This window comes from Comamonas trifloxystrobinivorans (assembly GCF_043359985.1).
Classification (GTDB): domain Bacteria; phylum Pseudomonadota; class Gammaproteobacteria; order Burkholderiales; family Burkholderiaceae_C; genus Comamonas; species Comamonas trifloxystrobinivorans.
Genome location: NZ_JBHZGV010000010.1, coordinates 1 through 52,506, shown reverse-complemented (window position 1 = coordinate 52,506; position 52,506 = coordinate 1). Strand labels below are relative to the sequence as shown.

General features: G+C 57.1%; 69 protein-coding genes and 2 tRNA genes (1 of these 71 only partly in view). 21 read left to right on the top strand and 50 right to left on the bottom strand.

Going from position 1 to position 52,506, the window contains the following annotated elements:
* The 5 genes from ACFIQF_RS13380 to glnH form a co-directional block, all read right to left on the bottom strand.
* Nucleotides 1-448, bottom strand: the 5' end (the start) of a protein-coding gene (locus ACFIQF_RS13380) for a MurR/RpiR family transcriptional regulator (protein ID WP_393943530.1). Its footprint begins 455 nt before the window's first position; only the first 448 of its 903 coding nucleotides appear in the window; its start codon is at nt 446-448; its stop codon lies off the left edge, out of view.
* 14 nt (nt 449-462) lie between these two features.
* Nucleotides 463-1,500 (bottom strand): C45 family autoproteolytic acyltransferase/hydrolase, encoded by a 1,038-nt coding sequence (locus tag ACFIQF_RS13375; protein ID WP_393943528.1) that lies wholly within the window; start codon nt 1,498-1,500, stop codon nt 463-465.
* A gap of 8 nt (nt 1,501-1,508) precedes the next feature.
* Nucleotides 1,509-2,237 carry a glutamine ABC transporter ATP-binding protein GlnQ gene (glnQ, locus tag ACFIQF_RS13370; RefSeq protein WP_393943526.1) on the bottom strand — a complete coding sequence of 243 codons (729 nt, stop codon included), beginning with the start codon at nt 2,235-2,237 and terminating at the stop codon, nt 1,509-1,511.
* Nucleotides 2,234-2,890, bottom strand: coding sequence for a glutamine ABC transporter permease GlnP (glnP, locus tag ACFIQF_RS13365; RefSeq protein ID WP_393943524.1), 657 nt, complete (start codon nt 2,888-2,890; stop codon nt 2,234-2,236). Before glnP ends, glnQ begins: the two co-directional genes overlap by 4 nt.
* Before the next feature lie 231 nt (nt 2,891-3,121).
* A complete protein-coding gene (gene glnH / locus ACFIQF_RS13360) occupies nt 3,122-3,868 on the bottom strand; it encodes a glutamine ABC transporter substrate-binding protein GlnH (RefSeq protein WP_393943522.1) in 747 nt (248 codons plus the stop codon).
* A 449-nt stretch (nt 3,869-4,317) separates the two neighbouring features.
* On the opposite strand from glnH, the gene ACFIQF_RS13355 reads away from it, so the two are divergent.
* The 5 genes from ACFIQF_RS13355 to galU all read left to right on the top strand — a co-directional run bounded on the left by ACFIQF_RS13355 (nt 4,318) and on the right by galU (nt 10,346).
* On the top strand, nt 4,318-4,881 hold the full coding sequence (locus ACFIQF_RS13355; RefSeq protein WP_393943520.1) for a cytochrome b: 564 nt from the start codon (nt 4,318-4,320) through the stop codon (nt 4,879-4,881).
* Between the two features lie 52 nt (nt 4,882-4,933).
* Nucleotides 4,934-5,506, top strand: a complete 573-nt coding sequence (locus ACFIQF_RS13350) for a YceI family protein (RefSeq protein ID WP_393943518.1) — start codon at nt 4,934-4,936, stop codon at nt 5,504-5,506.
* A gap of 89 nt (nt 5,507-5,595) precedes the next feature.
* Nucleotides 5,596-6,171: a YceI family protein gene (locus tag ACFIQF_RS13345; protein WP_393943517.1), complete on the top strand. Its 576-nt coding sequence runs from the start codon at nt 5,596-5,598 to the stop codon at nt 6,169-6,171.
* Between the two features lie 239 nt (nt 6,172-6,410).
* Nucleotides 6,411-9,335 (top strand): valine--tRNA ligase, encoded by a 2,925-nt coding sequence (locus tag ACFIQF_RS13340; RefSeq protein WP_393943515.1) that lies wholly within the window; start codon nt 6,411-6,413, stop codon nt 9,333-9,335.
* A 123-nt stretch (nt 9,336-9,458) separates the two neighbouring features.
* Complete coding sequence (gene galU / locus ACFIQF_RS13335) at nt 9,459-10,346, top strand: UTP--glucose-1-phosphate uridylyltransferase GalU (RefSeq protein WP_393943513.1); 888 nt, start codon at nt 9,459-9,461, stop codon at nt 10,344-10,346.
* Nucleotides 10,347-10,451: 105 nt separating this feature from the next.
* Here the strand turns inward: galU and ACFIQF_RS13330 are convergent, their stop codons facing one another.
* The 3 genes from ACFIQF_RS13330 to cysM form a co-directional block, all read right to left on the bottom strand.
* Entirely contained in the window at nt 10,452-10,679 is a 228-nt protein-coding gene (locus ACFIQF_RS13330) for a sulfurtransferase TusA family protein (protein WP_393943830.1), read from the bottom strand.
* 78 nt (nt 10,680-10,757) lie between these two features.
* Nucleotides 10,758-11,381, bottom strand: coding sequence for an NUDIX domain-containing protein (locus ACFIQF_RS13325; RefSeq protein WP_393943512.1), 624 nt, complete (start codon nt 11,379-11,381; stop codon nt 10,758-10,760).
* Nucleotides 11,382-11,436: 55 nt separating this feature from the next.
* Complete coding sequence (cysM, locus tag ACFIQF_RS13320) at nt 11,437-12,348, bottom strand: cysteine synthase CysM (RefSeq protein WP_393943510.1); 912 nt, start codon at nt 12,346-12,348, stop codon at nt 11,437-11,439.
* Between the two features lie 35 nt (nt 12,349-12,383).
* Between cysM and ACFIQF_RS13315 the strand changes: the two genes are divergently transcribed.
* Nucleotides 12,384-12,468, top strand: a tRNA-Leu gene (locus ACFIQF_RS13315).
* Nucleotides 12,469-12,703: 235 nt separating this feature from the next.
* On the opposite strand, the gene ACFIQF_RS13310 is transcribed toward ACFIQF_RS13315, so the two are convergent.
* Nucleotides 12,704-13,012, bottom strand: a complete 309-nt coding sequence (locus ACFIQF_RS13310) for a hypothetical protein (RefSeq protein ID WP_393943509.1) — start codon at nt 13,010-13,012, stop codon at nt 12,704-12,706.
* Between the two features lie 355 nt (nt 13,013-13,367).
* Here ACFIQF_RS13310 and ACFIQF_RS13305 point away from each other — a divergent pair, with 355 nt between their 5' ends.
* From ACFIQF_RS13305 to ACFIQF_RS13295, 3 genes are all read left to right on the top strand, one after another.
* Nucleotides 13,368-13,673: a hypothetical protein gene (locus tag ACFIQF_RS13305; protein ID WP_393943508.1), complete on the top strand. Its 306-nt coding sequence runs from the start codon at nt 13,368-13,370 to the stop codon at nt 13,671-13,673.
* Nucleotides 13,674-13,777: 104 nt separating this feature from the next.
* The gene (locus tag ACFIQF_RS13300; RefSeq protein ID WP_393943506.1) at nt 13,778-14,209 is read left to right on the top strand and encodes a hypothetical protein; all 432 of its coding nucleotides are present in this window, start codon (nt 13,778-13,780) and stop codon (nt 14,207-14,209) included.
* Nucleotides 14,209-14,385, top strand: a complete 177-nt coding sequence (locus ACFIQF_RS13295; RefSeq protein ID WP_393943505.1) for a helix-turn-helix domain-containing protein — start codon at nt 14,209-14,211, stop codon at nt 14,383-14,385. The genes ACFIQF_RS13300 and ACFIQF_RS13295 overlap by 1 nt, the downstream gene beginning before the upstream one ends.
* Here the strand turns inward: ACFIQF_RS13295 and ACFIQF_RS13290 are convergent.
* The 25 genes from ACFIQF_RS13290 to ACFIQF_RS13175 form a co-directional block, all read right to left on the bottom strand.
* Nucleotides 14,382-14,897, bottom strand: coding sequence for a hypothetical protein (locus ACFIQF_RS13290; protein ID WP_393943503.1), 516 nt, complete (start codon nt 14,895-14,897; stop codon nt 14,382-14,384). The two genes, ACFIQF_RS13295 and ACFIQF_RS13290, sit on opposite strands and share 4 nt — an antisense overlap.
* Nucleotides 14,894-15,361 (bottom strand): lysozyme, encoded by a 468-nt coding sequence (locus tag ACFIQF_RS13285; RefSeq protein ID WP_393943502.1) that lies wholly within the window; start codon nt 15,359-15,361, stop codon nt 14,894-14,896. Before ACFIQF_RS13285 ends, ACFIQF_RS13290 begins: the two co-directional genes overlap by 4 nt.
* Nucleotides 15,351-15,602: a hypothetical protein gene (locus ACFIQF_RS13280; RefSeq protein WP_393943500.1), complete on the bottom strand. Its 252-nt coding sequence runs from the start codon at nt 15,600-15,602 to the stop codon at nt 15,351-15,353. Before ACFIQF_RS13280 ends, ACFIQF_RS13285 begins: the two co-directional genes overlap by 11 nt.
* 30 nt (nt 15,603-15,632) lie before the next feature.
* Nucleotides 15,633-16,340 carry a hypothetical protein gene (locus ACFIQF_RS13275; protein ID WP_393943498.1) on the bottom strand — a complete coding sequence of 236 codons (708 nt, stop codon included), beginning with the start codon at nt 16,338-16,340 and terminating at the stop codon, nt 15,633-15,635.
* Nucleotides 16,341-16,342: 2 nt separating this feature from the next.
* The gene (locus ACFIQF_RS13270) at nt 16,343-16,891 is read right to left on the bottom strand and encodes a hypothetical protein (protein WP_393943496.1); all 549 of its coding nucleotides are present in this window, start codon (nt 16,889-16,891) and stop codon (nt 16,343-16,345) included.
* A gap of 10 nt (nt 16,892-16,901) precedes the next feature.
* A complete protein-coding gene (locus ACFIQF_RS24645) occupies nt 16,902-17,579 on the bottom strand; it encodes a glycine-rich domain-containing protein (RefSeq protein ID WP_489672290.1) in 678 nt (225 codons plus the stop codon).
* Nucleotides 17,576-18,253: a hypothetical protein gene (locus tag ACFIQF_RS13265; protein ID WP_393943494.1), complete on the bottom strand. Its 678-nt coding sequence runs from the start codon at nt 18,251-18,253 to the stop codon at nt 17,576-17,578. Before ACFIQF_RS13265 ends, ACFIQF_RS24645 begins: the two co-directional genes overlap by 4 nt.
* Nucleotides 18,234-19,187, bottom strand: coding sequence for a hypothetical protein (locus tag ACFIQF_RS13260; protein WP_393943492.1), 954 nt, complete (start codon nt 19,185-19,187; stop codon nt 18,234-18,236). The genes ACFIQF_RS13265 and ACFIQF_RS13260 overlap by 20 nt, the downstream gene beginning before the upstream one ends.
* Nucleotides 19,188-19,201: 14 nt before the next feature.
* The gene (locus tag ACFIQF_RS13255; RefSeq protein WP_393943491.1) at nt 19,202-25,120 is read right to left on the bottom strand and encodes a transglycosylase SLT domain-containing protein; all 5,919 of its coding nucleotides are present in this window, start codon (nt 25,118-25,120) and stop codon (nt 19,202-19,204) included.
* Nucleotides 25,121-25,189: 69 nt separating this feature from the next.
* Complete coding sequence (locus ACFIQF_RS13250) at nt 25,190-25,702, bottom strand: BRO family protein (protein WP_393943489.1); 513 nt, start codon at nt 25,700-25,702, stop codon at nt 25,190-25,192.
* Between the two features lie 33 nt (nt 25,703-25,735).
* Nucleotides 25,736-26,152, bottom strand: a complete 417-nt coding sequence (locus tag ACFIQF_RS13245; RefSeq protein WP_393943487.1) for a DUF1799 domain-containing protein — start codon at nt 26,150-26,152, stop codon at nt 25,736-25,738.
* Entirely contained in the window at nt 26,080-26,493 is a 414-nt protein-coding gene (locus ACFIQF_RS13240) for a phage tail assembly chaperone (protein WP_393943485.1), read from the bottom strand. The genes ACFIQF_RS13245 and ACFIQF_RS13240 overlap by 73 nt, the downstream gene beginning before the upstream one ends.
* A 146-nt stretch (nt 26,494-26,639) precedes the next feature.
* Nucleotides 26,640-27,287 carry a phage tail tube protein gene (locus tag ACFIQF_RS13235; protein ID WP_393943483.1) on the bottom strand — a complete coding sequence of 216 codons (648 nt, stop codon included), beginning with the start codon at nt 27,285-27,287 and terminating at the stop codon, nt 26,640-26,642.
* A gap of 117 nt (nt 27,288-27,404) precedes the next feature.
* Nucleotides 27,405-27,806, bottom strand: a complete 402-nt coding sequence (locus ACFIQF_RS13230; protein WP_393943482.1) for a phage tail terminator-like protein — start codon at nt 27,804-27,806, stop codon at nt 27,405-27,407.
* Entirely contained in the window at nt 27,803-28,360 is a 558-nt protein-coding gene (locus ACFIQF_RS13225) for a hypothetical protein (RefSeq protein WP_393943480.1), read from the bottom strand. The genes ACFIQF_RS13230 and ACFIQF_RS13225 overlap by 4 nt, the downstream gene beginning before the upstream one ends.
* Nucleotides 28,357-28,719, bottom strand: coding sequence for a hypothetical protein (locus tag ACFIQF_RS13220; protein ID WP_393943478.1), 363 nt, complete (start codon nt 28,717-28,719; stop codon nt 28,357-28,359). Before ACFIQF_RS13220 ends, ACFIQF_RS13225 begins: the two co-directional genes overlap by 4 nt.
* On the bottom strand, nt 28,716-29,090 hold the full coding sequence (locus ACFIQF_RS13215; protein WP_393943476.1) for a ParB N-terminal domain-containing protein: 375 nt from the start codon (nt 29,088-29,090) through the stop codon (nt 28,716-28,718). The genes ACFIQF_RS13220 and ACFIQF_RS13215 overlap by 4 nt, the downstream gene beginning before the upstream one ends.
* Complete coding sequence (locus ACFIQF_RS13210; protein WP_393943474.1) at nt 29,090-29,503, bottom strand: DnaT-like ssDNA-binding protein; 414 nt, start codon at nt 29,501-29,503, stop codon at nt 29,090-29,092. The genes ACFIQF_RS13215 and ACFIQF_RS13210 overlap by 1 nt, the downstream gene beginning before the upstream one ends.
* Nucleotides 29,504-29,506: 3 nt before the next feature.
* Nucleotides 29,507-29,797, bottom strand: a complete 291-nt coding sequence (locus ACFIQF_RS13205; protein WP_393943473.1) for a hypothetical protein — start codon at nt 29,795-29,797, stop codon at nt 29,507-29,509.
* Between the two features lie 37 nt (nt 29,798-29,834).
* Entirely contained in the window at nt 29,835-30,803 is a 969-nt protein-coding gene (locus ACFIQF_RS13200; protein WP_393943471.1) for a major capsid protein, read from the bottom strand.
* 21 nt (nt 30,804-30,824) lie between these two features.
* Nucleotides 30,825-31,565 carry a hypothetical protein gene (locus ACFIQF_RS13195; protein WP_393943469.1) on the bottom strand — a complete coding sequence of 247 codons (741 nt, stop codon included), beginning with the start codon at nt 31,563-31,565 and terminating at the stop codon, nt 30,825-30,827.
* Nucleotides 31,566-32,041: 476 nt separating this feature from the next.
* Nucleotides 32,042-33,151 (bottom strand): minor capsid protein, encoded by a 1,110-nt coding sequence (locus ACFIQF_RS13190; RefSeq protein ID WP_393943467.1) that lies wholly within the window; start codon nt 33,149-33,151, stop codon nt 32,042-32,044.
* The gene (locus ACFIQF_RS13185) at nt 33,135-34,478 is read right to left on the bottom strand and encodes a DUF4055 domain-containing protein (RefSeq protein WP_393943465.1); all 1,344 of its coding nucleotides are present in this window, start codon (nt 34,476-34,478) and stop codon (nt 33,135-33,137) included. Before ACFIQF_RS13185 ends, ACFIQF_RS13190 begins: the two co-directional genes overlap by 17 nt.
* A gap of 7 nt (nt 34,479-34,485) precedes the next feature.
* Nucleotides 34,486-35,799: a phage terminase large subunit family protein gene (locus ACFIQF_RS13180; protein WP_393943463.1), complete on the bottom strand. Its 1,314-nt coding sequence runs from the start codon at nt 35,797-35,799 to the stop codon at nt 34,486-34,488.
* A complete protein-coding gene (locus tag ACFIQF_RS13175; RefSeq protein WP_393943461.1) occupies nt 35,768-36,307 on the bottom strand; it encodes an HGGxSTG domain-containing protein in 540 nt (179 codons plus the stop codon). Before ACFIQF_RS13175 ends, ACFIQF_RS13180 begins: the two co-directional genes overlap by 32 nt.
* A gap of 481 nt (nt 36,308-36,788) precedes the next feature.
* On the opposite strand from ACFIQF_RS13175, the gene ACFIQF_RS13170 reads away from it, so the two are divergent.
* Entirely contained in the window at nt 36,789-37,106 is a 318-nt protein-coding gene (locus tag ACFIQF_RS13170; RefSeq protein ID WP_393943459.1) for a hypothetical protein, read from the top strand.
* A gap of 162 nt (nt 37,107-37,268) precedes the next feature.
* Here ACFIQF_RS13170 and ACFIQF_RS13165 read toward each other — a convergent pair whose 3' ends face one another.
* The 15 genes from ACFIQF_RS13165 to ACFIQF_RS13095 all read right to left on the bottom strand — a co-directional run bounded on the left by ACFIQF_RS13165 (nt 37,269) and on the right by ACFIQF_RS13095 (nt 45,515).
* Nucleotides 37,269-37,460 (bottom strand): hypothetical protein, encoded by a 192-nt coding sequence (locus ACFIQF_RS13165; RefSeq protein WP_393943457.1) that lies wholly within the window; start codon nt 37,458-37,460, stop codon nt 37,269-37,271.
* Nucleotides 37,457-37,723: a hypothetical protein gene (locus ACFIQF_RS13160; RefSeq protein WP_393943455.1), complete on the bottom strand. Its 267-nt coding sequence runs from the start codon at nt 37,721-37,723 to the stop codon at nt 37,457-37,459. The genes ACFIQF_RS13165 and ACFIQF_RS13160 overlap by 4 nt, the downstream gene beginning before the upstream one ends.
* A gap of 45 nt (nt 37,724-37,768) precedes the next feature.
* Nucleotides 37,769-37,859: transfer RNA gene (locus tag ACFIQF_RS13155), tRNA-Ser, on the bottom strand.
* A 131-nt stretch (nt 37,860-37,990) separates the two neighbouring features.
* A complete protein-coding gene (locus ACFIQF_RS13150; protein WP_393943454.1) occupies nt 37,991-38,341 on the bottom strand; it encodes a hypothetical protein in 351 nt (116 codons plus the stop codon).
* A gap of 507 nt (nt 38,342-38,848) precedes the next feature.
* The gene (locus ACFIQF_RS13145; protein WP_393943453.1) at nt 38,849-39,364 is read right to left on the bottom strand and encodes a hypothetical protein; all 516 of its coding nucleotides are present in this window, start codon (nt 39,362-39,364) and stop codon (nt 38,849-38,851) included.
* On the bottom strand, nt 39,361-39,942 hold the full coding sequence (locus ACFIQF_RS13140; RefSeq protein ID WP_393943451.1) for a recombination protein NinG: 582 nt from the start codon (nt 39,940-39,942) through the stop codon (nt 39,361-39,363). Before ACFIQF_RS13140 ends, ACFIQF_RS13145 begins: the two co-directional genes overlap by 4 nt.
* The gene (locus tag ACFIQF_RS13135) at nt 39,939-40,349 is read right to left on the bottom strand and encodes a recombination protein NinB (protein WP_393943449.1); all 411 of its coding nucleotides are present in this window, start codon (nt 40,347-40,349) and stop codon (nt 39,939-39,941) included. Before ACFIQF_RS13135 ends, ACFIQF_RS13140 begins: the two co-directional genes overlap by 4 nt.
* A 181-nt stretch (nt 40,350-40,530) precedes the next feature.
* Nucleotides 40,531-40,800, bottom strand: coding sequence for a DUF3310 domain-containing protein (locus ACFIQF_RS13130; protein ID WP_393943447.1), 270 nt, complete (start codon nt 40,798-40,800; stop codon nt 40,531-40,533).
* Nucleotides 40,801-41,038: 238 nt separating this feature from the next.
* Nucleotides 41,039-41,233: a hypothetical protein gene (locus ACFIQF_RS13125; RefSeq protein ID WP_393943445.1), complete on the bottom strand. Its 195-nt coding sequence runs from the start codon at nt 41,231-41,233 to the stop codon at nt 41,039-41,041.
* Nucleotides 41,234-41,476: 243 nt separating this feature from the next.
* On the bottom strand, nt 41,477-42,256 hold the full coding sequence (locus ACFIQF_RS13120; protein WP_393943444.1) for a primase/helicase family protein: 780 nt from the start codon (nt 42,254-42,256) through the stop codon (nt 41,477-41,479).
* A 53-nt stretch (nt 42,257-42,309) separates the two neighbouring features.
* Nucleotides 42,310-43,803, bottom strand: a complete 1,494-nt coding sequence (locus ACFIQF_RS13115; RefSeq protein WP_393943442.1) for a DEAD/DEAH box helicase — start codon at nt 43,801-43,803, stop codon at nt 42,310-42,312.
* Nucleotides 43,804-43,805: 2 nt separating this feature from the next.
* Entirely contained in the window at nt 43,806-44,657 is an 852-nt protein-coding gene (locus ACFIQF_RS13110) for a hypothetical protein (RefSeq protein ID WP_393943440.1), read from the bottom strand.
* Nucleotides 44,658-44,698: 41 nt separating this feature from the next.
* Nucleotides 44,699-44,833, bottom strand: a complete 135-nt coding sequence (locus ACFIQF_RS13105) for a hypothetical protein (protein WP_393943438.1) — start codon at nt 44,831-44,833, stop codon at nt 44,699-44,701.
* A gap of 201 nt (nt 44,834-45,034) precedes the next feature.
* Nucleotides 45,035-45,235 (bottom strand): hypothetical protein, encoded by a 201-nt coding sequence (locus ACFIQF_RS13100; protein ID WP_393943437.1) that lies wholly within the window; start codon nt 45,233-45,235, stop codon nt 45,035-45,037.
* Nucleotides 45,236-45,281: 46 nt separating this feature from the next.
* Nucleotides 45,282-45,515 carry a hypothetical protein gene (locus tag ACFIQF_RS13095; RefSeq protein ID WP_393943436.1) on the bottom strand — a complete coding sequence of 78 codons (234 nt, stop codon included), beginning with the start codon at nt 45,513-45,515 and terminating at the stop codon, nt 45,282-45,284.
* Between the two features lie 106 nt (nt 45,516-45,621).
* Here ACFIQF_RS13095 and ACFIQF_RS13090 point away from each other — a divergent pair, with 106 nt between their 5' ends.
* From ACFIQF_RS13090 to ACFIQF_RS13050, 9 genes are all read left to right on the top strand, one after another.
* On the top strand, nt 45,622-45,831 hold the full coding sequence (locus ACFIQF_RS13090) for a hypothetical protein (RefSeq protein ID WP_393943434.1): 210 nt from the start codon (nt 45,622-45,624) through the stop codon (nt 45,829-45,831).
* A gap of 306 nt (nt 45,832-46,137) precedes the next feature.
* Nucleotides 46,138-46,362 carry a hypothetical protein gene (locus ACFIQF_RS13085; RefSeq protein WP_393943433.1) on the top strand — a complete coding sequence of 75 codons (225 nt, stop codon included), beginning with the start codon at nt 46,138-46,140 and terminating at the stop codon, nt 46,360-46,362.
* A 183-nt stretch (nt 46,363-46,545) separates the two neighbouring features.
* Nucleotides 46,546-46,791 (top strand): hypothetical protein, encoded by a 246-nt coding sequence (locus ACFIQF_RS13080; RefSeq protein WP_393943432.1) that lies wholly within the window; start codon nt 46,546-46,548, stop codon nt 46,789-46,791.
* A gap of 65 nt (nt 46,792-46,856) precedes the next feature.
* The gene (locus ACFIQF_RS13075) at nt 46,857-47,132 is read left to right on the top strand and encodes a hypothetical protein (RefSeq protein ID WP_393943431.1); all 276 of its coding nucleotides are present in this window, start codon (nt 46,857-46,859) and stop codon (nt 47,130-47,132) included.
* A gap of 44 nt (nt 47,133-47,176) precedes the next feature.
* On the top strand, nt 47,177-47,854 hold the full coding sequence (locus ACFIQF_RS13070) for a S24 family peptidase (protein ID WP_393943428.1): 678 nt from the start codon (nt 47,177-47,179) through the stop codon (nt 47,852-47,854).
* Nucleotides 47,855-47,865: 11 nt separating this feature from the next.
* Nucleotides 47,866-48,171 (top strand): YqaE/Pmp3 family membrane protein, encoded by a 306-nt coding sequence (locus ACFIQF_RS13065; protein ID WP_393943426.1) that lies wholly within the window; start codon nt 47,866-47,868, stop codon nt 48,169-48,171.
* 11 nt (nt 48,172-48,182) lie between these two features.
* On the top strand, nt 48,183-48,515 hold the full coding sequence (locus tag ACFIQF_RS13060; protein WP_393943424.1) for a hypothetical protein: 333 nt from the start codon (nt 48,183-48,185) through the stop codon (nt 48,513-48,515).
* 121 nt (nt 48,516-48,636) lie between these two features.
* Nucleotides 48,637-49,035: a type II toxin-antitoxin system PemK/MazF family toxin gene (locus ACFIQF_RS13055; RefSeq protein ID WP_393943422.1), complete on the top strand. Its 399-nt coding sequence runs from the start codon at nt 48,637-48,639 to the stop codon at nt 49,033-49,035.
* 479 nt (nt 49,036-49,514) lie between these two features.
* Nucleotides 49,515-50,093 carry a hypothetical protein gene (locus ACFIQF_RS13050; protein ID WP_393943420.1) on the top strand — a complete coding sequence of 193 codons (579 nt, stop codon included), beginning with the start codon at nt 49,515-49,517 and terminating at the stop codon, nt 50,091-50,093.
* A 773-nt stretch (nt 50,094-50,866) separates the two neighbouring features.
* Here ACFIQF_RS13050 and ACFIQF_RS13045 read toward each other — a convergent pair.
* A complete protein-coding gene (locus tag ACFIQF_RS13045) occupies nt 50,867-51,148 on the bottom strand; it encodes a hypothetical protein (protein ID WP_393943418.1) in 282 nt (93 codons plus the stop codon).
* A gap of 561 nt (nt 51,149-51,709) precedes the next feature.
* Between ACFIQF_RS13045 and ACFIQF_RS13040 the strand changes: the two genes are divergently transcribed.
* Nucleotides 51,710-51,970: an Arc family DNA-binding protein gene (locus ACFIQF_RS13040; RefSeq protein WP_393943417.1), complete on the top strand. Its 261-nt coding sequence runs from the start codon at nt 51,710-51,712 to the stop codon at nt 51,968-51,970.
* 72 nt (nt 51,971-52,042) lie between these two features.
* A partial coding sequence (locus ACFIQF_RS13035; RefSeq protein WP_431193942.1) for a DUF7666 domain-containing protein occupies nt 52,043-52,506 on the top strand: 464 nt, incomplete at its 3' end.

The following is a 52,506-nucleotide window of genomic DNA, read 5'->3' as shown; positions in this document are numbered from 1 at the left end:
CTTGTGCCAAGCACTCGGCCACGGCTTGCAGTTGCGCTTCGCTCACCATGGCAGGCACCGCCTGGATATTGTGCAATGCGTGCTGCACCAGCGGGGCCAACACACCTGGCTTGCCCTCAGAAGGCTGCTGGCTCTGCAAAGCCTGGCTGGTTTGTTGCGCGTAAAAGTGCGGGTTGCCGGGCATGAAATGCGGCCTGAACACATGCTGCAATTCGGCAAAGCCGCCGTAACCCAGGCGCACAGCCAAGCGCGTCCAGGTGGAAGCGCTGACGCCATAGCGCTCGGCTGCCTCCGTAATACTGAGCAATGCAAAATCGTCCGGTCGCTCCACTACCTGTGCCAGCGCCAGCATGGCTTTGCGCCCCAGTTGCACGGCGCCTTCGCCTTGCGCCACGGCGGCCACCAGTTGCTGCAAATCCTGCAGATTGGCGGGTGGCTCTTTATGCATGACAGCAGCCACCTTTACGCCAAAGTCGCGTTGACGAAGTGCATCAGCGGCTGGCGGTCCATACCGGAGAGCACGGTCCAGTGGATCGCATCCTTGCCCACTTGCATGTCGGCCGTGGCCATGGTGTTTTCGTCGTCGCTGTCGTCCGCAGCCAAGCGCAATATCGGGAATACTGCGTTGTGCTGGTCTGACAGAATAGCCAGCGCTGCCGCCTGCTCGCCGGCCTGGGCGGCAGCAGCCAACAGGGCTTCACCGCGCTCTTGCCGAAAGCCTGAGGAGTTGGTGACGACCTGCGGATGGTTGCGCATGGCCGGGTGCACCAAGTGGTTGGCGTGCACGGCTGGCTTGCTCACTTCGACCACCAACACCCGGTGCGTGGTGAACTCGATGCTGGTGAGGCTGGGCCGGCCCGCTTGCGCCACCGAGAAATGGAAGCCCCCAGCACGCGGCGAATCCTGCAACAGATTTTTGACGGCCAGTGCGCTTTCCAGATTGAGCGCAGCGCGCCCCAACACCATGCGCGGCACGCCCGCAGCCACCAAGCGCGTACGCACGTTATTGACGGTGATACCCAAGCCGCGAGCATTGACCGCAAAAGTGTGGCCCGGAATCGAGCCTGGGTAGGCAAACGACACCAGCTCGCACTGGCCGCGCACACTGGCTTTCACGATAGCGCAATGGCCTTGGAAGAACGGCAAGCCGTCCTCGTTGTGCGCCAACTGCGCGGCTTGTTCAGCGTCGCCTGGCAAGAGCACGGTGGTGCAACCATCGGGCGCCATGGCCCACAAGTCGCCCCGGCAATTCCACAAAAACACCTCGTCCAGTGGCAGCTCCAGGCCGGCTGCCAAACCCTCGATCTCGCTCCAGATGGCGGGAAAGCGCTCTTGCGTGAGCTGCTGCATGGCAGCCACGGCCGCGCTGCCGCGCCAGGCCATCACACTGGCCCAGGCGCTGCTAGGCAAAAGCAGCGTGTGCACGGCATCTTTGCCAAACCGGCCCAGGGCCAGACCCAGCTCGTAGGGCGAGCCTTCCACTTGCAAATACTTCAACATAAGCCTGTTTATTCCACGTGCTGCAAAAAGTCGCGCAGGCGCGGGTTGCTGGGATTGTCGATCATCTCGGCGGGCTTGCCGTCGACCGAGATATGGCCGTGCTCCATAAAGATGAGGCGCGTACCCACCTTGCGGGCAAACGCAATTTCGTGCGTCACCACAATCATGGTCATGCCGCTTTCGGCCAGGTTCTGCATTACCTTGAGCACCTCTTGGCGCAGCTCCGGGTCGAGCGCCGAGGTAGGCTCGTCAAACAGCATCAGCTTGGGCTTGATGGCCAGCGCCCGCGCAATCGCCACACGCTGCTGCTGGCCACCCGAGAGCTCCGACGGGTAATGCCCTTTGCGCTCGGCCAGGCCCACTTTGGCCAGCAATTGCTCAGCCTCTTGCATGGCCTGCGCCTTGCTGGCGCCGCGCACCTGGCGCGGGCCAAAGGCCACGTTCTCTTGTGCGGTAAGCTGCGGAAACAGGTTGAACTGCTGGAACACCATGCCCGCTTCGCGCCGGATCTCGCGCACCATGCGCTCGCCGCCTTTGACGCTGAGCCCGTCCACCAGCAGATCGCCGCCGTCGATTTTCTCCAGCGCATTGATGCAGCGCAGCAGGGTCGATTTGCCCGAACCCGAAGGCCCGATCAGCACCACCACCTCGCCTTTGTCGATCTGCAGATCCACCCCGTCGAGCACCACGGTCTTGCCAAAACGCTTGCTCACCTTTTTGAATTCGACCATGCTCATAGGATGCGCATCCGTTTCTCCAGCTGGCGCAGACCAAAGGTCAGCAGCCCCACCATGGCCAGGTAAATCAGGGCCACGGCTGTCCAAATTTCTACCGCGCGGAAGGTGGTGGCAATGATCTCCTGCCCCTGCCGCGTGAGCTCGCCCACACCGATCACGATGAACAGCGAGGTATCTTTGAGGCTGACGATGAACTGGTTACCCAGCGCCGGCACCGCCCGCCGAAAAGCCACCGGCCCCACCACAAACAGCAGCACGCGCCACATCGGCATGCCCATGGCCAGCCCCGCTTCGCTCAGCCCCTTGGGCACCGAGAGGAAAGCGCCGCGCACGATCTCAGCAATGTAAGCGCCCGAGTTGACCATGATGGCCAGCACCGAAGCGCTGATCGGATCAATGCGCAAACCCGCCAGCAGTGGCAGCACAAAATACAAAAACATCACCTGCACGACGATGGGCGTGCCGCGAATGGCCTCGATATACACGAGTGCAATCGCGCTGACCAGCTTGTTGCCGTAGGCGCGCATCAAACCGGCGAGCAGGCCCAGCACCAGGCCGCCCAGCAGGCCGACAATGGCGATATAGAGCGTCAGCCGCGTGCCTTTCATCAGTTCGGGCATCGCGCTCCAAACGACGGACCAGTCAAAATCCATGGGAACCTTTGGTTCGTTGAAAAAATCGGGAGAACAACCGGGAGTCAAGGCGGCGGCGGGGCCGCTAAAACGACCAGCGCCTTGAGCGCCTTTGGTGAAGGGCAGGTAATTTCCAAACCCGCTACGCAGCTGGCGCATGCGCCAGCTGATTCAACTTATCCCGGTGTTCCAAAACAAGCCACCAACAAGCAGCGCGCCCGCCCAGCAGGCCGCGCCACGTGGCAAAACCGCTTACTTCTGTGGCGGCTCTACGCCGAACCACTTTTTGTAGATGGCGGTGTAGCGGCCATCGGCCTTCATCTTGGCCAGCGCGCCATTCACCTTGGGCACCAGCTCGCTGCCCTTGGGGAAGCCAATACCGTATTCCTGCGCCATCATCTGTTTGCCCACCACCTTCACCTTGCCCTTGCCGGTGGTGTTGGCGTAGTACAGCACGTTGGGCGTGTCGTGCATGGCGGCATCGACACGGCCGGTCATCAATTCCATATAGGCGTTGTCGATATTGGGGAACAGGCGCAGCTCGGTCTTCTTGAAGTTCTCCTTGGCGTAATCGACGGCCGAGGTGCCGGTCTTCATCGCCATCTGCTTGCCGTCGAGGTCTTCACCGCCGTTGATCTTGCTGTTGGCGGGCACCATGATCATGAAGCCGCTGTCGTAATAGCCGTCGGAGAAGTCGATGACCTTCTTGCGCTCGTCCTTGATGGTGATGCCGGCCAGCGCCACATCGACGTTCTTGGTCTGCAAAGCCGGCAAGATGCCGTTGAAATCCATGGGCTGCAGGCGGTAGTCGAGCTTGAGCTCCTTGGCAATCGCATCCCACAGATCGATGTCAAAACCCACATATTTCTCGCCCTGCTTGAACTCGAACGGCACAAAAGCCGTATCAGTAGCCACCACCAATTGCGCCGCCTGAGCAGCCCCGGCAGCCGCCAGCGAGACCATGCTGATGGCCAGCAGTTTCTTGAACTTGAATGTCATCACTACCCTTTCGTGTGGAAGATCTGGCGCCACGCAGCGGCTTGTGGTCATGGCACTGAACCGCCAGCGGCTCAGCAAAAAGAATTGCAAATTTGCATGCGAAGCGTCAATGCAAATTTATTTGCATTCATGAACTGCAACCAATGGGGTTTTCCCCGAAATGGGGACTGGGGTTTGCCCGGGGCGCGGCGGACACGCTCGTCTGACAGGTATTTGCATGCTGCGCAGGGGCCTTCAGCCACTGGCGGGATGGGCAGATGCCAACTACCCCGCCCTCACTGCCACCAGGTATTTGCAAATAACCATTAATTCTGGAACTTTGTGCGGCGTGCAGCAATCAATTCAATTCTTTTGAATCCCAACATCAATCGGGCTGAACCCAACGCACCCTTGGCACTCCTACACTCGCTTCGCACTTGGTAAAGCGCCAAGCGCGCTACCTCTGATTTATGACAAGCAACAACCCTCCCGCTTCCCGCTACACCGGCACGGCCATCGCCATACACTGGGTGCTGGCCCTGGCGCTCATCGGCATCTTTGCCTTTGGCCTGTACATGACCAGCCTGCCTTTCTCGCCTGCTCGCCTCAAATATTTCAATTGGCACAAATGGGCCGGCATGACGATTCTGATCCTGTCGGTGCTGCGCATCGTCTGGCGCATCACCCACCGCCCACCGGCTTTGCCCGAGGCCGTGACCCGCACCATGCCAGCTTGGCAACACGTGGCCCACCATGGCGTGCACCATCTGATGTATGTGCTGTTCTTCGCCATTCCGCTGCTGGGTTGGGTTTACAGCTCGGCGGCTGGCTTCCCCATCGTGCTGTTCGGCGTGCTGCCGCTGCCTGACCTGGTGGGCAAGAGCCCCGAACTGGCTGCAGCATTGAAACCCTGGCACGGCTATCTGGCCTACGCGCTGGCTGCCTTGGTAGTGCTGCACGTAGCCGCCGTCATCAAACACCAGCTGATCGACCGCGACGGCCTGCTGGCCCGCATGCTGCCCGGACGCGCTTGAACAGCCGTACCGTCGATCTGAACCAACCCCTTGTTTTTGGAGCCTGAACCTCATGACCTCCCTGCTCAAATCCACCCTGCTCGCTGCCACGTTGAGCGCCGCCTTCGCTGCCCCCGCTTTTGCCCAGCAAGCGCTGGTGCCAGCGCAAAGCGCCATCAACTTCGAAGCCAAGCAAATGGGCGTGCCCATCAAGGGCCACTTCCAGAAGTTCGATGCCAAGATCGCCTTCGACGCTGCCAAGCCCGAAACCAGCAAGATCCATTTCAGCGTAGACACCGGCAGCGCCACCATGGGCGCCAAGGAAACTGATGCCGAGTTGCCCAAGGCCGATTGGTTCAACGTCGCCAAGTTCCCGCAAGCCACGTTTGACTCCAGCGCCGTCAAGGCCCTGGGCGGTGGCAAGTTCCAGGTCGATGGCACGCTCACCATCAAGGGCAATGCCCAGAAGGTAAGCCTGCCTGTGACGCTGAGCCAATCTGGCGCCACCACCACGGCCACCGGCACCCTGCCGCTCAAGCGCCTGAGCTTCAAGATCGGCGATGGCGACTGGGCCGACACCTCGATGGTGGCCGACGAAGTGAACGTGCAGTTCAAGCTGGCCCTGACAGGCGTTGGCAAGCTGTAATTGCCAGAGATCCGCGCTGCCCGCACTGGCCCCACCAAGGCTGGCAGTACCCGTTTTAGTTTTTGATTTTGTAGAAAAGGAGTCCCTCCATGCGTACCACCGTTTTCACCCTGGCCGCTGCCGCCCTGTTTGCCACCGCCGCCCACGCTGCGCCAGCGACTTACGCCATCGACCCCACCCACACCTTTGCCACCTTCGAGATCGACCACTTCGGCGCCTCGACCAACCGTGCCCGTTTCGACAAGAAGAGCGGCACCGTGTCCTTTGACAAGGAAGGCAAGACCGGCCAGGTGGAAGTCGAGCTGGAAATCGCTTCGGTCAACACCGGCACGGCCGCCTTCAACAAGCACCTGCAAAGCGCCGAAATCTTTGATGCCGAGAAGTTCCCCACCGCCAAGTTCGTCTCCGACAAGTTTGTCTACGACGGCGACAAGCTCAAGGAAGTGACCGGCCAGCTGACTCTGAAGGGCAAGACCGCCCCGATCACCATCAAGGCCAACAAGTTCAGCTGCTACGAAAGCCCCATGCTGCAAAAGCGCGAAGTCTGCGGCGGCGACTTCGAAGCCACCATCGACCGCACCCAATGGGGCGTGGACTACGGCGTGGCTTACGGCTTCCCCAAGCAAGTACGTCTGGTGCTGCAGATCGAAGCGGTGAAGCAGTAATCCATCCGGTTCGGCCAGGTTGGCCTGGCCAGGTTGGCTCAGCGCCAGCCTGAGAGAAACCCAAAAAAGAGCTGTCAGCGCTTAAATTGCAAGCGCTGGCAGCTCTTTTTTTGGGAGCAAGCGCTCGGCGCGTCGTGTCTGGGCGACGGCGCACATGCCCACGCAGGCCGGTTGCGCTGGCGGGCGGGCTAAAATCTCCGCATCTTTTGCTTTGCTTTCTAACGGCATCCCCACCCGCGATGCCGTTTTCCATTGATAACACCATGAGCGACACCAGCACCCCAACGGTCTCCCAGCCGGGCCTCGACAGCCTGTCCAAGTCTTTTGAGCCCGCTTCCATCGAAGCCCATTGGGGCCCCGAGTGGGAAAAGCGTGCTTATGGCCACGCCGGTTATCGCGGCACGGGCAAGCCCAATGCCGAGTCGGTGGCCGAGCACAAGAACTTTGCCATCCAGCTGCCACCGCCCAACGTGACCGGCACGCTGCACATGGGCCATGCGTTCAACCAGACGATCATGGATTCGCTCACCCGCTACCACCGCATGAAGGGCTACAACACGGCCTGGATCCCGGGTACCGACCACGCCGGCATTGCCACGCAGATCGTGGTGGAGCGCCAGCTGCAAGCCGCTGGCCAAAGCCGTTACGACCTGGGCCGCGAGAGCTTTGTCTCCAAGGTCTGGGAGTGGAAGGAACAATCGGGCAACACCATCACCACGCAGATGCGGCGCATGGGCGATACCGTGGACTGGAGCCGCGAGTATTTCACCATGGACGACAAGCTGTCCAAGGTGGTGACCGAAACTTTCGTCAAGCTCTACCAGCAAGGCCTGATCTACCGCGGCAAGCGCCTGGTGAACTGGGACCCGGTGCTGCAATCGGCCGTGTCGGATCTGGAAGTCGAGAACCAAGAGAAAGACGGCAGCCTGTGGCACATTGCCTACCCGCTGACCAGCGGCGAAGGCAATCTGGTGGTGGCAACGACCCGGCCTGAGACCATGCTGGGCGACGTGGCCGTGATGGTCCACCCCGAAGACGAGCGTTACAAGCACCTGATCGGCCAGACCGTGACCTTGCCTTTGGTGGGCCGCGAGATCCCGATCATTGCCGACGAGTATGTAGACAAGGAATTCGGCACCGGCGTGGTGAAGGTCACGCCTGCGCACGACCAGAACGACTACCAGGTCGGTATCCGTCACAGCCTGCCGATGATCACGGTGCTGGACCTCACCGCCAAGATCAACGACGAAGCGCCCGAGAAATACCGTGGCATGGACCGTTTTGTGGCCCGCAAGGCCATCGTGGCCGATCTGGAAGCGCTGGGCCTGATGGTCGAGATCAAAAAGCACAAGCTGATGGTGCCGATCTGTGACCGCACCGGCCAGGTGATCGAGCCCATGCTGACCGACCAGTGGTTCATCGCCATGAGCAAGGTGAGCGAGCAAGACCCCACGGGCAAATCCATCGCGCAAAAGGCGATTGACGCCGTGGCCTCGGGCCAGGTGCAGTTTGTGCCCGAGAACTGGGTCAACACCTACAACCAGTGGATGAACAACATCCAGGACTGGTGCATCTCGCGCCAGCTGTGGTGGGGCCACCAGATTCCCGCCTGGTACGACGAAGAAGGCAATATCTACGTTGCCAAGAACGAAGCCGAGGCGCAGGCCCAGGCTCCCGGCAAGAAGCTGCGCCGCGACGAAGACGTGCTGGACACCTGGTACTCGTCGGCCATGGTGCCTTTCAGCACCATGGGCTGGCCCAACCAGACCGATGCGGCCGATGACGATTACAACCTCTACCTGCCCTCGTCGGTGCTGGTGACGGGTTACGACATCATCTTCTTCTGGGTGGCGCGCATGATCATGATGACCACGCACTTCACCGGTCGCGTGCCGTTCAAGCATGTCTACATCCACGGCCTGGTGCGCGATGCGCAGGGCAAGAAAATGTCCAAATCCGAAGGCAATGTGCTCGATCCGGTCGACCTGATCGACGGTATTGCACTGGAACCGCTGCTGGACAAGCGCACCGTCGGCCTGCGCAAGCCCGAAACCGCACCGCAAGTGCGCAAGAACACGCAAAAAGAGTTCCCCGAAGGCATTCCCGCCTACGGTGCTGATGCGCTGCGCTTCACCTTTGCCGCACTGGCCTCGCTCGGCCGCTCGATCAACTTCGACTCCAAGCGCTGCGAGGGCTACCGCAACTTCTGCAACAAGCTGTGGAACGCTTCGCGCTTTGTGCTGATGAACTGCGAAGGCTACGACTGCGGCCTGAAGGAACACACCGCCGCCGAATGCGCTGGTGGCTACATGAGCTTCAGCCAGCCCGATCGCTGGATCGTCTCGCAGCTGCAAAAGGTAGAGGCCGAAGTGGCCAAGGGCTTTGAAGAGTTCCGCCTGGACAACGTGGCCAATACCATCTACGACTTCGTCTGGAACGAGTTCTGCGACTGGTATCTGGAAATCGCCAAGGTGCAGATCCAGACCGGCAACGAAGCCGAGCAACGCGGCACCCGCCGCACGCTGATCCGCGTGCTCGAAGCGATTCTGCGCCTGGCCCACCCGATCATCCCGTTCGTCACCGAAGAACTGTGGCAACAAGTGGCTCCCGTGGCCGGCCTGAAGGGCGACTCCATCGCTGTGGCCCGCTACCCCGAAGCCCAGCCCGAGAAGATCGACGAAGCCTCCATTGCCTACGTGGCCCGCATCAAGCAGATGGTGGACGCCTGCCGTGCACTGCGTGGTGAAATGGGTGTCTCGCCCGCCCAGCGCGTGCCGCTGCTGGCCATTGACGGCACGGCCGAAGGCCTGCAGTTCCTGCGCGACAACGCAGCAGTGCTGAAGAATCTGGCCAAACTCAGCGACGTGAAGATTTTCGAAGACGCCGACATCTGGGCCGCCGAAGCCCAGAACGCACCCGTCTCGGTGGTGGGCGATGCCCGCCTGGCGCTGTTCGTCGAGATCGACGTGGCCGCTGAAAAGCTCCGACTGGGCAAGGAAATCACGCGCCTGGAAGGCGAGATTGCCGGCTCGCAGAAAAAGCTGGGCAACGAAGCCTTTGTGGCCAAGGCTCCCGCTGCCGTGCTGGAGCAAGAGCGTACCCGCGTCGCAGAAAAGAGCGCCACGCTGGCCAAGCTGCAAGAGCAACTGCAGCGCCTGGGCTGATCGCCAGCCCGCAGCGCGCTACAGCGGCCAGTAATTGGCCGCATAATGCGCGCTGAACAAACAAAAAAGGCGCAACGATTGCGCCAGCTGCGGCCTTGGCTTGCAGCCACAAACAGAGCATTTATGACCACACCGATCCGTGTTCGCAAAGCCGTTTTTCCGGTTGCCGGCCTAGGCACCCGTTTTCTGCCCGCTACCAAGGCATCTCCCAAAGAAATGCTGCCCGTGGTGGACAAGCCGCTGATTCAGTACGCCGTGGAAGAAGCCTACGAGGCCGGCATCCGCGACATGATCTTTGTCACCGGTCGCAGCAAGCGCGCCATTGAAGACCATTTCGACACCGCGTATGAGCTCGAAAACGAGCTGGAGCGCGCGGGCAAGCACGCCATGTTGGAGCTGGTGCGCAGCGTCAGCCCCGACGACATGAACTGCCTGTTTGTGCGCCAGCCGCGCTCGCTCGGTCTGGGCCACGCCGTACTCTGTGCCGAACCGCTGGTAGGCAACGAACCGTTCGCCGTGCTGCTGGCGGACGACCTGATGACCGGCCCCGCCGGCGGCAAAGGCGTGATGGCGCAAATGACCGACGCCTTTTTAAAGCAAGGCCGCTCGTTGCTGGCTGTGCAAGAAGTGCCGCAAGAGCATACGCGCCGCTACGGCATCGTCAAAGGCGAGCCGGCTGGCGGCCCGCTGATGCGCATTGACCAAATCGTGGAAAAGCCCGCGCCGGAAGTGGCGCCCTCGCGAATGGGTGTGGCCGGCCGCTATGTGCTCACGCCGCGTATCTTCGACGAAATCCGCAACCAGCCACAAGGCGTGGGCGGCGAAATCCAGTTGACTGACGCCATCGAGCGCCTGCTGCAGCACGAAACCGTATACGCCTACCAGTACAGCGGCAAGCGCTACGACTGCGGCAGCAAAGAAGGTTTTTTGCAAGCCACGGTAGAGCTGGCGCTGCAGCACCCCGATGTGGGCGACGACTTCCGCAGCTACCTCAAAGCGCTGCAGCTGTAAAAGACCAGCCAGTTGGCGGCTTGCGCCCCTGAGCAAGCACTGAAAAGCACAAGGCCTGCATCACTGCAGGCCTTGTTTTTTGCCTCCGCATTCCGCAGTGCCCGTTCAGCGCCTGCGCAGAATATGAATGAACTCGTCGCCCAGCGTCTGCTGCTCCACCAGTTCATTGCCGGTTTGTTTGGCAAAGGCCTGGAAATCGCGGATCGAGCCGGTATCGGTGGCCACCACCTTCAACAGCTGGCCGCTTTGCATGCCGGCCAAGGCCTTCTTGGCCTTGAGAATGGGCAGCGGGCAGTTCAGCCCGCGGGTATCTACTTCTTGATCAACTTGCATCATCTATCTCGGTGCGGCGCCGCCTGCGCCGCTTCTGCAGGCATTGTAAAACCGCGCTGAAACCGCGCCCAAACTGCACTATTCCAGGCTTGGCGCCACCACAAAGCGCGGGTCTTCGTCCCACAGGCGCACCGGCCACTTGTTCGGATCGGGCTCGGGGTTCTGGCCGGGGCGGAAAGCGCCAAAGCGCACCGGCTCGCCCTTGCTCTTGATCCACTCGGCCAGCGCATAACCCGTGCCGGCTGGCCAGCACTGGGCTTCTTGCGCAGTCTTCCACTGGTACTCCACCAGCTCGGGCGAAAGGCGCACATCACCCGGCGCGCCATCCACGCGCACGTGGTAGGCAATCAGCACCTGGTTCATGCGCAAAAACTCCCAGCAACCCAGCAAGCGCATCGCCTTGGCACGCAAGCTGGTTTCTTCGAGCACCTCGCGGGCAATGCCGGCCTCGGGCGATTCGCCGGCCTCCATAAAGCCGGTGATCAGGCCAAACACGCCCTCTTGCCACAGCGCATTGCGCGCCACCAGCACCTGGCCGGCGTCGTTCTCAATCACGGCGGCCAACACCGGCGTGGGGTTGCCCCAATGGGTCCAGCCACAAACGGGGCAGCGCAGGCGGTTCACATCGCCGCTGTCCTCGGCCATCACCATCCACTGCAGCGGGCTCGCGCAGTTCACGCAGAATTTGGTCTCGTATTGCATAACGCTTTCAAAAAGGGTAGCAGCTGGCGCTTGGTTGGTGGTCTTCTCTACCTTGTCAGGCCGGGAAAACGCCAGTCGACAAATAGCGGTCGCCGCGGTCGCAGACGACGAACACAATCGTAGCGTCGCGCTCACGGCGCGCAATTTCCTGCGCGACATGGCAGGCACCAGCGGCCGAAATACCGGCAAAAATACCTTCCTCGCGGGCCATGCGGCGCGCCATGTCTTCGGCGTCGTCTTGCGTCACGTAAACCAGCTCGTCTACCAGGCTGGCGTCATAAATGGCAGGCAGGTACTCCTCAGGCCACTTGCGGATGCCGGGGATGCGCGAGCCTTCAGTAGGCTGCGCGCCAATGATGCGGATCGCCGGGTTCTTCTCTTTCAGGTACTTGGCCACGCCGGTGATGGTGCCCGTGGTGCCCATGGCGCTGACAAAGTGCGTCACCTTGCCACCGGTCTGCTGCCAGATCTCGGGGCCCGTCGTTTCGTAGTGGGCGCGGGGGTTGTCGGGGTTGGCAAACTGGTCCAGCACCTTGCCCTTGCCGTCGGCCACCATCTTGTCGGCCAGATCGCGGGCGTATTCCATGCCGCCGCTCTTGGGCGTCAGAATCAGCTCGGCGCCATAGGCCTTCATGGTCTGGGCGCGCTCGATCGACAGGTCCTCGGGCATGATCAGCACCATGCGGTAACCCTTGATGGCCGCCGCCATAGCCAGCGCAATACCGGTATTGCCTGAGGTGGCCTCGATCAGCGTATCGCCCGGCTTGATCTCGCCGCGCTCCTGCGCGCGCTGGATCATCGACACCGCAGGCCGGTCTTTCACCGAGCCTGCCGGGTTGTTGCCCTCCAACTTGCCCAGCACCACATTGCCGTTGGCCTGGTTGGCATCCGCCCCAATGCGCTGCAAAGCCACCAGCGGGGTGTTGCCGATCGCGTCTTCAATCGTTGGATATTTTTTTTCGCTCATTATTTGTGTCATAATTTCGGTCTGCGAGATACACAGCCCGGGTGGTGAAATTGGTAGACGCAGGGGACTCAAAATCCCCCGCCGCAAGGCGTGCCGGTTCGATTCCGGCCCCGGGCACCAACCTGAAAGCCGTTAAGTTTAAACAACTTAGCGGCTTTTTCTTTTTTCTGGCTGGCTGTATGCATGGCGGACGTTCGGGGTTAAATCTAAAGGCGTTCGTACAAAAACTATAGCAACCTACATTCTACCGAGGGGCAAAGCCCTTGGTGGCCTTGCTGCCGACAGTCCACACGCCCCCCCCCTGCGGTGGCTTTTCATGGAAATGCGCCACACCTGATGGCGCAATTTGGCGCAATTACCCGATCTGCCGGATCAGCCAGAGCTGCACATGCTCAAAAATCCCGTCGCCGTAGGCTTCAATCTCATAGCCCCGCCAGATCATTCCCCGCTCTGTAATTTCCAATAGCACTGGCTCTATCAGCATCCCAGCATTCGTCGGCACAGTGTGCGACCCAGTCTCCATCAGATCGAACACCTTGCGTATCCGCATCGGGTTGCTGTCGTTGCGGTAGTCGTACGACAGCCGTCCACGCACGGGCGGGGCAAGCTCGCTGAGCTTGAGTCTTTTGCCCCGTTTTCGCAGTAGTGTGACTTCGCAAAACATTGTATAAATATACAGTGTTTTGGAGATTCACATGATTGCATCAAGATATTGGCAGTGGCATATCAAAGCGGGTGACAGCTGGATCAAGACGCTTGAGCATGAGCGAGCTGATGCAGTCAAGCCCGAACACCCGGAAGCAATGCCAGTCCTCGGGTCAATGCTGTGGCACAAAGTGCCCTCACCCGATCTACGTCAACTCTACGACAGCCTGGGGCCGGATGTGCCTTTTTAGCGAATTAGGGTTTGTGCTTAGAAAATAATGCTTGCCATAGTCTCAATATGAGACTAAATTACATACATGGACAGCAAACGAACTGACCACCCGCACCGCAGGGCATAGTGGTAGGAGATAGGCATGTACACGGCGAAGCAAAACTTTAAAGTAACTTACAGTGCAGCGCGCAAGGCAGTTGCCGGCCAGCAAGTGCGTGTAGCTCGCGTCTGGGCTGATGGCCGCTGCTACTTCGACATCACCAGCAACCTGGACTTTCGCTCCGTCCCAGGCACTATCAATGCCCTGCAAGATGTGCTGCAAGTGATCGGAGCAAAGCATGCCCCCTCGGCGCAAGCAGATCTGAGCACTCGCCTGGCCAAGTACAAAAGCACAAAGCAATGGATTGACGGCACCTCTGAGGCAGACGACGATTACATTGATGATTGACTGCCGATTGAAAACCCCATGGTGTCGTTGCTTGCACTCGATAACAGAGGCTATCGGGCGCTGCGTCGCATTTTGCCAACCCCTGACAAAGAGATTGCCTGGATATGAAAGCAGGTTTCCTGATTTACGTTGTGCTCAACGACAGAGCGTCTGAGCGCGTCACACGCGACGATTGCGATGCCGTAGAGCAAGCGGGAATCATTGATCGGACTCTGTTGCCAGTGCTCACGACCGGCCATGGCTGGGCCGACAGTCGCAAGAGCGGCTATACAGTCAAGGGCGAGATTCACCGCAGCGCTGCTAGCTTTCAGCTGCTTGATGAGGGTGTCCCCATTGCCACCCTTGCTGTCGCACTTAACAGCAAGTCAAGCCCAAAAATATGGGAATGGGTTTGCCGTGGGGATGCATTGACTGAGCCCCCTCAGTCGCCGTGGGCGGCCTTGCGCTACGACATTGCTGAATCTGCGCTGCCGCCGTGGCTTGACTGGTGGGCCAAGCATGTAGGTTTCGCACTGATGACCCGGGAGGGCTGGTGATGACTGGTGCGCAGCTCAAAACCTGGCAAACCCGCCACGGCTACACATACGACAGTGCCGCCCAGGCCCTGGGCATGAGTCGAGCCACTTACGCCCGCTACCTGTCCAGCGCTGACACCCTGCCGCGCTGGCTGGCCCTCGCCTGCGCTGCAATCGACGCCGGGATCACTCTTTAATCTTTAGCCCTTGCTGCGTCGTATTGGGCATAGCAAGCCCCAAGGGCGACTCTGATTTTGTCGGCTCGCTCGGCTTCAAGAACATCCGCGCTTCCAAGCGGTCTAAGAAGCTCGGCTCCGTCACTTCTAATGGTAGCTTGTCCAGCGCAGGCAGTTTTGGCGCTGGCGGACACAAGGCGGGCAGTGGCTGCGGCGGCTTCTGCGTTGCGCACGCGGACAGCAAGAGAGTCAGCGCGACGGCTGACAGCGTTGATTTGTTCATTGGCTTTCGCCCTTTCATCATCTGCCACGGCCTGCAAATGTTGCTCTGCCTGGCGGTTATTTTTGGCTGCGAGAGCTAGTTGCTCTTGGGTCTTTAGGCGCTCTTTGTCGTAGTCCGCGTTGATCTTGGCGATCTGGGCGACTTTGCGTTCAAGCTGCGAATCGACTTTCCACCCCTTCACCGTCCAGCCACCCCCAAAAGAAAAAGCGGCCACAAGGGCCGCTAGCAGTAGTTGAATTTGCAGGGTCATAGTCCAGCCTCACATAGTTTTCGCTCTGCTGCACGCCGATTGGCAAGCCCCTGATAGAACTTGCCGCCCGCATATGTCCAGCGGGATAACTCAGCACAGGCTCCGCGCATATCGCCAGCGTTGGCCTTCTTGACCAACGTCGAGCTGCAGAAAGCGCCATTCCCCACATTGAATGCAAAGCTCAGGAATGCGGCTTTCTGCCCATCAGTCATGGGACGCTTGACGCAATCAAGGGCCGCTGCGTGCTTGAGCAGATCGGCTTCCAGCTGAGCCAAACACTGCTCATCGGTGAATGTCTGGCCCATGCGAAGCTCTGGGCCTGTGTGGCCGTAGCAACTCGTCAGGACGCCGATAGGGTCTTCATACGTGCGGTTTACCTTGCCCTCGTAGTACGTCACTACGGGCAATGTCAGGGCCAAAGCACCAGCGCCTATCTTGGTGACCAGTCGCGCCCTAGCGCTCATCACAAGCCCCATACTTACAGAACCACTTACCCCAGCGCCAACGGCACAACCAGCGGCAAAGCTTCTGCCCCAACTGCGTCTCTTCCCGCATCCACTTGCGCGCGTAGTAGCCGATCTGCACTAGCAGCAACAGGACTGTCAGCACCATGATGACCCATTGCCCAGTCAGCATGAACGCCGCCTGACCCGGCACCTGCCCTGCAACACCCATCAAAATATCGCGCGTTTCAGTTGAATTCATTTGCGCCCCTCAGAAATAAGAAAACCCGCGTTAAGCGGGCTTGCTGTCGTCTATCTTGGCAGGACACCACGGCGTCCAGATCAGCATGGCGCGGGGCTTGAATGCGTCCACCACGTTGTTGATTTTGTAGCCCACGTTGCGCCGGCAGCCCAGCTTGCCGATAACGCGCTTGCGCTCTATCAGCTGCCAGGCATCGCCCATGCGCCACACTTCAATTCTGCGTTTGCCGTCGTCAAAATCCCAGCGCTCTACATCGGGCGATGCCTCGGGGCCAGCTAGCAAAAATGCGCGGCTTGCGCGGTTGCGCAGGCCCAGCCACCACCAACGCACGAAGTTGTCGCGCACATGCTTTTTGCCACCGCATTTTTCGTATAGCTTCCACAGCCAGGCGTAGCCCCAGTACACCAGCTCGGCAGCAGGCAGCGTGTCTACCTGCTGGGTTTGTGCGTTGTACTGCAAGTAGGTATCGCCCAACGGCGCAGGCTGGCGGCCCGAAAGCAGCCAGCCGCTGCGGTCGCCATTGATGCTGTCATCGTTGCCGTAGATGTCGTGCTTGCGCGTGAGTGCTTCGGCACCCCACGGCAGGCCCCACAGCAGCGGGATGGTGGCAAATGGCGCCCGCCACTTGTACTTAGACAAACCGCTTGCAGCTTGCTTGGCCGCAGCGAAAGACGCCAAGGCCTGCGGCTGTAGCGCCGCTGGCACCTGGGCTTTGTTCATGAGCGATTGCAAATCCATGTTTACTCCACAGCTGTGATGACTACGCCCGCAAACTGCATATGCATATCGGGCGGCAGGTTGCTGTTAATCAGCTCTTGCGTTGCTTCCCAGCGTTTGCTGTCTGACATGACCGCAGAGAAGACCGCCGCGCCGTCTGCAAAGCGCACATCCAGATGCCGCAGCAAGCCGTCTGTGCTGCGCAGGGGCATAGCGAACTCGGCCGCAAAGCCAGGGATGCGTTGTCCAGCCATTTGCAGCTCAGCAGCGATGGTGACGGTCGCACCAACAGGCAGTTTCATGGCGCGGAAGTCGGGCGCAATCACGGAGCGCGCGGCGTTGGCCTCGTCCACGGTAATGCCGGTGATGACGACGACGGGCAGCGCCTGGGGCTCAGGCGCGTCCACGGCAGGCGGCACAAAGCCCTGCGCAGCGCTCCAGCCCCAGCCGATGCCCGCACCTTCGGGCAGCAGCACAACAGCATCCCAATCTGCCGCGATGGTTTCTGCAAATGCGGCGTCTGCGACGATGACGTTTTCGACGACAGCGTTTTTGATAAGTGCGTATTCCATAGCTGCCCCCTTACTCGTACCACCAGATGCGGACAAAGCCGCTGCCGCCTGCGGCGCCTGCTTTACTGGGGTCAAAGCTCGCGGAGCCATCGGTATAGCCACCGCCACCACCGCCGCCAGTGTTGGCAGCTCCAGCAGTTGGCAGAGAGGTTGTACCACCAGTCCCGCCACCAGATGCCCCTGGCGCCCCTGGGCTAGTGGAAGCTCCCCCACCACCGCCACCGCCGCCAAAACTGTCAACGCCAGACTGCCCTGCTGAGGGAGGCATGCTGCCAGACGGGCCGGCATATCCAGTGCCACCGGCTCCAGTCCGCGAAGCTCCACCAGGGCCACGGCCACCGCCACTGCCGCCAATGGCAACAATGCCACCGACAGAAGAATTCCCGCCATTGGTGCCGGAACTGCCAGATGTTGCACCACCAGCGCCGCCCCCACCGACGACAACGCTGGCTGCGGCAGTCAAGGTTAAAAATACTTTTTTAACCCCGCCCCCGCCGCCGCCCCCGCCTGCTGAGCTGGAATTAAAGCCACCGCTGCCGCCGCCGCCACCACCGGCAACAATCAGCGCCTGGCACTGTCCTCCATTCGCAATCAGCTTTGCGCTCGGCGTAAACGTTCCGCTGGCCGCGAATTCCTGATAGCGCAGCTTGCCGCCGCAACCACCGCCAAAAGCTTCTGAATAGTTCATTGCGCGATCAATCCCAAAGTGTTGTCTTCAAACTGCCAGTTGTCGTTGACGCGTGGCACATCGATATCGATCAAGCCTAACGCGTTACCCATCACCGGGGTAGCGCCAAAGTTGATCTTTTGCCCATTGACGGGCGCGACGAGCTGGTAGCCGATGCGGTCGCCTTTGTTCCAGGCCGCAGGCAGCGTGAGCGTGACGCCGGGGCCGGCAATGAGGTACTTGACGCCCGCGATGCCCAACGTGTTGGCCGTGATCTTTTGCGTGACCAACTGCCCGCTGTCTAGCGATGTCCAGGCTGTTGACACCCCTGGAACATCATCAGCCACGTTTGCAAGATTGCGCGTCAGCAGCCAGAAACGGCCCGCGTGCTTGACGGATGCAGGCATGGGCAGCGCGCCGGCCAGGTCTGCGTAGTTGCCTTTGAAGTTGGCCGCTCCCAGCACGATGTCCTGTACCTGGGCCGCATCGGTTGCTGCATCTACGGCGCGCTGGGCTTGCTGCTGCGATACCTCAGCGTTGTTTTCGATGACCGCAGCCGCGGTGGTCATCTCATCAATCATCACCGGGTATGCTTGCGTCGTTTTCAACGCAGCTTCACCATAAGAGCCGTCATCCATTTCTGGTGTTGGATACGGCGGCAATGGGGTAAATCCGTCAAAGTGCTGCACTGTCATATTGCAGAACTCCTTTCACATAGACGCTGAGCGTCGTCAGTTCAGTAATTTCTCGGGTGAAGTCCGTGGATACCAGGCCCACTGTCGATAGCAATCGATCACGGTCACGAGCGCTGGCATAGACTGCAACAGGCTTGTTCATCAGCCGTCTGACAACATCAAACAACCGGTTACCCTCACTTGCATCCACCATCACAGGCAGAGTCAGATTCACGGCAGCGCCACGCGGCTCCAAGTCGAAAGTGCCGTCTCCGTAGTCCTTGCGGCCAGCGAAGTTCTCAATCTCAGCCTTGACCCCGTAGAGCGTGCCGGATTGGATTCCCCGCTTGGCAATGCCGAAGTTGATCCAGTCGCCGATGCTCAGCCACCCGATGCCCACCTCTTCATCTGCTGCGCCCGTTACAGTGATGTGGATCACTGCGTTAGGGTTGAGCGGCAGTTTGTCTAGGCGGTATTTCGTGATCTGCAGCTTTCGGCCAAACCAGTAGCTCTTCCAGCCTGCAGGTCGCACCCGTAGCGGCACTGAGACAGGCGGCCTAAGATTCGGACCATCAACGCCATCGGTAATCAGTATTTCCAGGCGCAAGCCCTTCAAGTTATCAAGCGCTAGGCCATTAAAAAAGCCGGGCTTGAGAACTTGATCAACCCGGCCTTTTCTGCCTACCTGCGCTGTACTGGGGTACTTGTCAAAGGAGGCCCATTTGTTGGATGGGCGCATCTTTTGCCAGTTGTTGTCGTCCTTGTCGGGCGAAATGGTCAGATCGGGTGGCACATGTGCGCATTTCCATACGTACTTGTTATGCACCCTCTCATCCTTCTCGGCCACCACTTGACCAGATACCCACGCTTTTTCACCCGCATCCACATCCACGTCCGGGATAGACCCGGCCATGAACATGGAATCGGTGATGGTGATGGGCGATAAAACGAGCATAGTTCGCCCTCCTTTTATGCAGTAGCTGGCTGGTTGCGCATGCCCAGACCGCCATCAGTAACACTGGACAGGACAGAGGCTGTCTTGCGTGCCTGGTAGGCGACCTCCCCTTGCCCTGCCTTGATCGCCTGCAGCTCTTGCTTGACGGCGCGCAACTCTGCTACGACTTCCGCCATTTGCACAGCAGAGCCGCCCTGGTTGCTCAAAGCCGCCATCAGCGCATGGTTGTCAGCCTTGGGGATGATTCGCTCACCCTGGTGGGCAAGCACAAGCATGTCGCTTGGCAAGTAGTTGGTGCCGACGTTGAGCTTGGGCACATACAGCTTTTTCTCCTCGTCCCACTCGACGGGCTTGCCTTGCGTGTGCTGTCCTGTCGAGTAGTTCAATGAGCTGAACGGGTCGTAGCCTTTTTCCAAGAAGTCGACGGCATGGGTTGTGATTGGGTCTTTTGAGATTGATCCATCACTCCATACCTGCCGACCGTCTTTCGTATAGCCAACCGTGTACGCTCCACCGCTATCACCGCTGCCAATGATGTAGCCACCACCTCCCCCAAAGCTTGCGCCGCCGCTTCCGCCCGGGTTTGCTGCCGCTTGCTGAGCATCTTTCTCTGCTTTGACTCGCGCCTGTTCCTCGGGGTCGAGCAACTTGTACAGAGCTTCAATAGCAGCTGTCACAGATAGCGTTGCGTCAACTTGCTCTTTGCCAAAGTCCTGCCAGAACTTGAGCGTTTCGTCCAGTCGTTTCAACTGGTCCGCAGCAAGATCGATCTGCTTTTGTGCATCCGACTTAGCAAGACCTGCGTACTCCCCTAGCTCATCAAGCTGGCCAGCCAGCACCTTCTTGTCATAGTCAAGGTCCGCCTTGGTGGCGTAGTTGTCCATGATCAGCCCGCCAGTAGCTGCTTCAATCGCTGACTTGGTTTGGTCGTAATCAGACAATCCCATGCCGCTACGGGCGTTGGCAATGGCCTGCTCGATAAACACCATGCCGCGAGCTGCGTTCCATGTCGAAGTTTCATCGACAGAAGCACGCAGATTCTTGGCCGAGTCAGTGACTAGAGTCCAGTAGCTAGACGCTTTGGTCAGCGCGTCTTTCGCGTCAGCGGAGAACTGATTCCAGTACTCTTTCTCACGCGAGATTGCCGCCTGCAAATTGCTCATGGCGAGCGACTTGGCAGCTTCTGCAGCTTGCTTGGCAGCTTCTGCAGCTTGCTTGGCTTGTTCTTCGGCCTGCTTTTTATCTTGCGCCGCCCACACATCACGCTGGAGCTTCACAAGTTCAGGATCCTTGTACTTCTCCAGTTCACGAAGCTGCTTTTCTCGCTCCAGACGAGTTGCGCCCTCATCATCCCCCTTGGCGCGCAAGAGTTGCACGTTCAGGTCTTCTTTGAGGCTGGCAATGTTCTCAGCTGATTTGTAGATCAGATCAAACACGTCTGCCATCTGCAGCAGGGAGGCATATAGCTTCCGACCTGCTTCAGTGCTCACATCGATGGAGTTGATGTAATTTCTGAAGGCCTCTCGACTAGCAGGCATTGTCTCCACACCAAGCTTCTTCAGCTGCTCATCGAGAAGGCGCGTTTGATTGGCAACCTTCTCTTGATCTGTGAAGAACTTGTCATAGTAGTTGCTGGTCACCGCCGCGAACTTGTCCGCACCACCGAAAGCATCCATCAGTTCGGATGCCATGTCAGCGCCCGCCAGGCCCACCGTGTATAGCGTATCGCCGACAGCCTTGAACCATTCGTTTGCCAATGTGATCGATGTTGACAAGCGAGTGAGTGCTTCTAGTTGAGTTTCACCGGCATGCGTGTATTCCTCGCTGGTTAAGACCAATCCGCCCATCTGCTCAGCAATTTTCTGGAATTCCTCCTGCAGCTTCTTATTGGCCTCTTCTTCTGACAAGCCCTTAAGGTTGACTTTGAACTTGGCGGTAAAGCCGTCGAGTGCATCGCCGCCCAGGCCCACTGCCGAAGCCATTTCGCGGATGGACTTATCCATCGCAAAAAACTGGTCAGCAAAGCCATGGCGCATTTCCTCTGGCATCTCTTGGCGGGTCGTTTTATTCGACCGGAACCAGCCGCCCTTGTAGTACTTGTAGAGATTCCCTTCGAAGCCGGTTTCCCCGCCGAAAGTTCCTTCTACGCCACTCTCCTTGAGCTTGCGGCCAAACAGTGCATTCCAGATGTCCTTGCCGAACAATGCACCGACACCTGCCAATGCCCAGCCCCAGCCTGGAATGGCAGAAAGCGCCTCTCCGAAACTAGCGCCTGCAGCACCTGCGGCTGTCGATACGCCTGGCCCAACAAGGCCGGGGGCCAAGTACATTCCAGACATGCCCATGCCGAACTGGGTCATTGCAGCAGAGCCAATCATCATTCCGATGCTGGTTGCCCATCCCCCAAGCAGCCCCGCCATGCCACCAGTAAACAGGTTGTAGACCGTGTTGGCATTGCTTGCTACTCCAAGCAATCCACCACCGCCACCGCCCGCGCCTGCGACTGCACCCGCCGCCGCACTAGCAGCTCCACCGCCACCAACAATCCCGAGCAATGACGCCACCAGCTTCACCACGAACGGCTTGGCAAACATCGCATAAATCTCTTTGGCGACCATCGTGTAGAACGAGGTCTTGAGTGACTTGCAGAACGAATCCCAACCGGACCGACCGGCATTCATCATGTCTGCAAATCCCTGAACGAAGATGTTGTCAACCTGCTGAATGGTTTGGCCCCACTCTTGGACGTAGGCTTGATTGACCTTGGCGTTTGCCTCAGCCATCGCAGCCGTCCGAGCCTCTTGGCTAGCAGTCTCCAACTCTGCCCCGCGCAGCCCTTGTCTCTCTAGCGCAGCAATGTCCTTCTTGATGCGCAATTGAGCCTCAAGCTGAGCCAATGCCTTAGTTCGCTCGATTCCCGTAAGACCCATCAGCTTCAGCTCTTGCTGAGCAGCCGACGCCATTTCATTGGCGGTACGAATGCGCTCATTAAAGCCTTCGCTTGCTTGAAGCGCGACAGATTTGCGACGCTCTTCGTTTACGTTTCTCTGCTGAGCAGCTTCCGCCAGTAATGCCTCGTACAGCTTGGTAGCCCCATTAGCTTGCAATTCAGCTGCTGCTGCATCTTCAAGACGAGAGACGCGCATTTCACCGATTGCAATGGCTGACTTTCCATAGCTTTCATTTGCCGCCTTCAGTTGATCGGCCTCTCGCTTGAGGGAGGCAGCGCTGGTTATGGCTTGCTTCTCTTGCAGAGAGGACATCGTGCGCAGATGATCGGACTTCAACTGCATCAACGTGGTTTCAGCTAGACCGTTCTTCACGGAATCTTGCAGAACCTTGTCATAGCGGGCCTGTTCGGCAGCCATTTCCTTGGTGTAGCTTGCTGCCCCCGCTGTAGCGGCCGAGTAGTCTTGCCAAGCAGAATCAGCTCCACTCAATGCCGCCTGCAGTGCTTGATGCGACTGCATCAATGCATCTATATTCGACTTAGCAATGGCGTCTTGCTCTTGGGCCTTTTGCCGCTCCACAGAGAGAGTCTTCCAATAGTCCGTGGCCTTCATCCCTAGGAATTCGGCCATGACCTTGTTGTAACCCTCCTGCTGCGCTCTCATCGAAGCTGTTGCTGCAGCGGTCGCATCCTGCATCTCACGGATCTTCTGCTGCTCAGCGATGGCTTCCTTATTGGGAGCCACGCCTGGCTGAAGACCGCTGTAGTTGCCCTTGGCGTCTTTTGTGAGTCCACCGAGAACCAGGTTCGCGTACTGCTGGCCCTGTTGGCCCATGTACTGCAACCAGTCGCCAGTTGCTCCCGCCTTGGCAATCGCACTGCCTACATTGCCCTGCCCCGAGTGATAGGCCGTGAGCGCCTTGACCGCATCGTTGTCAAAGATGCGCATCAGGTAGTCGATATAGGCCGAAGCGAGCGTGCGGCCGTACCCGGCATCCTGCTCAAGACGCGCTTTGCTCCATTCCACGCCTGCGAGCTGGGCCATGTGTGGGCCGCTGCTTGGCATGATCTGGTACATGCCCAGGGCACCCTGATTGCTAGTGATCACATTGCCACTGCGATCCGTCTGCCGGCCACCAGATTCAACGTGCGCAATAGAGTCCAGCAACGCGTTGCGGTCAATCGTCGGCTGATTCGCCGCATTGTTCGCCCGCATGGCAATCATGAAATCTTGCGCGGCATTCACCCGTTCAGCATCACTCAGGCCGGCTGCCGCAGACTGGGTCTTCTCGTACTCAGCGCGCAGTTGCTTGGCGATCTCCAGCCGCTTTTCTTCGACGGTCTGCCCTTGGCGCGCAGCCTCAGACAGGCGCATCGAAGCGTCCATAGCGGTCTTGTACGCCTCTGCGGCCTTCGCTGCGGCAATCCGCTGCTGCTCTGCTGCGGTGCCAGCTTCACCGCTGGCCGCAGCCTGCTGAACAATCGCGGCTGCCGTTTCCCTGGATGCGTCCTTTTGGCGATCCATGGCGTCAGTGATGCCGAGAATCTTTGCCTCGTACGCATCAAGCGCTTTGCGGGCAGCAGCGCTATCCTTGTCGGCCTCCTCGCCAATCAGCCTTGCACCATCGAAGTCACCACTGGTAGCTGCATCGATCTGAGCTAGTGTTGCTCCAATGGATCGGCCAATAGTCGAGAACACGAAAGCGACATTCGCCGCCAAAACTGCGACAGTTTGGAATGCGGTCTTGAGGCCAGAAGCCAGCGTCTTGCCTATGTCATCAATCTCCTGCCCGGAGTCTGCGAGCTCCTTGTTGGCTTCTTTCAAAGCTGCAGTTAACTCGTTGACACTTTCGGCCAGGGCTGGCAAGAAGGCATCACCGGCCTTAACCTTCAAATCTTCCCAATAGCGAGTCAGCGAACTCATCGCCTTACCCGCTGTGGTCATGGACTCTTCGTAGATCCCCGCATATGCAGCAGACGCTTCCAGCACGGAATTCGTGCGCGCCATGACCTTTTGATTTTCGGTCAGGTTGTCAGTCGAGATCTTCAACGATGCAGCCAGCTTTTTATAGCTGGCTTCAAAGTTCACATTCAGGCCGAGGGTGCGGAGAATCTCCACCTCCCCAGCCTTGATCCCGTTGATCATCCTGCCCAGCGCTTCGCTGGAATTGATGCCGCCAACCACTGCCAAATCTTGCGCGGCACGGCCCAGAGAAGCGGCCTTGGCCAGATCAATGTGAGCTGTTGCCAACTGAGTCAGCGAGTTCCGCGACTGCAGCATGGAAATGCCGGATTTTTGCAGCGATAGGGCGAGGGAATCCATCTCCTTGCGGGTGTAGCCGGCATTGTTGCCAGCAACGCCCATCACCACGCCCATGGTCTCATAGCGAGCCGCAAGCAGGGTTGATTCCTTGATGAACTTTGCGGTATCCCACAGCGCCAGGACTGCGGCGGCACCTTGCGCGGCACGCTTGAACAGGTCCATTGCGACCCCGCCATCCGCCAAGGCCTTCTGTTCAGCCTTCAATGCGGTGATGCGGTCGCCCAGCGCCTTGGAGATTTCTTGCGCGCCTGCACTCATCCCCTTTTGAGCAGCTTTATAGGCCTCCATCTCGCCACGCGACATGCGGAGTCCATTGGCCTCCTGCACCAACATGGCAATGTGCTTTTGCTCTTCCACGGTCAGGCCAGCCACGGCCCGAGCCAGGCTAGCCGTATCAGTCACTGCTTCACGCGCAGCTGTGCCAGAGGCCTTGATTCCGGTGGCCGCCTTCTGCGCAGCGTCGCCGGTTTTCTTCAGTCCATCACCCGCGCCAGAGCCCAGGTCTGCCAGAGACTTCGCAACCTTCTTGCTCTCCGCAGAGATGCCGGCCATCGATTGCTCGACTTTGGGCCCTTGCTGGGCCAGCTCGGACAGCTTCTTGATGCCCTTCTCAATGCCATCCGTCTGGAGTGCCAGGCCAATCGGTTCAATATCTGCCATGTCGGGGCCTCAAATAGGAAAAGCCCGCACACGGCGGGCCAATAAAAGAAAAGCCACCCGGATGGATGGCTATGTGAACTGGAGCGATGGCTGAATCTTTTCGATCAGCATTTCCACTCGCTGTTTGAGTGGCGGCTTCTTGTGTCGATGCTGACTCAAGCCGCGACCGCAAAGACTTGCAAATCGCTCTTGAGCGTCAAGTGCGGCGCGTGCTTCGTACCACTCTTGAATGAGCGATGGCGCTGCCTGGTGATGATCGATAACATCAAGCACCCATTTTCGGAACTCTTGTGCTTTTGCTGTTCGCGCAAACATTCCTAGAAGATGAGCGCCGCGCAGACTAAAAACGCGGGCGGTTGTTTTATTAAGGAGCACACCCCCGTTTCGGGGGTCTGCCGTTTCGATCAATGCCAGCGCGGTCATGGACTCAGAAAACTCTGCCTTGTGCTTGTCATAGATGCGAGTTACTTTGTCTGGCCGCGAATACCCCAGCGCACGAGCAATATCTGCGGCACTCGCCCAGGTCTTGCCGTCCTTTTCGACAAGACGAATGGGTTGGTTTTGGAACATTAGTTCTTTCATCGTTTCCTCTGATTGGAAATAAAAATGCCCGCTCTAGGCGGGCTGCTTTGTTTTGTCTTTCGGGGCGAACTCCCGGATGGTGTCGAGGGCTACACTCTCGACAATCATCATTGCGGCGTGCAGCTCATCCCAATCCCCTTTGTCTGGCGCTTTGCGATCCATGAGTGGATACATCGCCTCCCATCGAAGGCCCAGGGGTGGCCCTCCCATTGGCGGATAAACCCAGCGCGTGCCGATCATGTGGGCCAGTTCTAGGGCTACCTCGTTGTCTGGCCAGACTTCCAGCGTCTCCGTCTCATAGTCCTCTAGCTCGAACCCTGCGGCTTTCGCCTCGGCCTCCGTGATGTGCGGCTCATACAGGGCTCGAGCGATGGCCCTTAGTTTCCCAGTTGGCCGGTGAACAAAGCTGCGTCGTACTTGCCAAGCACCTTGGCCAGCGAGCCGCCGCATTGGTCTTCCAGCACAATCAGGCTGTCCACGCTGAACTCGTCCTCCAGGTTCCAGCCCGCAACAGCGCCGGCCACGATCTCGGCCGCCTGGCGCATGCCGTCCTTGACCAGATCCTCGAACGAGAATTCAGCTTTCTCGGCAGGCTGCTCGACGCCGTCTGCGGTCTTGCGATGCGCATCACGGATGGCGGCCCACTCGCTCTTTTTCTGAGCCTTAGCGGTGAACACCACATCGAACTCGTCGCCATCGAGGTTCTTCACGGTCACGGTCAGGGGGAAGGTCGGCGACTTGCCGGCCATCATCTTCAAGCTGGTAACGGGGATGGATTTTTGCTTAGCCATAGTCTTTTCTTTCGCGGAAAGTTAATGCCCGTGCGCACCCCAGCCGCCCCCGCGAAAGGAACGAACCGGGATGCGTCGGTACTCAGTGCGCCCGAAATGGGCAAAAGAAAACCCGCCATGAGTGCTCTTGGCGGGCTGTGATCGGGTTACGCGGCGTAGCGCGTGGACTTGTTCTGAGCGTTGAAGGTGCCCTTGACCACAACGGCTTGGCCTTCGGTCAGGGTTTCTTCTTCGTTGAACGATACCTTCGCAGGGATCAGCGACAGGGCACCAGTCTTGGCGCGTTGGCGCACCACCATGTCGGCGTTGGTTTCCGAGAGCATCTTGAGTGCCTCGTAAGCCGGAGAGCCGATCATGTCTGCATCCATGTCGAACGTGCGCTGTACAGCATTGAAGCCGTCGTTCAACACGATTTCCACGTCCGACTCGATGAACTTGACGTTCACGGTCTTGGCGTCGCCGCCGCTGGTGCTGTGGTTCATGGTGCGGTCCAGGTCAACCCAGGTACTCACCTTGCGCACCGAGCCAGCGCCTTGGCCCGGCGTGTAGAACTCGGTGTTCGTCGTGTTGGCGCCCTCCAGAGTGAAGGCGTCAGCCGTCGCGGCTTTCACACGGAATGCGCGGAAGTTCAGGCGGCCCCAAGCGGAGAGAATCAGAACAATGTCGCCATTGGCAAAGCCGTGGGCAACAGAGCTGACAACAGCTTCTACGGCATTGGTGATGCCGCTGATCGTTTTGGCAGCAGAGAGAGCGGTGGCTACGGAGGTAATCGTGCCAGTAGGAGTGCGGGCCATTTTGAGCCTTTCGAAAATGAAGAAAGCCGCTCGGCACATGCTTTGCGGCTAGGGTTTCGCCCTCATCGGGCACAAAAAAACCGCCAGGCGGCGGTGTTGGTGGTGGGCAATGCCCGGTTAGGTGGGGAAAGCTCTCCAGTAGATGGAGATCGGCACGGTCCAGCGCCCCTCATCGGGCATGCCGGAGGATATTGCTGGCGTCTTGTTCAGTTCGATTCGGAATCCTGGGCCAGGGATGATCTGGGCGGTCTTGAAATGCTGCTTGAGCTGGTCGGCCATGGCGTCTGTGATCTGCCGCCCCTTCCCTTCCGGATAGCGCAGCGTGATTTGCAAAATGCCTCGCTCTTCCGTCAGCGTCCCCTCTATGCCCAGGTCCACCGGAGTATTCACTAGGTGATAGCAGGCTTGGTATGGGCCATCAGGCGGCTTGAAAGGCACGTTCTCGAAGGCCGTAGGCAGCACACCAGGCATTGCCAGAAGCTTTTGCTCCAGTAGCGCCTTGATCTCGGTTAGTTTCATTTGACAGACTCCACTGCGCGCTTGACCGCCTGAGCAAAGTCTTGGACGGTTAAGCGAACAATCCCCGCGGGCGCTTGTTTAGAGTGCCCATACTCCAATTTCTTCGCATACGCGAGGTTGTTCGTGAGCCATATGGTTTGCCCTGGCTTAAATCCCTCCAGCACTACCTTCGCTCGCCCTAACGCATCACTGCGCGGCTCGCTGTCGGTGGACTCGTTCATAGAGCCAAGCCCGACCTGCCAGTTGGACTTGAAGCGCCCGCCTGTGTAGTTCTGCCCTGCCTTGAGCTTGTAGGTCTCTTTGAGCTTCTTTTTACCCATGCGCGCGACCTTCTTTTCACCTTTTGCAAGATCGGCATTGATAGCGCCAACCCACAGGTTGTGCGTCTCACGCGCATACATGACGCTCTTGTTGGCCTTCCACAGGTCAGGATTGCCCACAGGAGACTTCTCAATCATATTTGCCTGCAGCTCGATAGCGGTGCGGCGAGCAACTTCCTCGCACTTTTCACCGGCCTGCAGACAGACTTTCGCAAGATCGTCAGCAAAGCTCATGATTTCCTCACCACACAGTCATGCAGCACCACAACTCCAGCAGGAGACACAGGCCGGTTTCTCACCACCTGCAGCAGCTCGCCGCCAACAGTCAATGAGTCACCGGCCAGCGGCTCGAAACTGGCATCAGGGGCAATCAGGGCGCGTCGGTCGCCAATCAGGACTAGCTCGCCGTCAATCTGAGAGTTATCGAACTCCAGCAGGGCAACAGTGCACGCCGCCGTTTCGGTGGTCTGCACGGGCCCTGTCATCGGGTCGTATCCGCCTTCAACGGTGCGCGATAGCTCGCCTGCCTGGCCGAAGCGATCCAGCAGGCGGGTTGCTGTAGCGGCTGGGCGGGAGTAATCGAACTTAGTCATGTTGGCTGCTCCTGTTTACAGGGATCCGGCCTCCAAGTCATGCGACGCGCCTTAATGGTGCGCTTGCCTTTAGCTAGTGCCTTCAAGACACGATGCCGACCATCGGCAATCGACCCATGCCAGTCCAGCAGAATTGGCGTATCAAGGTCGGCATCCATAACGCGCCGCACATGAACCGCGAGAACAAACATGTCTGCGTCTCGCCAAATGACATGGGACAGATCAATCGCAGCTAGCGGGCAGTCAAATACCGGCAAATCCTTCGAGTCATCCAGTAATTTGGCTACCGAGTACCAGCCGCCAGCGCCATCGCAGTAATAGTCCTGCAGTGGCTCTTGCTTTCGGAAGGTGACTTTGGGTGGTTTCGACATCACGCCCTCTCAAACCGCACCATGCCAGCGCCGCCTTTGGTCAAACCTCGCATCAAGGCATCAATCACACCGAAGCGCTTTTGACCGCTGTTAACGGGCTGGGCATACTTCGTAGTGATGGGGCCAACAGATTCCTCTGTTACCGCTTGGGCGTCCACATCGGCAAACAGTGAGCCATTAGCGGCACGCAAAGCAGCCTCACAGGCCGCGTGCTTTAGGCGATCCGCCACCGGGTCCAGAAACTCGGGACGAATGTCGTATTCGGTCACTATGTACTGAGTGCCGACGCGCAAGGCAATCTCTTGCTCCGTCTCAACAGCAGGCCAGTCGCGCCCGAAGCGGGTCATGTAGTCCTGAGCCTCAGCCAGCGTTACTAGCGTGTCAAAGCCTTCTTCTGGTGCGACTATGAGCATGGGTTATTCCTGTGGCTGAGCGGGCTTGCGACCGCGCTTTGCTGGTGCTGCTTGACCCAGTGGGACAGAGAGTGCGCGCAGCTCATCGGTTGGCAGAGCGTCGTCAAACTCGATGCCCTTCTCCTTGAGGTCTGCAATCAGAATCTCGCGCTGCTTGGAGTCTGGCAGGATGCCGTCGCCACCAGGCTCTACGGGCTTGAATCGGGCGTCAATGATTTTGAAGCCAGCGGCGCGTAGCTCGGCCTTGCGTTCAGGCGACACGGGATGTTTTTCCCAGGCAATCTTTTCTGTCATGGGTTCTCCATTAAGAAAGGGGCCGAAGCCCCTTTGGTTACTTGGCTGCGTCGCCGATGGTCATCACGCCAGCGGAGGCCTTGATGCTGTTAGCCACCAAATCCCAGTTAGCACCAGTAGCCAGCTCGGTGTCGGTTGGCGACTTTCCGCCATTAGCAACATCCCACGTGAAACCCTTGAGGCCCAGACCAAAGGTGTAATCGGCCTGCATCGTGGTTTCGATGCGGTTTTTGCCGTTGGTCGTCTGAATGTTGGTAATCAGATCGGAGCCGTCAGAAACCACAGCCGCGCCACTCACCAGCGACAGCACCTTTGCCTTGTCAGGAGCGCCAGCCACGAACAGCGCAGGAGCATCCGTCACGATCACGGCCTTGCCAAGGATGTCCACGATGGTCACGCCGCTAAAAGTGAACAGCTTCTCAGCGTTGGCCAGATTCTGACCGATCAGCTTGTGGTACATCGCACCGGTCATCACTTGCGTAATGATGCGAGACGAGGCATCACCGAACTTGGCGTGAGCACCGTTGATGGCGATGTAGTTCACGCCAGCGGTCGCAGACACATCATTGACCGCTGTAGCTTGATTGCCGATTGCAGCGGCCAGGGCTGCAATAGCGGTGTTCAGCTGGTCGGACATGATCGCTTCCGACAGGTTGCGCGAGATGACCTCCAGCGCTTCTTCGGGCGACTTTTGAATCCAGCTCATCTGGCTGGGCTCAAACAGCACGGGGCCGAAGCCGCCAGCGATCTTTACACTGTCGTATTGCTTCTGCGCCAGTGGCGTTGCAGCCTGCGCACCATTGGCTGCATAGCGGTCAACACGACGCTGGGCGCTGTGCACGCCAGCCCAGAACGACTCTTGCAAGAAGTCGCCATCAATGCCTTGCGTGGTCAGCTGAATTGCACCGCCAGAAGCGGCATTGAACTTGGCAACGTCTTGGGCCAGAGTTTCAATCGTGGTTTGCTTGAGGTATTCGTTAAATACCTTCATATCGGACAAAGCCATAGGTAGCCTTTCTGCCTGTTATCAGGACTTAGAAGTGAGTTTTTTGATTGCGGCTAACCGGTCAGCTTTTCCGCCGCCAAAGTTGCCAGAGTTGTTTGCTGCGCCACCACTAGACCCAGGCGCACCAGATCCGCGAGTAGCAGGCCAGAAGTACGGAGCGGAATCACGGATGGATTCAGCCCATTCCTTGGGGGATAGCGGTGCTTTGCCGTCTTTGCCCAACACGACCTGGTCGCCGTTCATTGCAACAACGTCGCCGTCATCACTGAGAACCCACAGTCCCGAGCCACGACGCACAACGTCATCCAAAGCCTCTGGCAAAGCACCAGCAGCTGCCGCTGCATCACGCAGTACGGCATTCAAGGCGCGATCTGCCAGCTTTGCAGCCTTGGCTTCGGCCTTGGTGCGGCCCTCTGCCTCGGCTTGAAGCTTCTTTGTGTGCTCGGCCTGCATTCGCTCGGTGCGTTTCTGCACCACCTCATCCATCTTCCCGGCAGCGATCAGCTTTGCGTCCTCGTCAGTTTCCAGGCGCTGCAGCAGTTCTTGGATTTCCTCGGGCGTCTTGCCCAATGCGCTCCAAGCCTTTGCTTGCTTGCCTGCTTCTTTTGCCGCCAGGCGCTCCTTGTCGAGCGCTGACTTCAAGCCTGCCGGGTCTTCGTAGCCCTCCAGATCAAGACGGAACTTCCCGTCCACTTCCTTGTACAGATCGCGTACGTTTTCAGGAACCGAGTCGAGCGAATCGACAGTGATTTTCAGAGTCATGTTGGTTTCGCCAGTCTCTGGCGTAGTTGGATACACCCGTCTCGGGCATGAAAAAGGCCGCATGGCATCACGTCATGCAGCCACGAAAAAGCCCGCCGTGATTGCTCAGGGCGGGCGAGAAACGAAAAAGCCAGCTGGTTAGGCTGGCTGGGTATCACTTAACAGGTTTTGGCTTCCGCCTCTTGGGCTTCGGCTCTTTCAAAGCTCTAGGTTTATCCGGGATCATTGGCGACCAGATGCCTTGCATGTGGCAGTGGTAACACACCCGGTCATCGCAGACAGTGCCACGGTGATAGCGGCCCTTATCATCAATACTTGCGCCAGTCGTTGTCACCATCACCGTGCGACCGCCGCATTTAACGCATTGAAGCTGTCCAGGCAACGGCTTGAAAGACTTCACCAATGCGGCGATGACTTCCTTGCGTGTCATAGGGCGGGGAGTGACTAGTTTTAGATCGGGCATCACCCTAGTCTAATCAAAGTCCCGCCCGCTTGAAAGCCCCGGCATCCCGCGCTCTCAGTTCATCCAAGGTCAAAAATACGCCCTTGTGCGAGTACATCTCGGATACTTCCATCTTCCCAGACCGCAGCAACTTGCCCCGCGTCGGCCCTAACACCTCATCCTGCCGGGATGCTGATTGCTTCTTCAGCCACTCTGCATAGGTTGTGTCCGCACTTACTTGACCGTCCATCGAGGCGCGCGTCTTGTTGCGCAACTCCAACTCCGGCAGATCAATGCCCAGCTCCTTGTTGCTTTTGGCGATTGGCACGCTGACTGATCGACAGCGCCAATGAAGGCGCGAAGGACCAGCACCCCAAGGGATGCTATGCCCAATCGGTTTGTGTCCGTCTGGTGTATATAGCTTGCCATCACGTATCCGGCACTGAGGCGTTGTGCGAAGGTCTAAGGTTGACGACCACTTGAGCGCCTTAATGATGTCGCTGTTCTTCTCATAGAAGGCGTCGTGAGCATTCCCGGCTGTGTGCGCGATGGCGGTTCTCACCACCGCCTCCACATCGCGCCGGGACTTCTCTAACAAGCCATCAGTGAACCCCTTGGCCTTGGTGCCGCGCAACTCTCGAATGATTGCGTCGGTGGTCTTGCCCTCAAGATAGCCTTGGGCAATGGCCTGGCGCACGGACTTGAACTGCTGGGTCGTCAGATCCTTCCAGACCTCTTTCAGCAAGATGCCTTGGAATGGCCGGGACATGGCAGCAGAGTAGACGGCAGTCGTTGAGACCGCCGCGACGTGCACCAGCGCTGGCGTATTAGCCAACAGCATTTGATGCAGGTATGCAGTCTCATAGTCAACGAACTGCTTGAGTTCATCGAGCAGTTTCTGCCCTGCCTCCGCATTCCCGGCACCAATGATTGTCCGGACGCTGGCCAACATTGATGCCAGCCGCTCGGCCTTGAAGCTCACCGGGTCAACGTCCGACAGCGCCTCTGCCAATTCAGCCAGCATGCGCTTATCGGATCGGTTGAGTATCTCCATAATGCGGATTACTACGCTATTGGAATAGCCCTGTAGTCCCACCGCGTGGCGTATCGTCTCGCTCTGTAGTAGCTCATTCACCGTCGCCATTCATGCTCCCCAGGCTTGGCCCTTCGGCTTGAACCTTCTCGATTTCCGTCTCCGGATCAACGTCAGGCCCAACAACGCCGCGGCGCTGCATCTCAACGATCGTGGTTTCTTTGGTCAGCATGCCCGCACCCTGCAACGACAGAATCATTTGTGCCGAAGCATCGGTGAGGGTCGCCGCGCCAAAGTCTTTGAACAGCGAAACAGTGCCGCCACTGCCAGCCTTTAGCCAGTCGGCAGTGAACTGCAGACAAGAGTCCAAGAAGTCCTCAAAGTCCTCTGTGGCGCTCTGCAGCGTTGACTTGTTGGCCTCCGCATCGTTTGATGCCTCTGTCGCGGTACGCTGGCCTGGCTGCTTTACCAGCAACTCGGCGCCCGTCTGGATCATTTGATCTTCAAGCGCCTCCAGCTCCGACCGGCCAACAGTCACCGACTCTGCAGAACCTTGGATCACCTCTGCCTTGGCTTCTGGGCGAGAGAATCGCAAGGCATAAGCAGCACCCGCCGTTGGCTCCTGCAACTCTCCATCCTCCACGCCAGAGAACACCAGCAAGCGCTTGCGGGCAAACCGCACCGAATCATCCTGATCCGACTGCTGCTGCCAGTGCTTTACGTTCTGGTGAGCCAGGTCAACTAGCAGCGGCGCACCCTCCATAAAGGCTATGCGTTTGCCGTAGAAAGCGGCGAACGGGATATAAGGAAGGCTAGTCTCTCCGCTATCCAGCAAAACCCATCCATTGGCACTCTCTTCGTGCAGCTCCCAAGCGCCAATTCGAAAGACTCGCACACGCCGCACAGTCTTGACGCCATATTCACCATCCTCTACTTCCGCGGTCTCCAGCAATCGAAGCTGGGCAAGCTGCGTCACGCCACCAACCTGGTCAAGACGCCATCCAAGGATGGTGTCATGTGCATAGTGTTTCCAGTACGGGCGAGAGCCGCCATCCGCCGGGTAATCCACCAGCACGCCACCAAAGCCATGAGACATGGCCTCATTGAACAGCTGAGAGGCGAATGCATGGACTGATCGGCCCTGACCATCAACATCAGGTAGCAAGGCAACCACCTTAGGCGGCACATCCTCATTCACCGTCAGCTGCTTTGCGAATGGCTTGCCCGCCATCACTGTGCAGGTACGCTGGTACGCAGGAAACAGGGTTGCGGTCTGCAGGCGGTACTTGTAATCCTCGTCATCCTCTCGCGGTTGCTGAGGCAGTAGCGCCTTTTTGGCCTCCCGCATCGCCTGAGTGCCACCCATGAGCGGATCAATCACAGCCCATGCCTTGCTCATCCGCTCAACGGCAGCGCTTTTTGTGTCTATTGCTGTCATGTTTTCCTTACCAGCGGAATGCTTCGACTGTCGATGTGCTTGTGACCAATGGGAACTTCTTCACAATGAAATAGCCGCCTGCATCGTTTGCGTGGTCAAAACCACCCGTCTTGTCCGGCTCGCCATCCTCACCCCACGCCTGGCGCTCTAAGCCTCGCGTGTACTCGGGGCAAGTCTCAATGTTCACCAAATAGCGCCGCTCGCCATAGGTGTTGCAGCACATTGCATTCATGCTGTTGATTCGGTCTTTCACTCTCGGGTTGGAATCATTCACAACCACCATGAAACCCGCCTTTTTCAGCAGTGCAATATCTGATTCGCTTGCGTTGTTGCTCTTGCGGCTGTTGCCAGAGGCGTCTGGGTACACAGAGATTTGGTGCCCTGGATACCGATCTTTGATCTTCTCAATCATGGCCGGGGTATCGAAGATCTTTACCAGCTCAGCTACGGCCCGTGGCAATCCATCGCGGATCACATGAACGACCGCCGCCATTTTTCCAACGTTGAAGTCCATGCCGATATGTAGATCATCACCACGCTGGACAACGTCGGTAGTCGCGTTCTGCCGCCTATCAAAGCAGTAGTAAATGACACCCTGATAGTTCTCGAAGCTCGCTAGGTACTCTTGGCGGAAGGTGCGCGGGTCCATCCTACGCTTAGCGGCCTCCAGCTCCTCAGCCGGGACATTCCCGCCATCGAGCGAGGTATATAGCCAGCTCTTGTGATCCGGCTCCTTGCCCTGTCCATCTAGGTAGGTGTCGTAGCAGTGATTGAAGCCCTTCGGCGTCCCAATTCGCAACGCATGACCACCAACATACTCAACGCCTTCCACCGTGTAACGACAGGTTGAGAGCATCGGGCGCAAGACTTCTTCCCACGCCTCATACTTCGCATCTGCCCACTCATCCACCAGTACAAAGAACAAGCCAGAGCCACGCAGATCGTCGTAGTTGTCCAACCCAACAATCCGCATCACATGGCCGGATTTCAAGGTGATTGAGCATTCGGTCTCATTCGGCTTGCCAGCTATCCAGCTTTGCGGGATAGCCTGCTTCAGACGACGCCAAAAAACCCGCTTGGCTTGCTTGAACGTCGGCGCACCATACCAAATCTCATCCTCAACACTGACGCCCCACTCAGCCGCCAATCGAGCTGCACGGCGCATTTCAGCTTTGCCAAGAAACGTCTTGCCAAAACGGCGACCGCAAACCGCATCACGGAATCGAGCAGAGCGCTGGAAACCCCAGCAGTAGATATTCGCCTGCTTGGGTGTTAACTTGACCGGCGCATCAGAGGATCGGCTTTTCAGGAGTTGGCTCATCTGGTTTCAGCACATACTCCGGCGCTGCCTCTTGTTCTGGCTTGTCAGGCTCTGGTGGGATCGCCTTCATCAGCTCTACCCGCGTCCGCTCCAGGCTCTCAATGCGAGCCATTAGCCGATCAATCAATACCGAGTAGTCGCGCCGCTTGAATGATCGCTTCACAATCTGCTCATCATCAATCGGCATCCCGCCAATCACCGCAGGCTCTTCCGTCCGAGCATCCAGCTCTAGCTCGCCGTCAGCCTTCTGCTCAGCCTCAAGCGCCCTTTTCAGCCGAATACGGCACAACTTCAACTCGTCATCAATCCGGCCTAGCTCGATGCCATCCCAGATTTCCTTTTCCTCATCCGAATAGACGGACGAATAGATTCCATGAGTTCGGGCATTGCTGTTGCCTTTGTTTTTCTTCGCAGCAGCACCGCCATGGAGTTTGCAGCGAGTCTCGCCAATCAGAGCGTGTTTCTTGCATGGCTCACCTTGGCGGTTCTTTGCTCCGCACAGAGCCATAAGTACGCCCTTTCATGGGATGAATTCAAAATCTGACGCCCAGAAAACAGAAAAGGCCACCGAAGTGACCTCTTGTTCCTGGGCGAAAGCGTTAGCTGCCCGACGAACAACTGCGCGAATGCACCCGACCCTGGTATCACAACGCCTCGGATAGTGGCGCTCTTGTTAGCGTCTTGCATGGCAGTACCCCTGTATCGGCTCGCTGATTGCAGGCCGCTTGCAGTATTGGCAGTGCTCTGGCCCAGCTTGCAACGGAGCGCCGCAACCTTTGCAGTGCTCGCCCTCTGGGTCTGTGATGATGTGACGAGGATGCGCCTCATGCAGCATCTGGTATGTGACGATCTGCATGGCGCTCTCCAATAGGTCGCAGGGCTAGGCTCCAAGTGTGTATGTCGCTAGTGCGGTGAGCCTGCCCTGCGGTAAACAAAACCCTCTTGGCTTACGATGGGAGTTCTCACACTAACCATCACCAAGAGGGGATATGAAATTCAATTCGTTTGAAGAGGTAGCAAAGTTCTGCGAGCACATCGAGCGCGAAAAGAACACGCTGCTCGGCGTCATCAAGGCCCAAGAGCTGGCACTAGTGGCCCTCATGCAAAACCAAGCAAATGTTGACCTGGTACAGCTATACCTCAGCCGCTATGTGGATGCCAAGGAACTAGGGAAGCTGACTATTCCGCTTCCGCCAGATGCCGAACTCGCATTCGAGCGGGCCATTGAGTTCTACAAATCACTCAAGAAAGTAAGCCCCGACCTCAATCCGATAGGGAGCCTTTTTGGATCGAAGCCAATGCCTTAATCATGACCGGGTAGTTGGATACATGTTCCGCAGCAGCGGCACTCAGCTGATCCAAGTTATCTGCCGCCGGAATGATTCGCTCGCTTTTATGAACTCTGGCAATCTTGTCAGCAACCCAACCCAGCTCAGGGCACAGCCACAGGGCAATCTTTCGTCGTAGGCTCATTTGATCTCCTTGCAGTGCTCGGCCCAGGCTTGGATCAGCTCGGGAGTCATGGCGACTTGCAGGCTTACGCTCTCCAGTTCGCTGGGGTCGGTGTTGATCTTTATGTCCTGAAGCACTGGCGGGCGAACTTCGAAGATCGCCTTTATCAGCGCCTGCATGGGGTTGCGTGGTGTTTGGTCGGCCTTCATGGCTTCCCATCAATCTCAGGCCCGATGTAAATCTCAAACCAAGATTCATCGCCTCGCATCCAGTTGATAAAGCCGGTGATCCAATGCCCCAGAGTGACAAGCGCCTCGACTGGTGCCCATTTGGTGGCAACCATTGGTGCCTCACCATCAGGATCACCAATCCAGCATGGGAAGCCGTACATTGCGCCATGGTGCGTGAAGCCCTCGGCAATGGCTTGCTTTTGGGTCATGCAGCCAAGAAGGCTAGCTAGTTGTTCCTTCATGGCTTGCTCCAAAAGAAAAAGCCCCGCACTTGGCGAGGCACTGACTGGCGGAAACACAAAGAATCGAACTCTCACCGGCTACTAACCAGTGGCGACGGTTTTCAAGACCGTTTGCTCACCTTGAGCGCATGCTTCCAAAAACTATCTGATCCACCCACTACCCAAGGCGTGGGAGCCAAGGAGAGAGGGCAATGGGCGGGTTAGATAGTGCTGGCCTTTAGTGTCGCCAGCGCGGACAAAGAACCAAGCCGCATGGGCCGGGCCGTGTTATTCATCCTTCAGGCTACCAGCAACGACTGGAGCGCACCAGGCATCCTTTTGCTCTGCGGCCAGCACCTCGGCAAGCTTCTCGCCACTCATTGCGCCTACGCCAAGGATGCAAACCAAGGCTTTGGCAGCTACTCCGGCTGGCATCCCATCCTTGTTAACAAGCAGCCCCTTATCCACCTCTAAAACAGGCTGATCGTTCAAAGCAACCAAGAAGGATTCGACAGACAGAGGCGCAGAATAGCCGCGCGCTTCACGGAATTTACCGTGACGCTCCACTTGATCCGCCATGGCGCGGAGTTGCGCAACAACCGTCTTGTAGTCAGTAGAGTGCTTGTTAAGTGTTGTCATAGAGTAAGTTGATGGCGACCGGGAGCCCCCAATCCTGCATTGCTGCTTGACCATCTTCTAAGCGGGCCGGTTGCGATCTCCGGCTTGCAGTTGTGGTTACCCGTCTGCGAACCTTGCTGGATCACCCCGCTGCAGCTGGGTGCCAGCGCTAGCGCATCGCACTGCGCATTCCGCTTAGAGGATGCCCCAGCAAAGGGGCTGATGATGGGCCGAATCCAGCGGCCTTAACGAGCACTTCCCGCGTCCAGTTTTCATCGTGACTGTCGTTTGCACCATCACGGCTGCCAGCTAGTTGGATGAAGCCCTGAGGTCTGCGATCCTCTTTGGCCAACTGGCATGCGTTATGCCCCTAGACGCAGAGATAGCTCCGCCATCTAGGGCGACCCTGAGCGCCTACTTTGGGCCTGCTCTCAGGGTGTATTTTTAGATGGGTGCGACACAAACATTGTTTGCTGCATTCCCATACTTTAAGTATACCACCACTGTCAATACATACAAGCAGTGTTTTTATACAGCATCTGCAAAAAGTTGTTTCTTTGCCAATGAGTTAGTGACGCCACAAGCCCGGTCGAGGTAGTTCAGCAACTCACGGGCCTGCTCATCGTCGGGGTCACGGCGGAACTTCAATCCCTTGCACTTTGAGCAGGTGTAAATCTGGGCGTCCGTTTCCACCTTGCCGACGCCCTTACACTTGCCGCAGCGACGATTCAGCCAGTGGTCAAGCACACGGGAAACCAACTCCTTGCTGTCCTTGATGCCCAGCTTCATGCAGCGCAACTCAAGCAGCATGCGAGCCGATCCGTACGACTTGAGCGCGATGCTGGCAATCAGTTTGTCGGGCTGACTGGGGTTAACCGCAGAGCCGTCGAACTCTGCCCGCAGGCGCATGGCATCGTTAGCCGATACGCTGCGCTTCTTGTTGACGGTCGCATATGCCGCCAAGGTATCCGCATCCCCGATCCGGTGAGCGGCCATCCCCAGGTGCGAGCTATGCACTGCGCGTTGGTAGCTTTCTTCGATCATGCGTTCTCCTTGAGTTGTTTAGTCTTCGCCCGGTACTTGGCCTTAATTGCTCTCAGCTCGTCTTTTGTCCATTTGTGGACGGTGTTGTCGGCTTCCAGCGCCTCAACTGCCTCCAAACCGATCCGAGCAATGAGGCCAATCCGGTAGTCAACGGCACGGCCCGCACCCCATCGATTGCATTGCTTTCGTTGTGCATGTGCGTTGTTTTCGTTGAAGCGCAGATGTGGAGCACTCCCTCTTGATCTGTAATGACCACAGTCAAAGGCCCCTCCCACGTCACCATCACCAAGTGGCCGTCCACAGCAAATGCACGGCTGATGTTGGTCCCTGGCCCTGATGTATGCGTTGAATTCAACTTGCGCCTCCTTGGTTAGCTCTGAAATGCTTTTAAAGGCATCCTTTTTCCGCTTCGTCTCCGCTCTCTCCACCCTCGCTTGCATCCGTGCCTGCTTCTGCGCCTTGCGCTGGGCCTTGGCTTCTTCTGCCTCTGCGTATCCGTCAATGCAATCTGGATGAATGCGTTGGCCGGGTTCAAGCCGCCCCTTGCAGTGCGGGCAGCGTGTTCGCTTAAAGGTCATCTGCCCTCCAAGTCATAAAACGTGACGCCCAGCTCCGATGCCGCGTAGGCCTCCACCTTGGTGCAGAACTCGCTGAATTCCGCCGTGGTCAGCTTGGTAGAGCTTTTGCCGATCACCGAGCCATCGGGCAGTTCTTCCACGCCGATAAACATGCGTTTGAATTGCTCATGCCATGTTTCGGTGCTGTACTGCTTGCCACAGACCACCGCCTGCGCCGCGATCTGAGCCAAAACACCTTGCCCCCAGTAACGCCTGTTCTGCGGCTGGGTGCGCTTGCGACGGGTCACGGTCAGCACCCAACGGCCACCGCTTTGCAGAGCATCGGCCAGAAATGGGAATAGCTGCCCCTTCACGGCCAGCCAAGCCTGCTGGCGGTTGTGCATCTCGAATTCGAGGCGCTCGGTCATGCAACCACCTTGACAACGAATGCACGCTTACGCTGAATGAATGCCTCGGCTGCCTCAATTGATTTAAAGGTGTTGACGCCCCAACCTCTATCCATCTGAAACCATGCAAACGGGAACCACCAGAATTTCACCTGAGCCTCGTAGCCCAAGTACATGTCTGTGACCACACGATATTTATGCTTCAAGGCTGCTCCCCCATGTCGTGGACGGGAAGGGTGAGCAATTCGGGGAATGGCTCGGCGGCCTGTCCGTACTGCAATTCAATCGCCAGTTGCGCGTAGTGAATCACCTTGCGCAAGTCCTCGACGCCGTTCTTTGCCTTGTGTCGGCACAGGTACTTGAGCATGTTTCCTTGGAAGAAATCCAGGCCGTTCGCATTGATGAACTCGATTGGCTGGATCTTCATGTCGCGGTAATGGCTACCGCCTTGTTGGGTGTCTAGTGCGCTCATGCGGCCTCCCGGACGTACTTGACAATGCGAGTCCAGCGATACGACTTGCGCACTTCGTCTTGCGCACGACGGGCTGCTGCTCGGCTCTCAGCACCAGCTTTCGGCCGCCAACGACCTTCTTTAGTTAGCTTCTTCTCTACGACCCAAAAAACCTGTTGTTCCATAAATCCCCCTACTTCTTAGTTACTCGGTTTATCCAAACAATCCGCTTTTCCGCCACATCTGCCGGTACAGATCACTAGCCCAGGTTGGCAATTGCTTGCCGCATTTCCTCGTTCGATATGCCAGCTTGCAGTTGCTGGTCGTGCAGGTAATCTCTCCAGCCATCCAACAACCCTCTTGCTTTCACATCCAACACTGTCTGAGCCAAGTCCTGAATCCGAATCTGTCTCAGAACTTCTTTGTGCTTCTCGCTCAAGTCCTGCTCCTTCATTCATCCCCTACTCCTATCTATTCCCTGTATCTACTCCTGCCCTCTGGTGAGCAAGACCTAGCCATTCCTAGCTTGGCCTTCACTACGCGATTTCTGCCCTCCGGAGCCGCATAGACCCGCCAGTCGTTCGATGCAAGGGCACTAGCTTCGCCACCCTTTCTCCTGTTTCAGCATCTAATCCAACAGTAGGAGACTCAACCTGCGCCGCTGCCGTAATGAACCAACCAGCGCAGTGATTTGTGATTAACGGAGGCCACCCTCCCGAATCACCTTTTTCAAACCCTCAGTGAGTGCAAAGAGTCCTTTGCGCATGAGGTAGTCGTTCGCGTCCTCTCCTACTGCATCGCTCATCCAGAAGGGCCAGCCGATTTCTTTGGCGACGTTCTCGCCCGTCTTGCTTGCGTCGTTGTCAGCCACTACCAAGCCACCAGGCAAGCCAGAGGCCACCTTCTTCATGTTTCCTGCAGAGAAGCACACATGCACAACCACAGGGCGCTTGAGGCGCGAGAAGGCCTGGAATGCGGACAAGCCAGTTGCATAGCCTTCGCACAGAACGTGAATGCCGGTTTTGCCAAACACAAACTCAGCAAAGCTGCACTGCTGGCCGAAGATGAATTTCTTGGTGCCGTCAGCCCAAATCTTTTGAACGCCTACGATCTGGCCCTTGGCGCGCATAGGGATCACAACAACGCTTTGCCCGTCAATCTCGATGGTGTTGACATACTCTTCGGCAAAGCCCTTGCGAACCATGTATTCGTGGCCTCGGGTCAATTCGCACTCGCTCAGGAGTTGCGCAGCTTCGCGTGCAGCCTTTGCTTGGCGCTCACGCACTTCAATTGCGGCGACATTGGCAACACGCTGGATTTGCTGCTGGGCGATCTTGGAGACGCCCTCTGCGCGCCACAGGGCAACTTCCTGCATCGTGGCGTGGTTCTGCACAAAGCCGTGATCGCCCATGAACTTCACTGCGCCGTTCTTATGCTTAGGTTTGTCAGCGGTCGGAAAGCGCAGCCACTTACCCAAAGGCAGTGGGCCTTGCGCCAGAACGCCGTGCGAGGCGCAGAATTGCTCAAAAATCATGCTGCAGCCCTCCGTGGCGACTTAGCCCAACGGATACGTTGCGATTTGTCCCAGTTCAGCAGTTCGACAGATGGCTCCATGGGCGCAACATCGCGGAACTTGGGATCAACCTTGAACTTGTCACGGAAGCGGTGAAACACCCAACCGATTTGATGGCCGCGAGCATTCGCCAAATACTTCAACATGGCAAACCAGTCACGCTGCTTCTTCAATTCTTCGGCACGTTTTGTGCTGTCGGCAATCTCTACCAGTTCACCCGCAACGTTCTGCAGCTGGTTGCGCAGCACGCGAACATGACCGCAGCTTGGGCAGGCGTCAGAGTTGCCCATCCACAACGCATTGCACACGGGGCACTTGGCGGCTTCCTTTTCGGCAGAGGTCTTTTCCTTGCGAGGGGTGTCCTTGCCTTCGTCTAGCGAATCAACGCCATTTGCAAAGACTTCTTCCCAAGTCTCCTGAAAGCGCAGATAGTTGCCCGAGTGATCCAGCCACAGCGCAAAGTCCTTGCCTGGAAAGCAGCGCATAACGCGGCCCATTTGCTGCACATGGCTAGAAAACGACTTGCTAAAGGGGCGCGCAGACACGCCAATCATCACATCAGGAACATCAAAGCCCTTGGTCAGAATGTCGGTAGCGATCAGACCGTGGATGCTGGAATCTGGCTTCTCAAACTCCTTCAAAACCTGCTGCTTGTATTCCTCGTCATCCTTGTATGACAGAGCCACAAAGTTGTAGCCAGCATCCGCAAACTTGGTTGCCAAGTCGGCGCCATGAGCTACGCCAGCGCAGAAAACAACAGTCTTGCGAGGCCCACCGAAAACCTCGTTGGTTTTCTTGATCCACTCAGCAACAACGTCACCTGTGATCTTCATGCCGCGCTGCTCTACATCATCGCTAGACCACTCGCCAGCGACTTTCTTAGCGCCCTCCATGTCGATCTCTTTGGCGATGAACACGCGCAATGGAGCCAGCCGACCGATCTTCACCAGTTCGGACGTTGTAATGCTTGAAACCACATTGCTATAGATGTTCGCCAGCCCTTTGGTGAAGGGAGTAGCACTCAAGCCAACAACTCGGATTTGCGGGTTGTTCTTGATTAGTTCCGCAGTCTCCTTGCGGGTCTGGTGGGCCTCGTCTACAATCAACAACTGCAAATCAGGGAAACTTCCACGCTTCTCCAGGGTTTGTGCAGAGCAGATTTGGATTGGCTCATAGGCACGGCGTCTCCAGTGTCCAGCTTGAATAACGCCATGGTCTATACCGTACTTGTCCAATCGCTTGCTCGTTTGATCGCATAGCACTACTCGATCCAAAACCATCGCAGCGCGGCTTCCCTTCCGCTTGCAGGCTTCGAGTAGTGCGATTGCCATCTCAGTCTTGCCGCCACCCGTCGGCGCAACCAGCATCTGCGAACGATGCCCCGCGACAAAACCAGAGCGCAGCTTTTCCAGCACGGCCTCTTGGTATTCAAACAACTTCAACGTACTCACTTTTAAGCCTCCTTCAGCTTGCGTTGATAAAACTTGATCTGCTTTTTCAGCTCGGCGTTTTCGTTCATGAAGGCATCGCGGGATACCTTCACTGCGTCCAGTTCAATTGCTTGAATCCGCACTTGCTCACGCAACGCAGCGATGGTCTGGGCGGCTTCTTGCTTTTCTTCTTCGGTGCCATCCATAACGCCAGTCGCTAGGCGGTCGCGCAGTTGCTCGTTTTCATCTGCCAGGGCAACGATGGTTTCCTTGGCTTCTTCGATTTGGGTGTCCTTGCAGTCGGGGTCGTAGCCTTCCAGCTCTTGCACTGGCTGCTCTTTTTTCGCCTTCTTAGGCTTGATCGCAGAGACAGGCTTCTCAATCGCAGCCGCTTGTTCTTCTTTTGGCAACTGAGCGATGGCCGCAGCTTTTGGTAGGCCGATTGCGCCAGACTTCACGGCCTCGACAACTTCGGGCGCTGCCTTGGTTTGGACGGTCTTGGCTTGTTCGATGGAGCGCACACCGACACCAGCGACTGCGGCCAACTCCTTTGTGGTCTTTGCTGGCAATTCCGCACTCAGTGCGGAATTAACTTCCGCAGGCTTGCCAACTGGCATCCACTGATACACAGCAGTCGTCGCCATCGCCAACTGCGCCTGAGTGACGTGGCGGCGGGCCTTGTTCTGCGCCAGAACGAAGTGGCGTGGATCAGTTCCTGCTGCCAATTCCACATGAGGGCAAGGCATCAGCACCTCATTGGCTGCGTTGTAGCGATGCCAACCATCCAGCACCATGCCTTCAAACAAAGTGATTGGGTTCTGAACCCCAATTTCCGCAATACTGTCTTTCAGATTCTGAAAGTCGTCGGCGCTCATTGCAGGGAATGCGGCAGACAGGGGGTGTTGTGCGTAAGCCATCAATCAAACTTCGGTTTATGGTTTTCGTATTGGTCAACCCAGAGGGCCAAGGGAATGGAGCGAAGGCGAATGCAGTTCAAAAGAAATCGGATCGCCCGTGCAATCAATGTCGGTTCGCCTTCTTGTTCATTCATATGCCGCCTCTCAAAATTCGCCATGTCTTGATTTTTGATTGCTGGGCCTGCTTGCCGCTTTCAATGCCAAATCCTGTTGGCGCCGGGTTCCGGTCTACTTGCTTGTGAATTCGGGGTGGCTTGAAGTGGCGGGCTATTGAGGGGCGGGATAGTGTTGTGAATGCGTTCATTGCTGCTTTTGAGTAACTGGAAAGTTGCGGCCTAGTGAATCCAGGCGAAACGGAAGAGGCGTGCAATGGGGTTCATCGCAACACCTTTTTCAACACGATCAGCCAGCTCAAGAAGCATTCGCTTGGCAGCCTCATCGAACGAAATGCCTTCGCAGAATGCTTTGTTATTGATAGCGCGGATTTGTTGAGGTGTCGCGCATTGCAAGTCCAAGGGGAGTGGAAAGAGGTTCATTGGGGTCTACATAGGCTGAGGGTTGCGGGAGTGGTGAAAACACAGATCAGGCGGCACGCATAGCTCCAAAAGACTTCCTGTCAAGCTGGCGAAACGAAATAGCATTTCGTTCATGTTCCATCTCATCAGCAAGCGCCAAGAGCGCATCACGCAAGGCGACAGCGGTAGATCCGCCGTTGGACAAGCGCTTAGCCAAGCGAAGCAACTTTTCTTCTTCCTCTTTGCTGCCTCGCAGCATGCAAATCGGAACGCGTACAAGATCGCGGTTTTCATAAGCCATGGTGTGTTCTTCCTCTCTCTAAAAAAACACGGGTTGATAAAACCGGGTGTCTGCCGCCTTCTGGCTAAACTGGATGTGCTAACTAACCAAACCAGAAGGGGCAGACATGGAAAAAAAGGAAACTCAGTTCGATATCAGCGTGGTCGGGGACAAGATTCGCGTTCGGCGAACTCTCGTTTTGCCGCAGGGCAGCATCGATCTGGACTTGACATACAAGCACACGACGCCAAGGGAGCAACTGACGCTGCAGCAGATTCACGAGTCATCGGTGGATATAGCGATCCGTCACTTGCAGTCGCTGCTGCCCCAGAAATAACTCCGCCCCAGCTATCCATAGGCACGACTAGCGCGGCCTTGTCTTGGATCACGCCGAAATCGGTAACCGCCAGCCCTTCTTCACTGGGTTGGTGCAGTGGGGCGATCGCAGCGCCACGCTTCAACCATGCCAAGGCCTGCTCAAACTCCGTAGTGAAGCCTGCCGTCTTGGAATTGGCGGGAGTGATGCGCCATGCGCACAAAGAGAGCAATTCAGACATTCACAACCTCCTTGCGCTTGGGGGTGCCTGCCACTCCATAGGCGATACTTGGATTTCCACAACCAAATGCCTTAAGGAGGGCAGACATGACTACAAAACTGTCAGTAGAAAAATCGACAAGCGGCGACTTGCTTTGCTCACTGGACTTTTTCAACATGGGGAACGGACAGGCAATTCGACTCACAATGGAACTCCCGCAGGGGCCGGATCGAACGATTTCTCAGATCGAGCTAGAGGTGATGCAGAAGGCGCATTCGCTACTTGGCGAGATGAGCAAGAAGCACCCAGCGAACAAACCGGAATCGGCTTAACCGCCTCTATAAACAACACGCTCACACAGCCGGAGCAGTTGCCCCGGCTGCTGACACGCTTGCACATGGCTAAGCGTTCTGGTGAGCAACTAGCCATGGGCCACCTCCTTGCGATTGGGGGATGCCAAGGACACCTGACTAGAATTGCGGTTGCACTTAGCAACACTAGAAAGGGCCCTTGCCATGGAAAAGAAAGAAGCCAAGCACCAAACCTTCGAGCAAGGCTCAATACAGGCGTTGGAAATTGCCATCGCAACACTGGTGCGGGTACTGCCGGAGCCATCAAAACAAGCGTTCATCACTTCGTACCTCCAGAATGTTTCGATGTGGGACGACTTGGCTTTGCCATCCACTGCCATATCCGACGAATGGCTGTCCGGAGTGAGGGAAACTTCCGAGGGCTTGCTACGGCTTGTTCAGCAGCCGTAATTCCTCGACGCTCCAGCTCAGCCGCGCATGCTTGTTTCGACAGCAAGCCGGGGTTGAGGTCAGCCATGAGCAGCCTCCTTTTTGTTCTTGGCGGCGGCGGACATGCAGTCCGGGCGGAGAAGCAAGCTCTGATGAGCAAGCTTTACGCCAGCAGGAATGCCCCGCTTGCGCCAGTTGTGGATGCGCTGTGCAGCGCCGGCTTGGGTCCAGCCCAACAGGCGGGCCAGCTTGGTGGGCCCGCCATACAGGTCAATGAGTTCTGCATCAGTCATGCCTGTATTAAACACCATGTTTGCACCAAGCGCAACAGCATGTTTAAACGTTTTGTTGAAAAATCGTAAAAATGGACCCGATAACAGCTCGAATTCACCAGGCGATTGCCTACTTGACCAACAAAGCTTCGGTCGGCCCCACTGACGTGTCTACGTTCCTTGGCCTGCCAAATTCCCAAACGGCGAAGAATTGGGAAACACGCGGCCCCTCAGAGGGTGGCTTAGTGGCCGCAGCCGAGCGGGGGATCAGCGTGCTATGGCTTAAGCGTGGCGAAGGCCCGATGCTTACAAATCAAGCGCCAGACGAGGCGCCATCAGGGACCGCCAGAGTGGCTAGCTACCCCATTGAGTCGTCATTCAGCCTTACCGACTCGCAAGATGAGTTTGTCGGGGTCACGCGTGTTGATGTGAAGTTTTCCAACGGCCATGGGCAGATTCTGTACAGCGAGGAAGAGCGCCCCCCGTTGATGTTCAGGGCTGATTTCCTGCAAAAGATGGGGATCCCCAAAGGAAAGGCTTTCGTAGCCCTTGCCGAAGGTGTAAGCAACGAGCCAAAAATCTATGATGGCGCAGTTGTTTTGATTAATGCCGCCGATAAACGCTTGAATGGTGAGTTCTTTGCATTCCGTGTTGATGGCGAATTGCTGATCAAACGTCTAGATGCTCTAGATGGTATTGGCGTAATAGCGACAGCAGAGAACAGCAACTTCAAACCCAAGACAAAGGTCTACAACGATGAAGAAGACTTTGAGGTTATCGGTAAAGTGGTCTGGACTGGAACAGTTCTGTAAGGAGAAGGTTGATGAAGGCATGCAAAGAATGCGGCTCCATCAGTGAGCCTAAAACGGTAACTAAAGGCTCTATATGGATAGAAGTAGTGTTATGGCTCTGCTTTATCATCCCCGGGCTTATCTATTCCATCTGGCGCCACGCGACCAGGCATGACGCATGCAGGGTGTGCGGAAGCACCAGCATTGTCCCCTTGGATACGCCAGTAGGCCGAGAGCTTGCGGCGCGGAACCCATCTCAAGTACCCACTCCACTCCAGCCTAGCAAGAATGCTGTGGCCCTTGGTCGCGCCGTTGGTCGCATGTTTGCTAAAAAGTGAAGGTAGGGAAAATGAGAAAGATTGCACTTTTGATGGCTGGACTTCTCGTGATGGGCTCTTCATTCGCACAACCTAAAGTGGATATGGCCAAATTGCGCGCAGCATTTGACTTCAAGCTCAAAGACTCGGTAAGTGCACGCATCAAAGAACTTAGCACCCCGAAAAAATCTCTTGATGGATCCAGCTGGGAATTTTGCGGACTAGTGAATGCCAAGAACTCATACGGCGCTTATACGGGCTATACCAGATTTTTTGCCATGACAGATGGCAACTGGTATGTGATAACAGCGATTGGGGAAAATGCCAAGGAAGCCTGTGAACTGCACACTCGAATAAAAGGTTAGCCCTCCCCCGCTGCGATGCCGGTGGACTGGCATCACTCGGCACATACTTCTACGCTTCAAGACGCAATGCACGGCTTTGCAAAATCAATCTCAGCCAAAATTAAACAACCAGCGATAAAATATGGCGTTACGATTTCAGCCTGCACCTGGGACCATACTGAATTGCGATTTTTCCGGCTACATCATCCCCGAGATGGTAAAGAAACGGCAGGTTGTCGTGATATGGAAACACAAGAAAAATGCAAAACTGGTGTACATCGTTCCACTTTCCACGACACCACCCCATGCGCCAGAGTTAGCACACGAGCTGTCATGCTTACCCATCCCCAGGCCAGACCAGGATCCAGAGACGCGCATCTGGGTAAAGTGCGACATGATCTACACCGTCTCGACAGATCGACTTAGCTTGCCAGTCAATAGGGCGTCACGAAGGAACTCTAACCCTATCAACATCAATATCTCAACGCCAGACCTGATGGAGGTGAAGCAGAGGGTTGCGCAAGCGTTGCGCTTAGGTTAGAATGAAACCGTTCCCGAAAGGGGCTGCAAGTCTGATCCGCTCATGCGTGACCAGCCAGAAAGAATAGCGATGACAAGCTCTCTTCTCTGAAATCAGGGCGCTTCGGCGCCCTTTGTCTTTTGTGCCACTCATACGATCTTCCTGTCATGACGTCAGCACCACGACTCCAGTACACAAGCATTCGATCCCGCATTGACGGCGGGAAGCCTCTGATTGGCCTCAAGCATACAGTCAAAAGCGCTGACGACCTCCCAGAATCAACCGCCTGGATCGAGATGCCTCCCGAAGATGTGCGACGGCTGATTCAGAAATTACAAGAGACGCTTGATGAACTCGGAGGTATCTAGCTCCAACCGCCTCCTGGCGGTTTTTTGTTGCCTGGGCTTGAGCTGCATCTACTCAGCGAGATGATGCAGATGGGAGGCCGGCGATGTTGGACAATCTGAGCCAGCCTACATTCACAAAGAAAGAGCCTGCACATGGATAGCCTGAGTTCAATCGACCCCGACGACCACGAAGGACTACTTAAAGAGGCGTTCAGAGTGCATGGACAGATAGTTCACCATGCAGCCTTGGCAGACTGCCTTTTGTTTGAGATCTTTCGTCACTTCTCGGGGTGTACCAGGCCCATCGCCCAGGCGATCTTTTTTACGCTGGATTCAGCCAAAGCAAAAGAGACTCTGACAGTGCGAACTGCTATCGCTGCTGGGGCCGACGCGGAGACAACAGCTTCTGTGGAGTCTCTAGCTGTTGCGATTGGGGGAGTCATCAAGCACAGAAACGATATTGCCCATGCGTTCCTGCTACTTTATGACCCAATTTTTGAAGACGCGGTAGTTCGACGCATCAACCCCAAGAAGGCACATGCGAAACAAAAAACAGTCAAACACCAGAATTCCGCGCAATCTCAGACGCATCATACGGATCAAGTTTCGGTGACTTCGCTACAGCATTCACTGCACGAATCCAATCGTCGTCTGAGCAAGGCACTGAAGGAGTTTCAAGCTCTATGCCAGCGTATTGGAATACAGCCTGAACTATCTCTTGAACGCGGGTAGTCATGTCCCATGTGTCCCAATATGGATCGTCATAGTGGACATGCCTAGCCATGTTTGCAGAGGCAGCCACCAGCGCCTCTAGCGGGATCGCCACCTTTTTGGCTGATTCAGCTCCATCAAGCGCCACCTGCCCCCCAGCAGCGTCCGACTCGGCCGCGACTATGCCTGGCCCGACCTCTGCAAACCTAATCACATAGCGCCCTTCCTCGTCGATGCTTAGGCGTGCTGGCTCCGCTTCGCCTAGCTTTGCCTCGTCTGCATTGTTCATCCTCATAGTCAGCCTTTCTTGCCCGGTTGATGGTGGGCATGGGGGATTTTAGCCGTTAAATAAACATGGCGTTAAAACATTGTGTTGACAGCAATCCAAACATGGTGTTTAATTAAACCCATCGCAGCAACGAACGCTAAACGACCAAGGGGGTAGCGAACCGTCCCCTGAACCGACTCGATGCAAGAGGAAGGTCTAGCTCCAGTGGAGCGCAGCTAGTTGCAGAACGCGATGGGTGTGAAGTGATCGAGCTAACTCCCCTTCTTTAACAACAGAATGCAGTCAGCAAAGGCATGAAAAAAGCCCCTTTCGGGGCTTGGTTAGAAGCGGTGGGCAATTCCCGCTTGCTTCATGATGGTGTTGGCCATGTGCCTTGATGGCATGTTGAGAGAGACGGTCTGGTTGCGCTGGCCATTGGACCAAATCTCATGGGAGCCGGCGCCTTGTCTAAGTAGCGTGTAGCCATGAGCCTTGAGCACATCCCGCACCAACGGGTAGTACCCATTCATGCATGCACGCAGTTGTTGTCGATCCCCAGGTCAGGCTGAGCATGGATCTTGTGAGTATTCAGCTCCAGGTCCAGTAGATCGTTAGCAGCCAGCAGCGCCGCCGAGCGCAATTCGTCCAGGTTGTTGCCTGATACAACTAGACCATCGATATCAGGGCTATCAGCCCAGAAGGTTTTGGACTCTTCATCAAAGTGCACCAGAACGCGAAAACGGATTGGAGCCCCGGTTCTAGCGACAGTTTTCCACAAGGGCCAGCCTACACGGTAGCCATTAAACATGCGCTTACTCCTATTTAAGTAGCCTGCGAATATAGCAGATGTTGATTTCGAGGCCGAAAGTTCGGGAAAGTTGCAGCAATGCCAAGTCCATCCTACAGCCTTTGCTGACTGCATTCAAGACGGGATAAATAGGCGTTTTCTATGGGAAACAGACCTGCCCCTGTGATCTGTCGGCAGAAGTAAAAGACAGCCCAAACGTCGAGAGGCGGAAGCCAGAACCAAAAACTGGCAAGGGATGGCCCAGCTGGGCTAGATCAAAACAAGCATTCGCGAACCGGCGCGGTTATCCGGTGAAAAGCAAGCAGCCCAGCGCTGCGAAGGAGAGCACATGCGAGACACGCAAGCCGGATGACCCGGCCACCACCGCCCAAGCGGGCCATGTAAGGCGAGTTACCGGGCATGTAGGCCAAGGCCACCGGGTACTTGAGATTGGCGACCTCTTAACGCAATCAGTCAAGCCGACGAACACGACCCCGAGCAATCGGCGTGCGCCCTTGAGCGACATCAGGGGCAAAAACACAGCGCTTCCAGTCGGGAGCGTTTTGTTTTTAGGAGTGATACATGGCCTACACACAAGCCCGCGATGCACAGCTACACCTGCGCATGCCGCAAGAGATGAAGAGCAGATTGCAGCAGGAGGCGAAGGCCGCTGACCGGTCTGTCAATGCCGAAGTGATCTATCGCTTGGCAAAGACCTTTGACGGTGAGTTTGACCTGGCCGCCAGCCAAGAGCCAGCGCCAACCACGCTTGAAACGATGGCCGCAGACATTGCTGTGATCCGGCAACTGGCAGAGACCCTCAAGTGGAACATGCGGTACTAACCCCCAAGCGACTACTCAGGGCGTTTTCAATTTTCACCCAGCCTGCCATGTGCAGGCTTTCTTATTTGAAGGATGCACATGACAACGGAAACTGCAGATCAGCCTATCATCACCTACAAGGGCTTTGACAAAGACCTCAAGTGCCGCAACTTTCAGTACGAGATTGGCGGCACCTATGAGAACGAAAAAGGCGCAGCAGCATGCAAATATGTATTCCATGCCTGCGAGCACCCCCTGAACGTTTTCGAGTATTACGTACCAGCTGGAAACCGCTTCGCAGTGGTTGAGCAGTCAGGAGCGATCAGCCGCCACGACAGTGACACCAAAGTGGCCAGTTCCAAGATCACTATCAAGGCAGAAATTGGCATCCCAGGTTTGGTCAAAGCTGCAGTTGAGTATGTGACAAGCCGATGCAAACCCATCGACCCTGATTCTCCTGCTTCGAGCACTGGCAACTACGGCGCTGCTTCGAGCACTGGCAACTACGGCGCTGCTTCGAGCACTGGCAACCGGGGCGCTGCTTCGAGCACTGGCAA

Coding starts and splice junctions, on each gene's coding strand:
- ACFIQF_RS13375 (WP_393943528.1), bottom strand. CDS start 1,500: ATGTTGAAGTATTTGCAAGTGGAAGGCTCGCCCTACGAGCTGGGTCTG.
- glnQ (WP_393943526.1), bottom strand. CDS start 2,237: ATGAGCATGGTCGAATTCAAAAAGGTGAGCAAGCGTTTTGGCAAGACC.
- glnP (WP_393943524.1), bottom strand. CDS start 2,890: ATGGATTTTGACTGGTCCGTCGTTTGGAGCGCGATGCCCGAACTGATG.
- glnH (WP_393943522.1), bottom strand. CDS start 3,868: ATGACATTCAAGTTCAAGAAACTGCTGGCCATCAGCATGGTCTCGCTG.
- ACFIQF_RS13355 (WP_393943520.1), top strand. CDS start 4,318: ATGACAAGCAACAACCCTCCCGCTTCCCGCTACACCGGCACGGCCATC.
- ACFIQF_RS13350 (WP_393943518.1), top strand. CDS start 4,934: ATGACCTCCCTGCTCAAATCCACCCTGCTCGCTGCCACGTTGAGCGCC.
- ACFIQF_RS13345 (WP_393943517.1), top strand. CDS start 5,596: ATGCGTACCACCGTTTTCACCCTGGCCGCTGCCGCCCTGTTTGCCACC.
- ACFIQF_RS13340 (WP_393943515.1), top strand. CDS start 6,411: ATGCCGTTTTCCATTGATAACACCATGAGCGACACCAGCACCCCAACG.
- galU (WP_393943513.1), top strand. CDS start 9,459: ATGACCACACCGATCCGTGTTCGCAAAGCCGTTTTTCCGGTTGCCGGC.
- ACFIQF_RS13330 (WP_393943830.1), bottom strand. CDS start 10,679: ATGCAAGTTGATCAAGAAGTAGATACCCGCGGGCTGAACTGCCCGCTG.
- ACFIQF_RS13325 (WP_393943512.1), bottom strand. CDS start 11,381: ATGCAATACGAGACCAAATTCTGCGTGAACTGCGCGAGCCCGCTGCAG.
- cysM (WP_393943510.1), bottom strand. CDS start 12,348: ATGAGCGAAAAAAAATATCCAACGATTGAAGACGCGATCGGCAACACC.
- ACFIQF_RS13310 (WP_393943509.1), bottom strand. CDS start 13,012: ATGTTTTGCGAAGTCACACTACTGCGAAAACGGGGCAAAAGACTCAAG.
- ACFIQF_RS13305 (WP_393943508.1), top strand. CDS start 13,368: ATGTACACGGCGAAGCAAAACTTTAAAGTAACTTACAGTGCAGCGCGC.
- ACFIQF_RS13300 (WP_393943506.1), top strand. CDS start 13,778: ATGAAAGCAGGTTTCCTGATTTACGTTGTGCTCAACGACAGAGCGTCT.
- ACFIQF_RS13295 (WP_393943505.1), top strand. CDS start 14,209: ATGACTGGTGCGCAGCTCAAAACCTGGCAAACCCGCCACGGCTACACA.
- ACFIQF_RS13290 (WP_393943503.1), bottom strand. CDS start 14,897: ATGACCCTGCAAATTCAACTACTGCTAGCGGCCCTTGTGGCCGCTTTT.
- ACFIQF_RS13285 (WP_393943502.1), bottom strand. CDS start 15,361: ATGAGCGCTAGGGCGCGACTGGTCACCAAGATAGGCGCTGGTGCTTTG.
- ACFIQF_RS13280 (WP_393943500.1), bottom strand. CDS start 15,602: ATGAATTCAACTGAAACGCGCGATATTTTGATGGGTGTTGCAGGGCAG.
- ACFIQF_RS13275 (WP_393943498.1), bottom strand. CDS start 16,340: ATGGATTTGCAATCGCTCATGAACAAAGCCCAGGTGCCAGCGGCGCTA.
- ACFIQF_RS13270 (WP_393943496.1), bottom strand. CDS start 16,891: ATGGAATACGCACTTATCAAAAACGCTGTCGTCGAAAACGTCATCGTC.
- ACFIQF_RS24645 (WP_489672290.1), bottom strand. CDS start 17,579: ATGAACTATTCAGAAGCTTTTGGCGGTGGTTGCGGCGGCAAGCTGCGC.
- ACFIQF_RS13265 (WP_393943494.1), bottom strand. CDS start 18,253: ATGACAGTGCAGCACTTTGACGGATTTACCCCATTGCCGCCGTATCCA.
- ACFIQF_RS13260 (WP_393943492.1), bottom strand. CDS start 19,187: ATGCTCGTTTTATCGCCCATCACCATCACCGATTCCATGTTCATGGCC.
- ACFIQF_RS13255 (WP_393943491.1), bottom strand. CDS start 25,120: ATGGCAGATATTGAACCGATTGGCCTGGCACTCCAGACGGATGGCATT.
- ACFIQF_RS13250 (WP_393943489.1), bottom strand. CDS start 25,702: ATGAAAGAACTAATGTTCCAAAACCAACCCATTCGTCTTGTCGAAAAG.
- ACFIQF_RS13245 (WP_393943487.1), bottom strand. CDS start 26,152: ATGCGGCGGCTCGCTGGCCAAGGTGCTTGGCAAGTACGACGCAGCTTT.
- ACFIQF_RS13240 (WP_393943485.1), bottom strand. CDS start 26,493: ATGGCTAAGCAAAAATCCATCCCCGTTACCAGCTTGAAGATGATGGCC.
- ACFIQF_RS13235 (WP_393943483.1), bottom strand. CDS start 27,287: ATGGCCCGCACTCCTACTGGCACGATTACCTCCGTAGCCACCGCTCTC.
- ACFIQF_RS13230 (WP_393943482.1), bottom strand. CDS start 27,806: ATGAAACTAACCGAGATCAAGGCGCTACTGGAGCAAAAGCTTCTGGCA.
- ACFIQF_RS13225 (WP_393943480.1), bottom strand. CDS start 28,360: ATGAGCTTTGCTGACGATCTTGCGAAAGTCTGTCTGCAGGCCGGTGAA.
- ACFIQF_RS13220 (WP_393943478.1), bottom strand. CDS start 28,719: ATGACTAAGTTCGATTACTCCCGCCCAGCCGCTACAGCAACCCGCCTG.
- ACFIQF_RS13215 (WP_393943476.1), bottom strand. CDS start 29,090: ATGTCGAAACCACCCAAAGTCACCTTCCGAAAGCAAGAGCCACTGCAG.
- ACFIQF_RS13210 (WP_393943474.1), bottom strand. CDS start 29,503: ATGCTCATAGTCGCACCAGAAGAAGGCTTTGACACGCTAGTAACGCTG.
- ACFIQF_RS13205 (WP_393943473.1), bottom strand. CDS start 29,797: ATGACAGAAAAGATTGCCTGGGAAAAACATCCCGTGTCGCCTGAACGC.
- ACFIQF_RS13200 (WP_393943471.1), bottom strand. CDS start 30,803: ATGGCTTTGTCCGATATGAAGGTATTTAACGAATACCTCAAGCAAACC.
- ACFIQF_RS13195 (WP_393943469.1), bottom strand. CDS start 31,565: ATGACTCTGAAAATCACTGTCGATTCGCTCGACTCGGTTCCTGAAAAC.
- ACFIQF_RS13190 (WP_393943467.1), bottom strand. CDS start 33,151: ATGGCGACGGTGAATGAGCTACTACAGAGCGAGACGATACGCCACGCG.
- ACFIQF_RS13185 (WP_393943465.1), bottom strand. CDS start 34,478: ATGACAGCAATAGACACAAAAAGCGCTGCCGTTGAGCGGATGAGCAAG.
- ACFIQF_RS13180 (WP_393943463.1), bottom strand. CDS start 35,799: ATGAGCCAACTCCTGAAAAGCCGATCCTCTGATGCGCCGGTCAAGTTA.
- ACFIQF_RS13175 (WP_393943461.1), bottom strand. CDS start 36,307: ATGGCTCTGTGCGGAGCAAAGAACCGCCAAGGTGAGCCATGCAAGAAA.
- ACFIQF_RS13170 (WP_393943459.1), top strand. CDS start 36,789: ATGAAATTCAATTCGTTTGAAGAGGTAGCAAAGTTCTGCGAGCACATC.
- ACFIQF_RS13165 (WP_393943457.1), bottom strand. CDS start 37,460: ATGAAGGCCGACCAAACACCACGCAACCCCATGCAGGCGCTGATAAAG.
- ACFIQF_RS13160 (WP_393943455.1), bottom strand. CDS start 37,723: ATGAAGGAACAACTAGCTAGCCTTCTTGGCTGCATGACCCAAAAGCAA.
- ACFIQF_RS13150 (WP_393943454.1), bottom strand. CDS start 38,341: ATGACAACACTTAACAAGCACTCTACTGACTACAAGACGGTTGTTGCG.
- ACFIQF_RS13145 (WP_393943453.1), bottom strand. CDS start 39,364: ATGATCGAAGAAAGCTACCAACGCGCAGTGCATAGCTCGCACCTGGGG.
- ACFIQF_RS13140 (WP_393943451.1), bottom strand. CDS start 39,942: ATGACCTTTAAGCGAACACGCTGCCCGCACTGCAAGGGGCGGCTTGAA.
- ACFIQF_RS13135 (WP_393943449.1), bottom strand. CDS start 40,349: ATGACCGAGCGCCTCGAATTCGAGATGCACAACCGCCAGCAGGCTTGG.
- ACFIQF_RS13130 (WP_393943447.1), bottom strand. CDS start 40,800: ATGAGCGCACTAGACACCCAACAAGGCGGTAGCCATTACCGCGACATG.
- ACFIQF_RS13125 (WP_393943445.1), bottom strand. CDS start 41,233: ATGAAGGAGCAGGACTTGAGCGAGAAGCACAAAGAAGTTCTGAGACAG.
- ACFIQF_RS13110 (WP_393943440.1), bottom strand. CDS start 44,657: ATGAGCGCCGACGACTTTCAGAATCTGAAAGACAGTATTGCGGAAATT.
- ACFIQF_RS13105 (WP_393943438.1), bottom strand. CDS start 44,833: ATGAATGAACAAGAAGGCGAACCGACATTGATTGCACGGGCGATCCGA.
- ACFIQF_RS13100 (WP_393943437.1), bottom strand. CDS start 45,235: ATGAACCTCTTTCCACTCCCCTTGGACTTGCAATGCGCGACACCTCAA.
- ACFIQF_RS13095 (WP_393943436.1), bottom strand. CDS start 45,515: ATGGCTTATGAAAACCGCGATCTTGTACGCGTTCCGATTTGCATGCTG.
- ACFIQF_RS13090 (WP_393943434.1), top strand. CDS start 45,622: ATGGAAAAAAAGGAAACTCAGTTCGATATCAGCGTGGTCGGGGACAAG.
- ACFIQF_RS13085 (WP_393943433.1), top strand. CDS start 46,138: ATGACTACAAAACTGTCAGTAGAAAAATCGACAAGCGGCGACTTGCTT.
- ACFIQF_RS13080 (WP_393943432.1), top strand. CDS start 46,546: ATGGAAAAGAAAGAAGCCAAGCACCAAACCTTCGAGCAAGGCTCAATA.
- ACFIQF_RS13075 (WP_393943431.1), top strand. CDS start 46,857: ATGAGCAGCCTCCTTTTTGTTCTTGGCGGCGGCGGACATGCAGTCCGG.
- ACFIQF_RS13065 (WP_393943426.1), top strand. CDS start 47,866: ATGAAGGCATGCAAAGAATGCGGCTCCATCAGTGAGCCTAAAACGGTA.
- ACFIQF_RS13060 (WP_393943424.1), top strand. CDS start 48,183: ATGAGAAAGATTGCACTTTTGATGGCTGGACTTCTCGTGATGGGCTCT.
- ACFIQF_RS13055 (WP_393943422.1), top strand. CDS start 48,637: ATGGCGTTACGATTTCAGCCTGCACCTGGGACCATACTGAATTGCGAT.
- ACFIQF_RS13050 (WP_393943420.1), top strand. CDS start 49,515: ATGGATAGCCTGAGTTCAATCGACCCCGACGACCACGAAGGACTACTT.
- ACFIQF_RS13045 (WP_393943418.1), bottom strand. CDS start 51,148: ATGTTTAATGGCTACCGTGTAGGCTGGCCCTTGTGGAAAACTGTCGCT.
- ACFIQF_RS13040 (WP_393943417.1), top strand. CDS start 51,710: ATGGCCTACACACAAGCCCGCGATGCACAGCTACACCTGCGCATGCCG.